61 protein-coding genes, 1 tRNA gene, 1 pseudogene and 1 other annotated feature are annotated in these 57671 nt (G+C 59.0%); of the genes and pseudogenes, 6 read left to right on the top strand and 57 right to left on the bottom strand.

The window, feature by feature from the left end:
- Positions 1-13 precede the first annotated feature (13 nt).
- From G463_RS0101870 to aroQ, 3 genes are all read right to left on the bottom strand, one after another.
- On the bottom strand, positions 14-286 hold the full coding sequence (locus tag G463_RS0101870) for a YqhV family protein (protein WP_026973840.1): 273 nt from the start codon (positions 284-286) through the stop codon (positions 14-16).
- 161 nt (positions 287-447) lie between these two features.
- Complete coding sequence (gene efp / locus G463_RS0101865) at positions 448-1005, bottom strand: elongation factor P (RefSeq protein WP_026973839.1); 558 nt, start codon at positions 1003-1005, stop codon at positions 448-450.
- 161 nt (positions 1006-1166) lie between these two features.
- A complete protein-coding gene (gene aroQ, locus G463_RS0101860) occupies positions 1167-1658 on the bottom strand; it encodes a type II 3-dehydroquinate dehydratase (RefSeq protein ID WP_051321801.1) in 492 nt (163 codons plus the stop codon).
- An 86-nt stretch (positions 1659-1744) separates the two neighbouring features.
- On the opposite strand from aroQ, the gene G463_RS18170 reads away from it, so the two are divergent.
- Entirely contained in the window at positions 1745-2365 is a 621-nt protein-coding gene (locus G463_RS18170; RefSeq protein WP_051321800.1) for a histidine phosphatase family protein, read from the top strand.
- A 7-nt stretch (positions 2366-2372) separates the two neighbouring features.
- Here G463_RS18170 and gcvPB read toward each other — a convergent pair whose 3' ends face one another.
- The 3 genes from gcvPB to gcvT are packed head-to-tail and all read right to left on the bottom strand — an operon-like array spanning position 2373 to position 6349.
- Positions 2373-3854, bottom strand: coding sequence for an aminomethyl-transferring glycine dehydrogenase subunit GcvPB (gene gcvPB, locus G463_RS0101850; protein WP_026973837.1), 1482 nt, complete (start codon positions 3852-3854; stop codon positions 2373-2375).
- Positions 3851-5197 carry an aminomethyl-transferring glycine dehydrogenase subunit GcvPA gene (gcvPA, locus tag G463_RS0101845; protein ID WP_026973836.1) on the bottom strand — a complete coding sequence of 449 codons (1347 nt, stop codon included), beginning with the start codon at positions 5195-5197 and terminating at the stop codon, positions 3851-3853. Before gcvPA ends, gcvPB begins: the two co-directional genes overlap by 4 nt.
- Before the next feature lie 27 nt (positions 5198-5224).
- Positions 5225-6349, bottom strand: a complete 1125-nt coding sequence (gene gcvT, locus G463_RS0101840) for a glycine cleavage system aminomethyltransferase GcvT (RefSeq protein ID WP_026973835.1) — start codon at positions 6347-6349, stop codon at positions 5225-5227.
- Between the two features lie 152 nt (positions 6350-6501).
- Between gcvT and G463_RS18165 the strand changes: the two genes are divergently transcribed.
- Complete coding sequence (locus G463_RS18165) at positions 6502-8181, top strand: DEAD/DEAH box helicase (protein WP_084171133.1); 1680 nt, start codon at positions 6502-6504, stop codon at positions 8179-8181.
- Positions 8178-9143, top strand: coding sequence for a YqhG family protein (locus tag G463_RS0101830; RefSeq protein ID WP_026973834.1), 966 nt, complete (start codon positions 8178-8180; stop codon positions 9141-9143). Before G463_RS18165 ends, G463_RS0101830 begins: the two co-directional genes overlap by 4 nt.
- Here the strand turns inward: G463_RS0101830 and zapE are convergent.
- From zapE to G463_RS0101695, 27 genes are all read right to left on the bottom strand, one after another.
- Positions 9110-10042: an AFG1/ZapE family ATPase gene (zapE, locus tag G463_RS0101825; RefSeq protein ID WP_245575652.1), complete on the bottom strand. Its 933-nt coding sequence runs from the start codon at positions 10040-10042 to the stop codon at positions 9110-9112. The genes G463_RS0101830 and zapE overlap by 34 nt on opposite strands.
- Positions 10043-10078: 36 nt before the next feature.
- Positions 10079-10612 carry a shikimate kinase gene (locus tag G463_RS18160; protein ID WP_156900047.1) on the bottom strand — a complete coding sequence of 178 codons (534 nt, stop codon included), beginning with the start codon at positions 10610-10612 and terminating at the stop codon, positions 10079-10081.
- A gap of 34 nt (positions 10613-10646) precedes the next feature.
- Complete coding sequence (comGG, locus tag G463_RS0101815) at positions 10647-11063, bottom strand: competence type IV pilus minor pilin ComGG (RefSeq protein WP_026973832.1); 417 nt, start codon at positions 11061-11063, stop codon at positions 10647-10649.
- A complete protein-coding gene (locus G463_RS0101810) occupies positions 11053-11574 on the bottom strand; it encodes a type II secretion system protein (protein ID WP_156900046.1) in 522 nt (173 codons plus the stop codon). The genes comGG and G463_RS0101810 overlap by 11 nt, the downstream gene beginning before the upstream one ends.
- Positions 11504-11809, bottom strand: coding sequence for a hypothetical protein (locus G463_RS0101805; protein ID WP_026973830.1), 306 nt, complete (start codon positions 11807-11809; stop codon positions 11504-11506). The genes G463_RS0101810 and G463_RS0101805 overlap by 71 nt, the downstream gene beginning before the upstream one ends.
- On the bottom strand, positions 11806-12279 hold the full coding sequence (locus tag G463_RS0101800) for a hypothetical protein (RefSeq protein ID WP_026973829.1): 474 nt from the start codon (positions 12277-12279) through the stop codon (positions 11806-11808). Before G463_RS0101800 ends, G463_RS0101805 begins: the two co-directional genes overlap by 4 nt.
- Positions 12251-12619: a competence type IV pilus major pilin ComGC gene (locus tag G463_RS18155; protein WP_051321798.1), complete on the bottom strand. Its 369-nt coding sequence runs from the start codon at positions 12617-12619 to the stop codon at positions 12251-12253. Before G463_RS18155 ends, G463_RS0101800 begins: the two co-directional genes overlap by 29 nt.
- A gap of 2 nt (positions 12620-12621) precedes the next feature.
- Positions 12622-13692 (bottom strand): type II secretion system F family protein, encoded by a 1071-nt coding sequence (locus G463_RS0101790; RefSeq protein WP_169725402.1) that lies wholly within the window; start codon positions 13690-13692, stop codon positions 12622-12624.
- Positions 13598-14674, bottom strand: a complete 1077-nt coding sequence (locus G463_RS18150) for a GspE/PulE family protein (RefSeq protein ID WP_051321797.1) — start codon at positions 14672-14674, stop codon at positions 13598-13600. The genes G463_RS0101790 and G463_RS18150 overlap by 95 nt, the downstream gene beginning before the upstream one ends.
- Before the next feature lie 100 nt (positions 14675-14774).
- The gene (locus tag G463_RS0101780; protein WP_035485103.1) at positions 14775-15164 is read right to left on the bottom strand and encodes a M67 family metallopeptidase; all 390 of its coding nucleotides are present in this window, start codon (positions 15162-15164) and stop codon (positions 14775-14777) included.
- A complete protein-coding gene (gene obgE, locus G463_RS0101775) occupies positions 15154-16446 on the bottom strand; it encodes a GTPase ObgE (RefSeq protein WP_026973826.1) in 1293 nt (430 codons plus the stop codon). The genes G463_RS0101780 and obgE overlap by 11 nt, the downstream gene beginning before the upstream one ends.
- Positions 16447-16460: 14 nt before the next feature.
- The gene (locus G463_RS21490; protein WP_051321796.1) at positions 16461-16952 is read right to left on the bottom strand and encodes a Spo0B domain-containing protein; all 492 of its coding nucleotides are present in this window, start codon (positions 16950-16952) and stop codon (positions 16461-16463) included.
- A gap of 89 nt (positions 16953-17041) precedes the next feature.
- A complete protein-coding gene (rpmA, locus tag G463_RS0101765) occupies positions 17042-17344 on the bottom strand; it encodes a 50S ribosomal protein L27 (protein WP_026973825.1) in 303 nt (100 codons plus the stop codon).
- 6 nt (positions 17345-17350) lie between these two features.
- The gene (locus tag G463_RS0101760; protein ID WP_035485101.1) at positions 17351-17686 is read right to left on the bottom strand and encodes a ribosomal-processing cysteine protease Prp; all 336 of its coding nucleotides are present in this window, start codon (positions 17684-17686) and stop codon (positions 17351-17353) included.
- A gap of 11 nt (positions 17687-17697) precedes the next feature.
- Entirely contained in the window at positions 17698-18009 is a 312-nt protein-coding gene (rplU, locus tag G463_RS0101755) for a 50S ribosomal protein L21 (protein ID WP_026973823.1), read from the bottom strand.
- A gap of 162 nt (positions 18010-18171) precedes the next feature.
- Positions 18172-19080 (bottom strand): M50 family metallopeptidase, encoded by a 909-nt coding sequence (locus tag G463_RS18140; RefSeq protein ID WP_051321795.1) that lies wholly within the window; start codon positions 19078-19080, stop codon positions 18172-18174.
- Entirely contained in the window at positions 19077-20060 is a 984-nt protein-coding gene (locus G463_RS21485; protein WP_051321794.1) for a M23 family metallopeptidase, read from the bottom strand. The genes G463_RS18140 and G463_RS21485 overlap by 4 nt, the downstream gene beginning before the upstream one ends.
- Before the next feature lie 112 nt (positions 20061-20172).
- Positions 20173-20970, bottom strand: coding sequence for a septum site-determining protein MinD (gene minD, locus G463_RS0101740; protein ID WP_026973822.1), 798 nt, complete (start codon positions 20968-20970; stop codon positions 20173-20175).
- Between the two features lie 30 nt (positions 20971-21000).
- Positions 21001-21702 carry a septum site-determining protein MinC gene (gene minC, locus G463_RS0101735; RefSeq protein WP_156900045.1) on the bottom strand — a complete coding sequence of 234 codons (702 nt, stop codon included), beginning with the start codon at positions 21700-21702 and terminating at the stop codon, positions 21001-21003.
- Between the two features lie 132 nt (positions 21703-21834).
- Complete coding sequence (mreD, locus tag G463_RS0101730; protein ID WP_026973820.1) at positions 21835-22353, bottom strand: rod shape-determining protein MreD; 519 nt, start codon at positions 22351-22353, stop codon at positions 21835-21837.
- Positions 22350-23207, bottom strand: coding sequence for a rod shape-determining protein MreC (gene mreC, locus G463_RS0101725; RefSeq protein WP_026973819.1), 858 nt, complete (start codon positions 23205-23207; stop codon positions 22350-22352). The genes mreD and mreC overlap by 4 nt, the downstream gene beginning before the upstream one ends.
- Before the next feature lie 100 nt (positions 23208-23307).
- On the bottom strand, positions 23308-24342 hold the full coding sequence (locus tag G463_RS0101720; RefSeq protein ID WP_026973818.1) for a rod shape-determining protein: 1035 nt from the start codon (positions 24340-24342) through the stop codon (positions 23308-23310).
- Positions 24343-24393: 51 nt separating this feature from the next.
- Positions 24394-25077, bottom strand: coding sequence for a RadC family protein (gene radC, locus G463_RS0101715; protein WP_026973817.1), 684 nt, complete (start codon positions 25075-25077; stop codon positions 24394-24396).
- A gap of 172 nt (positions 25078-25249) precedes the next feature.
- Positions 25250-25489: a hypothetical protein gene (locus G463_RS0101710; RefSeq protein WP_026973816.1), complete on the bottom strand. Its 240-nt coding sequence runs from the start codon at positions 25487-25489 to the stop codon at positions 25250-25252.
- A gap of 158 nt (positions 25490-25647) precedes the next feature.
- Positions 25648-26733, bottom strand: coding sequence for a hypothetical protein (locus G463_RS0101705; protein ID WP_026973815.1), 1086 nt, complete (start codon positions 26731-26733; stop codon positions 25648-25650).
- A gap of 191 nt (positions 26734-26924) precedes the next feature.
- Complete coding sequence (locus G463_RS0101700) at positions 26925-27896, bottom strand: resuscitation-promoting factor (protein WP_026973814.1); 972 nt, start codon at positions 27894-27896, stop codon at positions 26925-26927.
- A gap of 272 nt (positions 27897-28168) precedes the next feature.
- Positions 28169-28963: a prepilin peptidase gene (locus G463_RS0101695; protein WP_051321792.1), complete on the bottom strand. Its 795-nt coding sequence runs from the start codon at positions 28961-28963 to the stop codon at positions 28169-28171.
- Between the two features lie 172 nt (positions 28964-29135).
- Between G463_RS0101695 and G463_RS0101690 the strand changes: the two genes are divergently transcribed.
- Positions 29136-29315: a hypothetical protein gene (locus G463_RS0101690; protein ID WP_156900044.1), complete on the top strand. Its 180-nt coding sequence runs from the start codon at positions 29136-29138 to the stop codon at positions 29313-29315.
- A 234-nt stretch (positions 29316-29549) separates the two neighbouring features.
- Here the strand turns inward: G463_RS0101690 and murC are convergent, their stop codons facing one another.
- From murC to G463_RS0101670, 4 genes are all read right to left on the bottom strand, one after another.
- Complete coding sequence (gene murC / locus G463_RS0101685; protein ID WP_026973811.1) at positions 29550-30941, bottom strand: UDP-N-acetylmuramate--L-alanine ligase; 1392 nt, start codon at positions 30939-30941, stop codon at positions 29550-29552.
- 14 nt (positions 30942-30955) lie between these two features.
- A complete protein-coding gene (locus tag G463_RS0101680; protein ID WP_026973810.1) occupies positions 30956-32278 on the bottom strand; it encodes a bifunctional folylpolyglutamate synthase/dihydrofolate synthase in 1323 nt (440 codons plus the stop codon).
- A gap of 105 nt (positions 32279-32383) precedes the next feature.
- On the bottom strand, positions 32384-35044 hold the full coding sequence (locus G463_RS0101675; protein ID WP_035485187.1) for a valine--tRNA ligase: 2661 nt from the start codon (positions 35042-35044) through the stop codon (positions 32384-32386).
- Between the two features lie 52 nt (positions 35045-35096).
- Positions 35097-35310 (bottom strand) — a binding site (T-box leader).
- A gap of 82 nt (positions 35311-35392) precedes the next feature.
- The gene (locus G463_RS0101670) at positions 35393-36010 is read right to left on the bottom strand and encodes a hypothetical protein (protein ID WP_026973808.1); all 618 of its coding nucleotides are present in this window, start codon (positions 36008-36010) and stop codon (positions 35393-35395) included.
- Positions 36011-36045: 35 nt separating this feature from the next.
- On the opposite strand from G463_RS0101670, the gene G463_RS23095 reads away from it, so the two are divergent.
- Entirely contained in the window at positions 36046-36207 is a 162-nt protein-coding gene (locus G463_RS23095; protein WP_169725401.1) for a hypothetical protein, read from the top strand.
- Positions 36208-36303: 96 nt separating this feature from the next.
- On the opposite strand, the gene G463_RS0101660 is transcribed toward G463_RS23095, so the two are convergent.
- From G463_RS0101660 to hemA, 7 genes are all read right to left on the bottom strand, one after another.
- Positions 36304-37683 carry a LysM peptidoglycan-binding domain-containing protein gene (locus G463_RS0101660; protein WP_026973807.1) on the bottom strand — a complete coding sequence of 460 codons (1380 nt, stop codon included), beginning with the start codon at positions 37681-37683 and terminating at the stop codon, positions 36304-36306.
- Between the two features lie 238 nt (positions 37684-37921).
- Positions 37922-39217, bottom strand: a complete 1296-nt coding sequence (gene hemL / locus G463_RS0101655) for a glutamate-1-semialdehyde 2,1-aminomutase (RefSeq protein ID WP_026973806.1) — start codon at positions 39215-39217, stop codon at positions 37922-37924.
- A 43-nt stretch (positions 39218-39260) separates the two neighbouring features.
- Positions 39261-40238 carry a porphobilinogen synthase gene (hemB, locus tag G463_RS0101650; protein WP_026973805.1) on the bottom strand — a complete coding sequence of 326 codons (978 nt, stop codon included), beginning with the start codon at positions 40236-40238 and terminating at the stop codon, positions 39261-39263.
- The gene (locus G463_RS21480) at positions 40235-41038 is read right to left on the bottom strand and encodes a uroporphyrinogen-III synthase (RefSeq protein ID WP_026973804.1); all 804 of its coding nucleotides are present in this window, start codon (positions 41036-41038) and stop codon (positions 40235-40237) included. The genes hemB and G463_RS21480 overlap by 4 nt, the downstream gene beginning before the upstream one ends.
- An 11-nt stretch (positions 41039-41049) precedes the next feature.
- Positions 41050-41982, bottom strand: a complete 933-nt coding sequence (hemC, locus tag G463_RS0101640) for a hydroxymethylbilane synthase (RefSeq protein ID WP_026973803.1) — start codon at positions 41980-41982, stop codon at positions 41050-41052.
- A 31-nt stretch (positions 41983-42013) separates the two neighbouring features.
- Entirely contained in the window at positions 42014-42823 is an 810-nt protein-coding gene (locus G463_RS0101635; protein WP_169725400.1) for a cytochrome C assembly family protein, read from the bottom strand.
- A 17-nt stretch (positions 42824-42840) separates the two neighbouring features.
- The gene (gene hemA, locus G463_RS18125; RefSeq protein WP_051321791.1) at positions 42841-44262 is read right to left on the bottom strand and encodes a glutamyl-tRNA reductase; all 1422 of its coding nucleotides are present in this window, start codon (positions 44260-44262) and stop codon (positions 42841-42843) included.
- Between the two features lie 149 nt (positions 44263-44411).
- On the opposite strand from hemA, the pseudogene G463_RS18120 reads away from it, so the two are divergent.
- Positions 44412-45221, top strand: a pseudogene (locus G463_RS18120) (DMT family transporter); the annotation flags it as partial.
- Between the two features lie 6 nt (positions 45222-45227).
- Here the strand turns inward: G463_RS18120 and yihA are convergent.
- The 13 genes from yihA to G463_RS0101560 form a co-directional block, all read right to left on the bottom strand.
- Positions 45228-45902, bottom strand: coding sequence for a ribosome biogenesis GTP-binding protein YihA/YsxC (yihA, locus tag G463_RS23400; RefSeq protein WP_026973801.1), 675 nt, complete (start codon positions 45900-45902; stop codon positions 45228-45230).
- Positions 45899-48322: an endopeptidase La gene (gene lon / locus G463_RS0101615; protein ID WP_281171047.1), complete on the bottom strand. Its 2424-nt coding sequence runs from the start codon at positions 48320-48322 to the stop codon at positions 45899-45901. The genes yihA and lon overlap by 4 nt, the downstream gene beginning before the upstream one ends.
- Before the next feature lie 141 nt (positions 48323-48463).
- Positions 48464-50149: an ATP-dependent protease LonB gene (gene lonB / locus G463_RS18115; protein ID WP_035485098.1), complete on the bottom strand. Its 1686-nt coding sequence runs from the start codon at positions 50147-50149 to the stop codon at positions 48464-48466.
- A 209-nt stretch (positions 50150-50358) separates the two neighbouring features.
- Positions 50359-51636, bottom strand: a complete 1278-nt coding sequence (gene clpX / locus G463_RS0101605; RefSeq protein ID WP_026973799.1) for an ATP-dependent protease ATP-binding subunit ClpX — start codon at positions 51634-51636, stop codon at positions 50359-50361.
- A gap of 81 nt (positions 51637-51717) precedes the next feature.
- Positions 51718-52305 carry an ATP-dependent Clp endopeptidase proteolytic subunit ClpP gene (gene clpP, locus G463_RS0101600; protein ID WP_026973798.1) on the bottom strand — a complete coding sequence of 196 codons (588 nt, stop codon included), beginning with the start codon at positions 52303-52305 and terminating at the stop codon, positions 51718-51720.
- A 117-nt stretch (positions 52306-52422) separates the two neighbouring features.
- Positions 52423-53715 carry a trigger factor gene (gene tig / locus G463_RS0101595; protein WP_026973797.1) on the bottom strand — a complete coding sequence of 431 codons (1293 nt, stop codon included), beginning with the start codon at positions 53713-53715 and terminating at the stop codon, positions 52423-52425.
- A gap of 138 nt (positions 53716-53853) precedes the next feature.
- A tRNA-Arg gene (locus tag G463_RS0101590) sits at positions 53854-53930 on the bottom strand.
- A 58-nt stretch (positions 53931-53988) separates the two neighbouring features.
- Entirely contained in the window at positions 53989-54549 is a 561-nt protein-coding gene (locus G463_RS18110) for a metallophosphoesterase family protein (protein WP_051321789.1), read from the bottom strand.
- Positions 54521-55138 carry an RdgB/HAM1 family non-canonical purine NTP pyrophosphatase gene (gene rdgB / locus G463_RS0101580; protein WP_035485094.1) on the bottom strand — a complete coding sequence of 206 codons (618 nt, stop codon included), beginning with the start codon at positions 55136-55138 and terminating at the stop codon, positions 54521-54523. The genes G463_RS18110 and rdgB overlap by 29 nt, the downstream gene beginning before the upstream one ends.
- A 48-nt stretch (positions 55139-55186) precedes the next feature.
- Entirely contained in the window at positions 55187-56011 is an 825-nt protein-coding gene (gene murI / locus G463_RS0101575; RefSeq protein WP_026973795.1) for a glutamate racemase, read from the bottom strand.
- 119 nt (positions 56012-56130) lie between these two features.
- On the bottom strand, positions 56131-56565 hold the full coding sequence (locus G463_RS0101570) for a MarR family winged helix-turn-helix transcriptional regulator (RefSeq protein ID WP_026973794.1): 435 nt from the start codon (positions 56563-56565) through the stop codon (positions 56131-56133).
- Between the two features lie 106 nt (positions 56566-56671).
- Positions 56672-56899: a helix-turn-helix domain-containing protein gene (locus G463_RS0101565; protein ID WP_026973793.1), complete on the bottom strand. Its 228-nt coding sequence runs from the start codon at positions 56897-56899 to the stop codon at positions 56672-56674.
- 106 nt (positions 56900-57005) lie between these two features.
- Positions 57006-57617 carry a hypothetical protein gene (locus tag G463_RS0101560; RefSeq protein WP_026973792.1) on the bottom strand — a complete coding sequence of 204 codons (612 nt, stop codon included), beginning with the start codon at positions 57615-57617 and terminating at the stop codon, positions 57006-57008.
- Positions 57618-57671 lie beyond the last annotated feature (54 nt).

Raw genomic sequence — 57671 nt, 5'->3', positions numbered from 1 at the left:
GCGCCGCTGCCTATCATCCCTTTGCACCGAATAGGATGCAGCCGACGCCAATAACAATCCACACAATGCGCCCCCAACTGATTTGATCCGCCATGCCAAGCACACCGAGCATCGTCACGGTGACAAGCACCAATGGTCCCACCATCGCCAGCGCCGCATTCACCTGCAACGCGCGGGCGGCGGTTCCGAAATACAGCATCATCAGTGCTCCCGACATCTCCAGGAGGCTGGACACCATGCGCAGTCCGGCCATCCCGTACACCACTCTTTCCACGCCATGCAGCATGGGCATCCTCTCCCCTCGCTTGTCCTATATGCGCGTATGGACAAAAGCAGACCCATCGACACATCCGGCGAGCAGATCGCCGTTACATGCAAAAAGACCCTTGGCAAATTGCCAAGGGTCTTCACTGAGGCGCCCACAGCCGCGCCGATGGCAGGGCCGGATCAAGCCCGGGAGACGTAGTTTCCGGTGCGGGTGTCAATCACCAGCACGTCGCCTTCATTCACAAAGAAGGGGACCTGCAAGGTGTACCCCGTTTCCACGGTGGCCGGCTTGCTTCCGCCCGTCGCGGTATCGCCCCGGATGCCGGGCTCCGTCTGAATGACCTTCAGTTCAACGGTGTTCGGCAGGTCAATGCCGATGGACTGCCCCTCGTGCATGACAATATAGCAGTTCATGTTTTCTTTCAGGAAATTCAATTCGTACTCCAACTGCGACTTGTTAATGCTGATTTGTTCGTACGTCTCCGTGTCCATAAATGTATAGTTTTCCCCGTCGTTGTACAGGTACTGCATTTCGCGCGTCTCGATGCGTGCGCGGGGAACCTTTTCACCAGCGCGGAACGTCTGTTCTTTCACGGCACCGGTCTTGACATTTTTCAACTTTGTGCGAACAAAGGCAGCGCCTTTACCAGGTTTCACATGCATAAATTCGATGACGCGGTAAATGCCGCCATCGACTTCAATGGTAGTACCAGTGCGGAAATCGTTGCTTGAGATCACGACATACCCTCCTGTATCATTCGTACCACTTCCTGTCCCACCGCCAACATCGACGCAGAGACAAAAGCATCCGTCACTTATTCCAAGTGCCCATCATAATAAAAGCATGCCCAACTGGGAAACGCAAGGGTTGCTTCCAGGCTCCGCGCGGAAACGCACAGTCATTCACCCGGCTTGCGAAGCAACGCCTCGGCGGCCAATGCATAACCGAGTGTACCCAGGCCCACAATTTGACCGGTCACCACAGGCGCCAGTACCAATTGGTGCCGAAATGCTTCCCGCCGATGAACATTGGAGATATGTACTTCGATGGTCGGACGATTCACGTCTGCGAGGCAATCCCGCAGGCTGTAACCGTAGTGCGCCAACGCCCCTGGATTGATGATGATGCCAAGCGCGCCGGGGCCGTCCGCCTGCAGCCGATCAATCAACGCGCCTTCCGAATTCGACTGAAACGCGCGCACACCGACACCATGTCTGGTCGCGACCGCTTCCACCCGGCGGACCACATCATCGAGCGTTTCCGTCCCGTAAATCTCGGGTTCGCGCAATCCCAATCGGTTCAGGTTCGGTCCATTCAACAACAGCAGGTATTGCGAAAAGGTCACGTCGAGCCCCCCCGTCCCCTTGCGTCTGGGTAAAATCGGTGACATTGTAACACAGACACTGATATACTGAAACCACCCACAGCCCTGGCTGCCAAAGCACTTGCCATCTGGGCACGAGGAGGGATTCGCCCTTGGAACTGTGGTTGGTTCGGCACGGCCAGACCGATTGGAACCTGGAGCGCCGGATTCAGGGCTGGCGCAACGTGCCACTGAACGAGGCCGGTGCTGAACAGGCAAGGGCCCTTGCAGAGCGCTTGGTGGACACTCATTTCGACGGGCTGTACAGCAGTGATCTGGACCGCGCGAGGCAAACCGCTGAGATTCTGCACACCGTGATGGACTGCCCGCTTCACATTGAACCGCTGTTGAGGGAACGTCGATTCGGTCCACGAGAAACCACACTGCGAGCGGACGCCGACGCCTGCACGCCGCACCGACCCGCTCACGATTATCCCCCCATCGACACCACACAGATGGATGAAGAGGAGCCTGACGTTTTCGCCGCCCGCGTACAGCGGTTTCTCACCAAGATGACACAGTTGCACCAGACCGGACGGATACTTGCCGTCACGCACGGAGGCTTCATTCGCGCGGCCATCTCAGTCACCGGTCTTCCGACCTCCGCAGCGATCCACAATCTGGGTACGACCAAACTTCGCTGGCACGCCAACGCCTGGATCCTGCTCGAGATGGACGAATTTTGGGCCGGAGAAACGCGGACGGAAGCCCTGGAGAGCGATCCGCCCACGTGACAAAGCCTTATCCCACCTGGTTGGTGTCCGCCGGCCGATACCGGAGAATCGGCGACCGAGCGGCTTTGGTCTCATCCAATCGACCGACCACGGTCCGATGTGGCGCAGTCTGGACATACTCCGGCGTGGACTCGGCCTCGCGGGCAATCTGCAGCAGGATGTCCGCAAACTCGTCCAACGTCTCCAGACTCTCGCACTCCGTGGGTTCAATCATCAGACATTCCTCCACAATCAACGGAAAGTAAATGGTCGGAGGATGAACACCGAAGTCCAACAAGCGCTTCGCGATGTCGAGTGTCTTGACGCCGAGCTTTTTCTGCCTCCTGCCCGACAGTACGAACTCGTGCTTGCAAATCCGGTCGAACGGGAGATCGAACGCTTCCTGCAAACGCCGCATGAGATAGTTGGCGGATAAGACGGCGTGCTCCGACACGCGTTTCAAGCCATCGGGTCCCATCGTGCGGATGTAGGCGTATGCGCGGACCAAAATGCCGAAATTCCCGTAGAACCCCTTCACTTTCCCGATGGACAACGGACGATCCCAGTTCCAGTCCAGCACCCCGTCCTCTCCCCGCACCAAGACGGGCTTCGGCAGGAACGGCTCGAGGAATTGCTTGACCCCCACCGGGCCTGCACCTGGCCCACCGCCGCCATGCGGAGTGGAGAATGTTTTGTGCAGATTGAGGTGTACCACGTCAAAGCCCATGTCTCCCGGTCGAGCATAGCCGAGAATCGCATTCATATTGGCGCCGTCGTAATACAGAAGTCCCCCCGCCTGGTGCACAATGTCGGCAATCTCGACAATCTGGGTCTCGAACAGCCCGAGCGTGCTCGGGTTGGTCAGCATCAGCGCCGCGGTATCGGGCCCCACCACGCTTCGCAGGGCCTCTAGGTCGACACTGCCATCTTCGTTGGACGGGATGGTGACCGCCTTCAGACCGGCCATCGTCACCGATGCAGGATTGGTTCCGTGCGCACTGTCGGGAACAATCACCTTATCCCGGTGCTCGCCTCTCTGCCGATGATACGCAGAAATCATCATCAATCCAGTCCATTCCCCCTGCGCCCCGGCGGCAGGCTGCAAACTGACCGCGTCCATGCCGGTGATCTCCGCGAGATCCTGCTGCAGTTGATACATCAACTCGAGCGCGCCCTGCGTGGTCGACGAAGGTTGAAGGGGGTGCAGTTGCGAAAATCCTTCCAAAGATGCCGCCCGTTCGTTCCGTTTCGGATTGTACTTCATCGTACAGGAACCCAGCGGATAGAAGCCGGAATCCACGCCGTGATTACGCGTGGACAAGGCGGTGAAATGACGCACCACGTCGACTTCGCTCAACTCTGGAAGCAGGGGATCTTGGGTTCTGACCCATTCAGCCACCTCGTCGAGGGACGTTTCCGGGACATCCAAGTCCGGCAGCGTGTAGGCACGGCGGCCGGGCGCACCCAATTCAAAAATCAGCGGTTGATCTCCTTCTCGTTGCAGGCTCATAGCAGTCCCTCCAATTCCGCTGCGGCTTCATCCAACTCTTCTTTGGTCCGCACTTCCGTGACCGTCAACAGAACGCAGTCCTTCAACTCCGGATAGTAGGTCTCCAGATTCAGACCAAAGAAATAGCCGCGGTTCAGCATCTCCTCTTGAATCCGTTCGAGGTGGGGGACCCGGACGACGAACTCATTGAAGAACGGCTGCGCAAACGGCGCCTCCACCCCTGGCAGGGCGGTCAGTTTCGATTGGAAATAATGTGCTTTGTGATAATTTTGCAAAGCCAGTTCCCGCATTCCCTTCGGTCCGAGATAGGACAGGAACACGGTGGCCGCCAGGGCATTCAATGCCTGATTGCTGCAGATGTTGGACGAGGCCTTCTCACGCCGAATATGCTGTTCTCGGGCCTGCAGCGTCAGAACAAACCCACGGCGTCCCTTCGCGTCAGTGGTCTGACCGACAATCCGTCCCGGCAGCTTACGCATCAAATCTTGACGCGCTGCCATCATGCCCAGATACGGTCCGCCATACGACAGGCTGTTGCCGAGGGACTGACCTTCCGCCACCACGATGTCAGCACCGAGCACCCCGGGAGACTCCAGCAATCCGAGGGCAATCGGATATGCACTGACCACAAACAGAGCGCCCGCAGCGTGGGCCAGGTCCGCCATGCTACGCAAATCCTCCATGTTGCCAAAGAAGTTTGGATATTGAACCAGTACGCCCGCAGTGGTCGAATCCAAAATCTGCGCCAAACCGTCCACCGTCACCACACCGCGGTCAAACGGAACCTCGACCACCTCCAGCGACTGACCTTTGGCGTACGTCTCAATCACCGCCCGATACTCGGGGTGAACGGTGGACAGCACGACCAATTTGTTGCGGCGCGTGTGCGCACAGCACACCAATCCGGCTTCGGCAAGCGCCGTGGGCCCATCGTACATGGATGCGTTGGCCAAATCCATACCCGTCAGTTCCGACACCATGGTCTGGTATTCGAAGATGGCTTGCAGCATACCCTGGCTGATCTCGGGTTGATAGGGCGTGTAAGACGTGTAGAATTCGGATCGTCCGACGATGGCGTCAATCACACTCGGACGATAATGCTGATAGCTGCCGGCGCCTAGAAAATTGACCACCTGCCCGGCGTGCATGTTGCGCCCGGCCAGGCGAAGCATGTGCCGCTCCAGAGTCAGCTCTGCCATCGCAGGCGGAAGCTGCAATGGCCGATTCATCCGAACGGCATCCGGAATGTCGGAAAACAATTCGTCTGTATCCGAGATGTGCAGAAACTCCAACATCTTGCGCCGGTCTTCCGACGTGTGTGGAATGTAGCTGAATGTACTCACCGCGTGCTGCCCCCTCGTCTCAGTTCTTTATGATTGCGGTGATGCGGGGTTTTCCCCGGCGGATCGTTTGTAGAACGGCGTTTTGACGACCTTCGCAGCCACTTGTTTCCCGCGAATGTCGACCGCCAGCTCCGTGCCCACGGAACCAAGATCAGCCTCCACCAGAACCAGGCCGATGGGCATCTTCAGCGTGGGTGACATCGTACCCGAGGTGACCTGTCCGACGGTGCGGCCCTGGTGCAGCACCGAATACCCTTGGCGCGGAATTCCCCGCCCGTCGAGCACAATGCCCGCGACCCTGCGACGAAGCCCGTGCAACTTCTGTGATTGCAGGGCCGACTTGCCGACGAAATCCCCCTTGTCCAATTTCACGAATGCACCGAGTCCCGCTTCCAGCGGAGAAATGTCCTCCGTCAACTCGTGCCCGTACAGCGGCAGACGCGCCTCCAAGCGAAGCGTATCACGCGCCCCGAGACCGCACGGAACCAGACCATCCGGCTCGCCCAGCGACAACAGTTCCGCCCACACGTCCGCGGCGTCCTCTGGACGCAGGTACAGTTCGAATCCATCCTCCCCCGTGTAACCCGTGCGAGAGACCAGCGCTGATGCATTGCACACGCGGCTCTGCACAAAACGATAGTACTTCAATGCGGACAGATCTGCAGGTGTTACTTTTTGCAAAATTCGTTCCGACAGGGGACCCTGCAGCGCCAGCAGCGCTGTGGCATCCGAGCGATTGTCCAGGGACACGGAGAATCCGTCCGCGTGGTGCTGCAGCCACGTCCAGTCTTTTTCGATGTTTCCGGCGTTGACGACCACCATGTACGAATCCGACGTCAGGCAGTACACCAGAACGTCGTCGACGCAGCCGCCCCTCTCATTGGCCAGCGGCGAATACATCGCCATCCCGGACTCGAGACGAGACAGATCATTGGTCAGCATGTACTGCAGGAACGCACGGGCATCCCGGCCCGTCACCAAAAATTCTCCCATGTGCGACACATCGAACAGTCCGGCCCTCTGCCGCACGCTGTCGTGCTCAAATAAAATACTCGAGAACTGGACAGGCATGTCCCAGCCCCCGAATTCCACCGTTTTGGCCCCATACTGCTTGTACAGCGGATACAGTGGTGTCTTTCTCAGTTCGGCCATCCGCACAGTCCCCTTCCCGCCTGCGCCAACTCATTCCCATGTAAGATTTATCGGATTTTGTCCATACTACGGACGCATCGCGAAAATCCGAGAACTCGTTGGAGGTATGCGCAGTGAATCTGTCCCTCTCCAAATCCACAGCCCCCGCTGCCATGCCGCCCGTGGTGTGGCACGGCCAAGAGGTGCAAGCTGCGTTTACAGCATACCTAGAAAAAGCGGACGTTGGCAACCAGGCGGCATGGACGCTGTTCGGCTTAAACGTCACGGCCACAAAGGCGCGACTGGCGCGCGACTTTGACGAACTGCTGGTGCTGGAGCATATTCGCGGGTTCACGCCACTGCCTCACCAGGTGGAAACCGCTCGCCGGGTGATGCAGGAACTCCACGGACGCGCCATCCTGGCGGACGAGGTGGGTCTCGGCAAAACCATTGAAGCCGGCCTCATCATGAAGGAATATTTGCTCCGTGGACTCGCGAGAAAAATTCTCGTCCTCGTCCCTGCGTCTTTGGTTCTTCAATGGACGCGTGAGCTGAATGACAAGTTCCGGATTCCCGCGTATGCCCAGCGCAATGAATGGAACTGGACACAGGCGGATGTCGTGGTGGGCTCGCTGGACACCGCCAAGCGTGAGCCGCATCGATCCGCCGTCCTTGAGGTGGAGTGGGATCTCGTGGTGGTTGACGAAGCCCACAAGTTGAAAAACAACCGCACAAAGAACTGGCAGATGGTGAACCAAATCCCGAACAAGTACATGCTTCTGTTGACAGCCACTCCGATGCAGAATGACCTGAAGGAACTGCACACTCTCATCACTCTGCTCAGACCCGGACACCTCGGCAGCCGCCAGGAGTTTGCATCGCAGCACATGGCCAACGCCCGCCAGCCACGTGATGCAAAGGAACTGAAATCGCAGCTCGGCCACGTGATGATACGCAATCGGCGGAGGGACGGGGCAACCAATTTACCGAAGCGGCACGTGACAGCCGTTCCCCTCGAACTCAGTCCCGCGGAGCGCAAACTGTACGACGCGGTTCAGCAGTTTTTGAAACAGGAATACGACGAACGCACCGCTCTGCGGCGGTCGGTCCTGCCGCTCATCACGCTTCAACGGGAGATTTGTTCCTCCCCGTATGCGGCGATGCACACGTTGGAGAGAATGGGAAAGCGCGCGACCTCCGAGTCGCTGCGTCAACGCATCGCAGAACTCATGACCTTGGCCCAGCAGGTCACAACGTATACGAAGGTGGACAAAGTCCTCGAGATGATTGCGTCGCTGGACGACAAGTGTATTGTGTTCACAGAGTATCGCGCGACGCAGGAGCTCCTGCTCTACATGCTCCGCAAACGCGGCGTGTCCGCTGTGCCGTTTCGCGGTGGATTCAAACGCGGGAAGAAAGACTGGATGAAGGACCTGTTCGCGTCCAAAATGAAGGTTCTCGTCGCCACCGAATCCGGCGGAGAAGGTATTAATTTGCAGTTTTGTCACCACATGATTAACTTTGATCTCCCCTGGAATCCCATGCGCCTTGAACAGAGAATTGGACGAATCCACCGATTGGGGCAGGAGCGGGAGGTCCACATTTACAACCTAGCCACCAGAGATACCATTGAAGCTCACATTGTACATCTGCTTCAGGAAAAGATTCGCATGTTTGAAATGGTGATTGGCGAACTGGATTACATTGTTGACGATCCCAAGCTATCCAGCAAATTGGAGGAAAAAATTCTCGAATGGTCGATGACGAGTGAATCCAATGGAGAATTGGTTGCAAAATTGGAACAGTACGGTGATGAATGGCTGCAGCAAGTGAAGGAGTCGACGACACGATGAACCCTGTGCCCCTTCGAACCAAGGACGAACGCCTCAGGTTTTGCGACGCCTATTTCAAGGCTGTCGGTGCGCCGGTGGTCCGAGCGCTGGGCAATGATTATCGCGAGTATCAGCTGCCGCGGGAGGTGGACAAAGAACTGACGGATAGACCGTACTACTGGATGTGGGTCGAAAAAACCAACCAGGATGTCCCGCTGACCGTTCTGCGCTGTGCGTTCAGCGACGAAGCGCTCGAGCAAGCGAATCGCCGGCTGCGGGAGGCCGCTCTGGACGAAGCCGAGCAGCGCGGCATGACGGAGCTCGAACGCAGATTCTTTCGCCCACCTACGGCGGAACTGATCACATTCGGCTGCTTCCGACTCGACAAAATCTACACCTCTCTGGAGAAGCGTGGACGCTTTGCGTGTGTTGCGCCGGAGAGTTGGAACGGAGCGCAGCCGCTGATCCCGTGGTTTCTGATGAATGCGATCGTCTCATTTCGTTGCGACCGGGTGGAACAGCGCTTTTGGTCCATCGCTGTCTGTCTTCACAACGGACAGGTGGTGTTCGGATTTTACGACATGATACAAAACATCCGGATGCAGCCAGTGGCTCCGTCGGCCCTGCTGTCCCATTCGAGCGCCGCACTGGGAATCGAACAGGCGTGTGCGACGGCGTGCTCCGCCATCCTTACCGCACTGGAGCGTCAATCGCACGAATGGGCCGACACCGCGCGCCGACGACTCGACGAAGAGATTTCCCAAATTGAACTGTACTACCGAAGTATCTTACCGGACGCTCCGGACGACGAAAAACCGGTGATAGAAGCAGAGCGACACCGAAAAATTCGCGAACGCACCGAGCAGATTGGTCCGCGCATAGAAATCGACATCCGACAAATGGCCCTTGTCGGCCTCACAGAGCGTCGATCTTCTCCTCCATCCGAAGGTCACGACAGGGATTCCAGATTCCGCAACCGGTAATCCTCTCCGTCCATTTTCACGTGCTTTGCCATTTCCATGATTCGGCTCCGCAGCGGCCCAACGGAATCCAACAAATCGGCGCCGTTGCGACGATAGATTTCCGGCACCGCGTAGTTGCTCGTGAACCACGTGGGAAGCTTGCTGTGGAACCGGTGATTGATGATTCGAAACAGCTTCTCCAACGTGAACTCATTCGCGCGCTCCTGTGCGAATTCATCGATGGCAAGCACGGGGGCCGTGGCGTACGCTTCGAGCAGCGGATCGAGATCTCCACTGTCGGCAATAATGCTGCGCATCTTGTCGAAGATGGAGTCAGAGCGAACAAACAGACACGGGATGCCGCGTTCATGCAATCGATTGACAACCGCCAGCATAAGGTGCGTCTTGCCCACACCCGGCGGGCCAAACAGGTACACGCCTTTGACCGCTTGTCCAACTTCAAACCGATTGGCGAAGTCCTCCGCATACTTCATCAACGCGGGGTACTTTCTCCGCTGTTCCACGGGAAAGTTGGAGAATCGAAACGCCTTATCGTGCGGCAGCGCGCCCGATATCTTTAACCACCGCTCGAGGCGGCGGCGCGATAAATCGTTGAGATACGGCTGACAGCGGCGGACTCCCACACTCAGACGTCCGCCGTAGGACTCGAGCGCCTGTTCGAATCCCTGCATGTCGCCCTCTTTGCCGCACGTTGCGAAACCGGTGCAGCGGGCGCAGATGCGCGCTTGGCGCAAATATTCCATCAGCATGAGGCGATTTTGTTCAATCACCTCATCGCGAATTTGCCATTCGTCCAATTCGGGAATCCGCTCGCGGAAATACGCAGCGTCAGGCACAGGAGTCTGTTCAGGCAGGCGACGAGCCAGCCCGCCCTGCAGCAAATTCTTGATGTGTTGCACAATATCCCCCCTGAGCGCCTGTTTGACCGGTTCTGGTCACGCGTTTTGCAAACGTGTAACCCATTCAACCACAGCAGCCGCCGTTTCATCAATGGACTGATCATCCACCACGATGCGCAGTCGACTACACGCCTCATACCAGGGTCGGCGCACATCACCCAACTTGGTTAACGTCCCCAGTGGATCAGCATTCTCCAGCAAGGGTCGACGCGGGCCGTCTCGCTGCACACGACGGAGCAACGTCGCGGGGCTGGCATCCAGCCATACGGTCAACCACCTCGATTGAAGCAAAGCCCGGTTGCCGGGATTTCCAACGACCCCCCCACCGGTCGAGAGAACATATCTCTGGTCGCTGGCTTCCTCGGTCAACTGCCGAAGCCCCTTCGCTTCCCACTGTCGAAACGCGGCTTCCCCGTCATCTTTAAATAACTTCCAAATCGGCTTCCCCGAATGGGCTTCGACCCATTCGTCCAGGTCGACATACTGCGCCTGCATGGCGACAGCCACAGCGCGGCCGACCGTACTTTTGCCAACACCCATCATGCCCACCAGGGCAATGCTTTGCCGCACTTCGGTCACACTCCCGTTCCTTCATCCTACCACATTATCCGGCGTCGTTGTCGACAGGCGTCGGCAGGTTCTCCTGCCACTGGGTAACGCGTTTCTGCTGGCTGTCGAATCGAAACGTTACGACCTCGGTGGCATCCGACGAGCGCGCCTGCACTGTCACTGTCCACACCGATCCCGTTTTCACAGCGCTCGTCGTCACCACGCCCTGGTAGAAAGACAACGTGGCGGGCCCCACGCTGTTCTGACCCGCTTCCAACTGTGCCAATACCGCCCGGGCGTGTCCGAACGCCAACCAATAGACCGTTTGATGAGCCTGCGCCATTTGAGCGATCCGTTCGCGATAGGAGACGACGGTAAACCATCCGGCTGTGAACAGGGCGACCAACAGCAGCGCGGACAGTGTCACCAAGAGCGCTTGTCCCGCGTCCCGCGCTCTGTCGTCAGTTCTCATCATTGCCCCCCTCACCCAGAGACATGTCGACCTCCGTCGTCGACCCGTCTGTGAACTCCACCGTGGCTATGAGCAGCCTTGGCTGACGGTCCAGGTTCCAGCGGGCCACATTGGTCGCCACGACCCACGTGCCAGCCCCATTCACCCCGGTCCGCACCAGTTCGTGCAGCGCATTCACGGCGTATCGGTAGGACGCCCCGTCCGCCCGCACGATAGTCAACGTGGTCCCCGCGACAGTCACCGCCATCGCAGCGTGACCGTCAGTCACCAGCATGCGTTCCATGCTGCGGTGCATGGCGTACACCTCACCCTCCGTACGGGCGGACGCGAGCCCCATCCAAACCGACAGCAGCCACGGCATCACCACGGCAACGAGCACACCGCAAGCGCACAGACTGACGATGGTCTCCAGCAGCGTAAATCCCGGATCTCCCTTCCCATCACGGAGATACCCCAGGAATGAAGAGCGTCTGCTCCGTGTCGTCCACCGCCACCAGAATCCAGGTTCCATCGGGACTTTGCGACACCTCCACTTGGCAAGCCGTTGCATCTGGACAACGGACGGGCTGCCCATCTTCGCCCGCCACCACCCGTTCCGCAGTGTTCTCCGCAACCACCGATGCACGCTCGACGGCTTGGACGACCGTTATCGCCTTCGCCATCATACAGATGAGCTCCGCTTCGGTCCCGCAACCGATAGCGAGGATCCACAGGGCCGCGACCACTTCCAGGAGATTCACGGTCACTCCGCCCCTTCCTGCAGGCCGGAGCCCTGATACAAGTGAATGACCGCCTGGTCCCACGCGGACTCCAGTTGCACCACGCCTCCGACCTCACAGGAGCCATCCGGTGCATATCGCACATTGCCTGTATTCAACTGCAAATACCCGTCATGATACTGGATGCCTTCAGGAAATTGGAATCTTTGCATCAGCGTGGGACCCAGGTACATCGAAGCCATGGGCGTGTATACAGAAAAGCGAAAATTGGCGTCCTTGGCCTTCGTGACGGCCAACTGTTGGCACCAGCGCATCCCCCAGACCACGTTGTCCCGCGTGTACTGCAGTGCCGCCGCGCCGAACGCCCGTTCACTCAGCCCAATGGTCCCCACCAACAGCAACCCGGCGAGGGCGACGTTTATACACACCTCGAGGAGTGTGAACCCACAATCTGTCCCGCTCCGCGCTTCACTGGGCCCCCAGCTCGCCGTGCACATCACAGCTGACCTCCACATCATCCCCATTTTCAGTAATGACGTAATGGCCGCCTGACGGTTCTTGCGGTACGGATTGCAAAAGCTTGTCCTGCACGAGCTCGGACAACTGCTCCTCCGCCGTACCGGACGGATACGCGTGATGGAGCAGGTAATATTCAGAAAGCGCGGCGCGAATCATCCGTTGGTTCTGTTCGCACGCTTTGCTCTCCGCCTGCTGGCCGATGCCAAGGAGGTGCGGAGTGACAATGGCCGCCATCACCGCCACGATGAACACCGCCACCACCAGTTCCACCAACGTAAACCCACCATCTTTGCCCAACCATCGACGCGTCTTCCGCATGACTACACACTCCCTTTGGATAGAGTTGTTAGCGCATCGTACATCGGGAGAAACAACATCGCCATGGCCCCCGCCACCAATCCTCCGACCAACAGCAGCAATACGGGCTCCGCAACCCGGACCATCCGTTGTACGCGCTGCAGCCAGTGCGTCTCGTACACACGGCTCGCCCGCAGCAATCCATCCGCCAATTCTCCGGTTTGTTCGGCGGTTGCCAGCACCGTGGTGAACAGGCCATCGGACAGACTGGGAATCGCCTCGCTCAAGCGCCGCCCTTCCAAAATGGCGTCGTGTCCATCCCGGCACATGCGCTGCGCCCAACGAGGAAACGGAGGCTGTCCCAGCACCGCCAGTGCATCCACAATTGGAATGCCTCCTGCCGTCAGACTGCCGAGCCAAACACTGACCAAACCCAGTCGGTACATGCGAACCGAGTGCAGATGTGACAGCCAATGCTCCACGCGCGCACTGCAGCGGGTCAGGAGCCCCGCTGTGCAACCCACTACGCCGCCGCCAAAAATCAATGCCCACACGCCAATCACCAAGCAATGTCCCGCCGTGAACCACCATTCGCCGGACAATCCGGGCCGAATGCCGAGTTGGGTATAGAGTTGGCGGAACGTTGGCATCACCGTTCCAACGAGAAACGTGAGCAGTCCCGCCGCAACCAGCACCAACAGCGTCGGATACGCGCAGACCTTCACGGTCGCCCGCAGCCAGGATTGCCGTTGTTGCCGCAGCCGCTGCCATGTGCGGAGGGCGTCGGTGACGGAACCGGTGAACCGCCCCTGCGTGAGGAATACCCGGTACAGCGTCGGCAATCGGTGCGGCCAGACTTCCGACATCCATCTCCCTTGTTCCAAAGCGGTTCGGGCATCCCGGAGGTACCGTTTGCATTCCTTGGACAGCGGCATGTCCGAGGCATACAGCAGTGCGTCGCCAAGGGGCAGGCCAGCGTCCAGCAGCGGAATCAGCACGTCACACACGTTGGACAGCACAGCCTCCATACGCGCCTGGCCAATCCATCGTCGAAGGCGATGCGTCCCCGTGGCCCCAATCCTCCTTGTCAGCACCTGCATCCGCCCCCTCTCCGGCTGTAACGTTTTCCAAGTGCTCTCGCACCTCCCACCACGACGCCTCCGATCCGAGCCATTTCGCGATCTGTCCCTCTATGCGTAATGTGTGGAAGACTGGACTCCGTCTCTGGGTTTGGCGTTCACCGGAAGAATGGGGGAACGCCTGGTGAACCACACCCACGGTCACCTCCGCCAACGCACTTCGCGACACTCCGAGATCCGCCAACCGGGCGAAGGCCCCCACAGGATCTTTCGCATGCGTGGTGGACAGCACCAGGTGTCCGGTGAGCGCGGCACGGACAGCGGCCGACGCGGTGGCTCCGTCGCGAATCTCGCCAATCATGAGCACGTCCGGATCGTGCCGGAGAACCGCGCGGACACCCACGTCAAAAGTAATGCCCACGCTTTCTCGCACCTGCACCTGCTGGCAGTCCTCCAGCGAACGCTCGACCGGATCCTCAATGCACACGACCTTCCGGCCACAGCGAGCGATATCGGTGACCATCGCGTACAGTGTGGTGGTCTTGCCGGAGTTGGTCGGTCCCACGACCAAAATGAGGCCGGATGGCTGCGTCAGCATCTGCCGCACCATGCGCGCCTGTGGAGCGGTCATCCCGAGCGCCGAAAAATCGAGCGGTGCCTTGTACTGGGTGAACAGCCGCATCACCGCAGCTTCCCCGTGAATGGTGGGCAGCGTGGACACGCGCACGTCGCACTCGGCCGTATCCGACTCCCAATGAAACGCCCCATCCTGAGGAACGCGCGAGTCCGCAATGTCCATCCGTGCCAGCGCCTTGATTCGACGAACCACGTCCGCCCCAAATTGTTCCGTGCGCGTATACGTTGTCAATTCGCCCTGTCTCCGAAACTTGACAACGAGCTGAGTTCCCGCTGTGTACAGGTGGATGTCGGAACAATCCCGGATCAACGCGTCATCCAGCATCTTCTGCAAAAAAAGGACCACCGAAAGTTCCTCCACTGGCCATCCCTCCATGGGAAGGGAAATTCGTGAGAAACGTTCGGCGGCCTGTTTGCTGAACCACCAATTTGCCATCATTTTGTATGGGTTTTGCAAAATTTCATGAAGTTTTCTCTGGGGTCGCACCACTCCGCCGGCCGAACGTGAAGGACCACGACGATCCGATGCGATATGCGACCACGTGCCATTCTCCCCAAGCGAGCAGGCCTTCATCGCGCTTGGAAAAGCGGGCGCTTCCATCCGGATGGCTGTGAAATGTCCCCAGCGATCTCCCCCCGGCATCCACCAGTTCGTAGGACGCCCGTACCAGAGCTTCTGGAAGGGCTTCCACGCGTGTGGCCGTCGCCGTGGCGGACAAGGGCCACAACTGGACATCCTGCTTCTCGCGAACCAAGAGTCCACATGCCTCGTTGGGCAGGGATCGCTGCGCGACGTCGCGGCAGGCCTCTGCCAACGACGCCGTCCACCACGGTGGAGCCTCACTCGACAAAATCAAACTCCATATCGCCAATGCGTATGGTGTCCCCCTCTTTCGCGCCGCGCTGACGCAGCGCGTCGTCGACGCCTTTGTGCTTCAGGATGCGCTGGAACCTCACCACCGCGTCGTACTGAGCGAAATTCGTCATCGCCACCAGCTTCTCCAGTTCCGCGCTGGCCACAACAAACCGGTTGCCTTCGCGCAGAATTCGAAATGGCTCTTCCCGTTCAAATCGGTACACTTTCTTCTCAGGGGCCGCTTCGGTTTGGCTGGACAACTCGTGTTCGACTGAATGGACATCCGCCACTTGGTCCAGGGTCTCTGCAATCGCGTACAGAAGCGCCTGTACTCCTTCGCCTGTCACTCCGGAAATGGGATACACCGGCAAATCGGGATACGCCGCCCGAAACGCGGCCAGGTGCTCTTCCGCGCCAGGCACGTCCATCTTGTTTGCCGCAATCAGTTCGGGACGTGCGGACAGCCGCGGATCGTATGCTTCCAATTCGGCCCGGATCACCCGATAGTCCTCCACCGGATTGCGTCCCTCCGTCGCGGCGATATCCAGCACGTGCACAATCACCCGTGTGCGTTCCACATGGCGTAAAAATTCATGCCCCAGTCCGTGGCCCGCGTGCGCGCCTTCAATCAATCCAGGCAGGTCGGCGAGGACAAAGCTTCGCTCCTCGTCCACGCGAACAACGCCCAGTTCCGGCGTCAATGTGGTGAAATGGTACGCACCCACCTTGGGCCGCGCGGCAGACACCGCGGAGAGCAGCGTCGACTTGCCGACACTCGGGAACCCCACGAGTCCGACGTCGGCCAGCACCTTCAGTTCGAGCAACAGATTTCGCTCTTCGCCCGGCTCCCCTTTCTCCGCCATATCCGGAGCCTTGTTGGCCTCGGTCGCGAAACGTGTGTTGCCGCGCCCGCCGCGCCCGCCATGTGCCACAATCAAGCGCTGTCCTTCCCGGGTCAAGTCTCCGAGAAACTCGCCTGTATCCGCGTCGCGAACGACCGTTCCAGGAGGAACCTTCACCACCAGATCCGGTGCGCTTTTTCCGTGTTGATTTTTGGTCTTGCCATGCTCACCCCGCTCGGCCTTGAAGTGACGTTGATAGCGAAAGTCAATCAGCGTTCGCAGTCCACCATCCACCACGAACACGACATCGCCACCGCGGCCGCCGTCACCGCCTGCGGGACCGCCCAGGGGTACGAATTTTTCCCGACGATAGGAGACAATCCCGTTGCCCCCGTCGCCGCCTTTCACGTAAATCTTCGCCTGATCGACAAACACGCCGTTCGACTCCTTCAGAATTCCCTCGCCGCGTCCTTCAGCCACACGGCGGACAATTGGATTGACGTTCTCTGCACCGTACTTACATTGTCCCACAGATTCCGCAATTCTTCTCCCATATGCAGCTCAATCTGCAGCTTCCGGTCGTCCTGACGGCCCGTACAAACCACGCGGATGACACCGAGTCCCGCATCTTGCGCCGCTTCGTTCACTGTACGTGCGAGATCGCACAATTCGCCCACTTCCTCGGTGGACCAGTCGGATATCGGTGTATCGAACCGCCATCGCACCGCGGGACATTGCACCAATGTCCACAACAGCGGCGACGGAGTAATTGCGTGGATGCTGGACAGGCTCTGCAGCCAGTTCACCAGTTTGTCCACCGCCCCGAGCGCCCGATCTGGTTTTCCCAATTGTATGTAGGCCTTCACCAGCTGCAGGTCGTTCAGAATATCGTGTCGATGCCGACGCAGCGCATCCTCCGGCCGCACGGAAACCGGGTCCATGTTCGCCCTCCTAAAGAAAAAGCCCGGCGTCACCGCCAGGCCTCATGCTTGTCACTGCGGACGGCATCTCGCCACCCGCGCATCGCTGCTCACGCTTCGACGGGCGCCGCCGTTTCCACCGCGTACACGCTCACGCGTTTGCGATTCCGACCGTACCTTTCAAACTTCACCCGGCCGTCAATCAACGCGTACAGAGTGTCATCCTTGCCAATCCCGACGTTGTTACCCGGGTGGATTTTCGTGCCGCGTTGGCGCACAATGATGGACCCGCAGTTGACGTGCTGTCCGTCGGAACGCTTCACACCAAGGCGCTTCGACTCACTGTCGCGGCCGTTCCGGGTGCTGGACACACCCTTCTTATGCGCAAACCGTTGCAGGTTCAGCTTCAACATGTTCGTTCACTCCTTCAATCTGTAGGACTGCGTCTTCACAACCACGTACTCCGGGTATTGCTCCGCAACTTGCCGGAGTCCAAATTCCATGCTGCGCAGCAGCAACTGGACGCCGTCGTTCGCCAATTGTGGCTGGGGCACCTCGATGACAAACGGATCATCCGCGTCGGATGCTTCCAACGCCACGCCCAACAGCGCTTCGCAGCTGTTCACCGCATTGTAGAGCAGGATGCTCACCGCCGAACACACAATATCTGCCCCCGGCTCCGCGTACTCCGCGTGGCCGGTCGCATGCACTCGGCGAATGACATCGCCGTCCACGAATACTTCAACCAAAATCACCGCGGCAACCCTTACGCTTCGATGGATTCAATCTTCAGCTTGGTGTACGGTTGACGGTGACCCTGCTTTTTGTGATAATTCTTCTTCGCCTTGTACTTGAACACAACAATCTTTTTAGCTTTGCCGTGTTCCACGACGGTCGCGGTGACCTTGGCGCCGGCAATCGTCGGCGTTCCCACGTTCACGCCATTGTCCCCACTGACCAAGAACACCTTGTCCAGAGTGACCGCCGCACCGACTTCTGCGTTCAACTTCTCCACGGTAATGACGTCGCCCTGGGCAACTTTGTACTGCTTGCCGCCCGTTTCAACAATTGCGTACATGTTCGTCTCGCTCCCTGACCTAGACTCGCTGTTCAAGGCACTCGAATTTCCGAGATTTCGAGCCTCAAACCAAGCGGTTGAAGTGCATCACAAAGACAGTTGCCCATCCTTGAGACATACAACCTGTATGCTACCACGATGGCGGAAAAAACTCAATACCGGTCAACGCTCGCGGTGCAGCCACGCCTCCATTTTGACCAGGTATTCGCCTGCAAACACCGCGTCAATCAGTTCGTCTTCTTCCACCACCGCCCGGACGACGCCCTCTTCGTCGCGGATGTACACCATATGGTAGCGATCCGGCGCAAACTGCCGAACCACGTCACGGACGGTCGCGGTCGCCGGAACGGCCAACGCGCGCACCGGCTCTGGGCTCGGTCCCGCTTTCCGCTTCGCGTCCAAAAAGCGAATGGTGTCCATACCGGTATCTCTCCGTCCGACGAAGGCGGACGTCAACAGAAACAAGCCCAGAATCACCATGCCGAGGTGAGGATAGCCCACCCACAAGGACAGTGCACCCGCACACAGCAATACCACCGCAATCCAGATGGCCACTTGGTACGCCTCCCGCGTCGCCTGCTCGTAGCCAATCGTCCGACTTCTGGCAGCCCGCAGCACGCGTCCGCCGTCCAGGGGCAAGCCAGGCAACAGGTTGAAAACGACAATCCACAGATTCAATTCCACCACCTGAATGTAGAACGCGTGCGTCCACCATCCCAATGCGTGCATTCCAAACGCCAGCGCACTGAGCGCCACATTGACCAACGGGCCGGCCACGGCAATCAGCGCCTCGTGCCGCGGTCGAAAGCCCAGCGAACCGTACCCCAGCTTGGCCACGCCGCCGAAGGGCAGCAACGACACTTCCTCCACCACATATCCCAGGTGATCCGCCATCGCCGCGTGCCCGAGTTCATGCAGCATCACCAACAAAAACAGCAACATAACTTCCCGCCACATTCCGAATGCGGCCGCCGCTGCGAACAGCAGCAAAAAAAACGGGTGGATCCGAATCCGCCCCGTTGCCAGCCCGCGCGCACGGCCCAGGGCGAGCCAGTGCAGCCGTTGTCTCATGCGTTCTCGCCGGAGAACACAATGACGTCGTGTGGATTTTCGTAGTGACCGTCGCGCTGCAGGGCGAAGCGCAGCTGCGGATGCGCGGTATTGGACAAACGCCCGATGGCCTCACCCACACTCACCGCCTGGCCCGAACTGACGGACACCGTTCCCAGACCGCCGTATGTGGTGATCCCAATGCCACCATGATCAATGACCACCGTATAGTTTCCTTTGCCCCCGGACACCGACGTGACCGTGCCTGCCCCGGCGGCGAGCACCGGTTCATTGGCCGTTCCTGTGATGATCATCTCTGGATGCGAAGCGCTGTAGTCCGTGGCAATTTGCCCGACCAACGGCACATGCAGTTGAATGGCGCCCGCGCGACTCAGGATGGGCACGGACACATGCACGCGTGCTAGGACGGACTCCAACAGTGGAAGCGCCCGTCCAGAGTAGTCCGTGGCGAAGGCGAATCGATACGCGCTCTGCAACGTCTGCGACAGCGGTGTATCCGGAACCCGATTCGCATAGACGCCCGCCGCCACCAACACGGCGGCCGCCACCGCCTGCAGCAGCCAGGTGCCGCCGCCAACGGACGATGTTCCGCTCGAACTTCCGCCGGAGCCAGACTGCCAACGTCCGTTCTGCTGAGCCACGAACCGCTTCCGTTGGCCTCCGCCAAATGCCCGCTGCCATGCGTGCCGATCTATCTGTTTCAGGGTTCCATCATCGTCGGAAAATCCATAGGGAGAAACGGACTCGCTCAACCACCGCGCCGATGAGGTATTTCTGTCCGGCGACTTCGAGATGGCCTGTGCGGACGCCTCAGCGCTCGCGGCCTGAACGCCTTCTGAAAGGTGCAAAAGTCCCGGATTGGCACCGGACGCATTGTCCTCCTTCGGCGCATCGTCCCATTCATAGTTCGACGGAGGCGTCCTCCGCAGGCTCCCCTGCATCGCCTTGAAAACTCGCTTGCTGCGTCCAAACCGAGCCATCTCCATCCCCCTTTGCAGTGACCATGTCACTACAAGGTATGCGCGGTGGGGACAAGTATGACGAACGCCGGACAAACTGAACCTCGTCAGATTGCCCGGCGCCTACGGAGACTTATCGCTTGCCGCCCATCAACCGCCTCACCCGGGACCAAAACCCGGGCTGGTCATCCAATGGCATCAGCGGAACCGAGTCACCCAGGATTCTCCGGGCGATGTTTCGATACGCCATCGCCGCCTTGGTGTCCGGCCGCATCACGGTGGGCTCGCCTTTGATATTGTTCTTGATCACCACTTCGTCGTCCGGTACCACGCCGAGGAGATCAATCGCCAGAACCTGCACGATTTCGTCGACGTCCAACATGTCTCCTTCTTTGACCATTCGGGGCCGAATCCGGTTGATGACCAACTTGGGGGACTGCAGATCTTCCTGTTCCAGCAAACCAATGACGCGATCCGCATCGCGCACGGAGGCCGTTTCCGGCGTGGTCACCACAATCGCCTGATCCGCCCCCGCCACGGCCACCCGAAACCCGTGCTCAATGCCCGCCGGACAGTCGATGAATACGAAGTCGAACTGCGCTTTCAAATTCTGTACAATCTTCCGCACAGCGCCTGGCTGCAACGCGGTTTTATCTTTCGTCTGAGATGCCGGCAACACCATGAGCCGTTCGAATCGTTTGTCTTTGATGAGCGCTTGCTCCAGTCGGCACTCGCCGTTCGCGACATCCACAATATCGTAGATGATTCGGTTCTCAAGACCCATGACCACATCGAGGTTTCTCAACCCGATGTCCGCGTCAATAAGACATACGCTTTTCCCCAACAACGCCAACGCCGTACCGATATTCGCGGTCGACGTGGTCTTTCCTACACCGCCTTTACCCGATGTAACCACGATGGCGGTCCCCATGGCGCTCCCCCCAAATGCCTTGCTCAGCTGTCAATGACCGACCTTCTTCGGCCGGATGGCAAACAGGTACTGCAACTTGTCCACGGCCATGCCCTCTTCGCACAGGTAGGCGAACTCCATAAACGCGCTCTGCGCTTGACCCCTGGCCTCCGGAACGCGCGTCAGCGTTCCGGCAATCCGCAATTGCATCGGCGAAAACTCCGCCGCCGCGATGATGGATTGGGTGTTGCCGCGAACCCCGGCGTGCGCAATCCCCCGCAGTCGTCCGAACACAAAAATATCCCCTGTCGCGGCAATTTCGCCGCCAGGATTCACGTCACCGACCACCACCACGTCTCCATCGTAATACACCTGTTGGCCCGCTCGCACCGTACCGCGATGGATGTACTGCGGCCGCGCGTTCCGCTGCGGCTTGGCAAACAACGCCTGCCTCGCCATGGTACGAGAACTCCATTCTCTTATTGTGAAATTTTCCTTCTGTAAGAATAACCGCATGAGTTCAATGTTTTGCTCCGGTGTCATTTCTCGCTGGCCGTAGTCCACGGACACGTTGATCTGTGGCCCGGACAATAACGGTGACGGGTTGTCAAACAACAATTCCTGCAGAAATGCCCGCAGCACTTCATGTGCGCACTGTTCGTCGAGAAGAAACAGCAGCCCGTCATTGACGCCTTTCACCGACACCGGTGGCCTGACTTCCGGTCTCTGAGTTGCATTGTCTAAGACGGCCAATCCGGCTCCCTCCAGCAACACGTACGTCCGTGTCTCAGTTCGCGTCAAATCAACGCCCGGCAAACAATATTCGCTGCATCGGCGCCCATTTCCTGCACCAATGATGAAAAATTCCCCAGTCTGGGGGATGTCTCAGATCATGTCCGAGTCCGACTCTCGATACCGTTTCTGACCTCTGTCCACGAGCGTCCGCATCGCCAGCGGATAGAGAAACAGCAGCAGCACGCCGTTTATTACCATCTGTTCCAGGGCGAAGGAGAGGACCGCATGCGCCGAATACGCTGTGATATCAAACAATCGGGTCAGTCCGTAGGACAGCCAGTTCTGCACGAAGGTGCAGACCACCGTCACCAACATCGTCAGAGGCACATTTCTCTGCATGAACTGGGCGACCACAGCGGCTGCGAAATAGCCAATCAAGCCGTAGACAAACGCGTTCAATCCAAGAAAGGACCCGTAATCCACGTCTTGAATAAACCCAACAACGACACCGAGCACCAGGGCGACCCGCGCTCCGCGAGTGACCGCTGTCAGGACGAGCAGGACCAGTACAAAATTCGGTTGGATCAGGCGAATCGGCGGTACCTGAAACAACGTGGACTGAATAATTAAACCCAGCCACAGGAACAGAAACGCGATCACATTCTTCATGGCGTGGATCCCGACTGCTGCCGTATCACGAAGACCTCCTGCAGATAATCCAGGTCGGCTGCCGGCGTCACGATGGCCGATTGCGTCAGCCCCTGCAAACCCGGGATGACCTTCGTGACCGTCCCCACCACCAGGTCAGGCGGAAAAATGGTGCTCAGCCCGGATGTCACCACGGTTTGCCCCGGCTTCACCTGTTCCACGGGAGACAGGAAGGACAGCTCCAATTTTCCGCTGACCGTGCTCGATCCCGTGATCATGCCGAACGGCGGTGTACTCGATCCGTTCAGCACCTTGGCCGATACGCCATCCCCGGCGCGGGTGTCGGTCACCAACATCACCTTCGAGCTCAAGGTCGCGGCGGCAGTCACCCGCCCGACCAAGCTGCCGTCCGCAGCAATGACAGCCATGTCCTCTTTCACCCCATCGCGCGTTCCCGCATCAATCACCAGTTCGTTGCTCCAGGTGGAAGGATTGCGGGCAATCACATGGGCCGGTACGAGATTCATGCTGACGTGCTGCTGTTTGAATCCGAGCATCTGGCTGTACCGCTGATTCTGTTGTTCCACCTCCTGGAGCTTCGCGTTCAGGGCGCTGTAATCTTTCATTTCCGCCTTCAGTTGAGCATTCTCAACATACATTTCGTGCAAACTGTGAATGCCCCCGATGAACGCAGTGAGCTGACTGACCGGCCGGTAAATCCAACTGCCAACCGTGTTCTCCACGTCCATTACCACTTTTTCCGGCCAGCTGACATGCTGATCCCGCCCTCGAATGGTCAGCCCAGCAATGACAATCAGCAAGATAAAACTCGCCAGCACTATGAACAAGCGTCGATTCGTGATCAGTCGGGACACCCGCATCCCACTTCCCTTTCCGGCTACATTGCCAAATCAGCCAAGCATCACCAATCCGCTTCACAACTCGAGCGGGACGCCCCGCTCGACCACCGCTGTTTCACGCCCGACTCTGCGTTTTGCGCGCCGCGGCGTGCCGCCGACGGTAGACGTCGTAATTGTCGAGCGCTTTGCCGGTGCCAATCGCCACGCAATCCAGCGGGTTCTCCGCCACAATCACCGGCATGCCCGTCTCGTTGCTCAGCAGTTGATCCAGATTTCGCAGCAGCGCGCCGCCGCCGGTGAGCACAATCCCGCGGTCCATAATGTCCGCCGCCAATTCCGGCGGAGACTTCTCCAACGTTACCTTGACGGCATCGACGATGGCACCAACCGTGTCCGTGAGCGCTTCGCTGATTTCTCCCGAACTGATGGAAAACGTCTTGGGCAGGCCCGTGACGAGGTCCCGTCCGCGAATGTCCATCGTTTCGTTCTCCGCAGACTTCATGGCGCTGCCAATGGTCGTCTTGATTTCCTCGGCTGTGCGTTCCCCAATCATCAGGTTGTACTGCTTCTTTATGTACTGAATGATGGCCTCGTCAATCTCGTCGCCCGCGACGCGAATCGACCGGCTGGTCACAATGCCGCCGAGGGAAATGATAGCCACTTCCGTCGTCCCGCCGCCGATGTCCACCACCATGCTGCCAGTGGGTTCTCCCACGGGCAGGCCGGCGCCAATCGCAGCCGCCATGGGTTCCTCAATGGTCTGAGCGTGCTTCGCGCCCGCCTCGACCGCCGCATCCTCGACAGCCCGCTTCTCCACGGCCGTGATGCCGGAGGGCACGCTGATCATCACGCGCGGTTTGCCGGACCACGCCGACTTGGTCTTCATCGCTTGGCGGATAAAGTACCGAAGCATGGTGGCCGTGGTTTGAAAATCCGCAATCACGCCATCCTTCATCGGCCGAACCGCAACAATGTTGCCCGGCGTACGGCCAATCATCTGTTTGGCCTGTTCTCCGACGGCTTCAATGGCCCCCGTATCGGTACGGATCGCGACCACCGAAGGTTCACGCACCACAATGCCCTTGCCTTTCACGTAAACCAAGGTATTCGCGGTCCCCAGATCAACACCCATGTCTCTCGCCGAAAACATATTGCCTTCTCCTCTCTGATTCTAGTCCAGCGGAACTGCCCCCCGCAAACATTAACAGAGCCCCCGTGCCTTGAGGCTCACGTATTGTCCATCGCCGACCACAATATGGTCGAGCACATCAATTCCAAGCAGCTTTCCGGCTTCTGAAAGCCTTCGCGTCACTGCTATATCCTCCGAACTCGGCGTGGGATCCCCACTCGGATGGTTGTGCACACAAAGAATGGCGGACGCACTCTTCTTGATGGCTGACTTGAAGATTTCTCGGGGATGGACGATGGAAGCGTCGAGGCTCCCAATCGATACAGTTTCCTCACCGAGTATACAATGCTTGGTGTCCAAATGGAGAATAACAAAATGTTCCTTTTTCAAATACCTCAATCGATCCATCACCCAGTCCGCCGCGTCATCCGCGCAGCGGATCTGCGTCCGCTTGCCTGCGGGTCTGCGAACAATCCGCCGACCCATTTCGATGGCGGCTGCAATTTGCAACGCCTTCGCCAAACCAATTCCAGGAATGTCCACCAACTCTTCGATGGTCGTATCCATCAGGCCAATCAATCCATTGGTTCGGGTCAACACCCTGCCCGCCAGTTCCAATACCGACGTGTGCCGGGTACCGGCCTGCAGGATGACAGCCAGCAATTCATCGTCGCGGAGAGCGCCAGGCCCATGGGCCAGCAATCTTTCCCGAGGCGCCTGCTGCGCCTTAATCAGCGCGGACGTCCGTGGATGCATAGGGGTCCCCTCCTCACGTGTGACCCCGGCCATGAACCGGTGTCTTCTTACAAGGTAGATGGGAACCGAATCCGCGACAACTTCCATGGACATAAAACGCATCGCACACAAAACCCATCGAACGCAAAACCCTTCGCATCCGCACCCCGGCCCCGGACCCGCCCCCAACCGGTTACTTCCATTTGCGTTGCACAAAATATCCCGCAACAGCCCCGGCCAGTGTCAACCAGTTGACGCGAAGGAACAGGTCGAGGGAGAACTTCACCACACCGAGGTCCGCGCTGGGATTCCACCGAACCGATGTCTCCCGCCCGAAGACGGGAAACTGGTGCGCCAACAACTGTCCAGCCAATGTACCGATGACGGCACCCACGAACAGAAACCCGATGGTGCGCCATACCCTACCGCGCATTCAGGATACTCCTTTTCAAGAATACAAGTATCTCTGAGGCATTCGACACATCTCGGTCCAGTCCTGCCGCAAGTTGTCGACAAACGGTGAACAAACTGGAATCATATCTAGCTTACCCAAGTCGACTGCCACAATATGTGAAGGTTGGCAACCGTGATTTACGCCGTTCCGTGCAGGGAGGCCAACTGTTCGTAAGCCATCAACAAGTGTTGCTCCAACGACGCACTATCGTGCTTTTGGTACGCGGTCACAGCCTGACTCACGTGGTTGGCCAAGCTGGTCAATTGGGCACCATTCCCTGTGACCTCAAGTACATCCGGACTGGGCCGAAGCGCCTCTGCGGCGTGGTAGGCCGCCATGGCGTCCTGACTCGCACCCCCGTCCGCCGCGACTGCGGTCAGTGCGGTCAGCGCACTGACTTCCGCGGAAAGCCAGTGTGAGATCTGATTCAAGGAGCCAACGTGAGCTCCTGCCAGCGCGGGCCGGTCCCTCACGGCGAGGTTCATCGCCACCGGGCTGGCCGACACCCCGAGCGACTTTGCCTGCGCTGCCGTTCGCGCCATGTGGTCGGACCTGAGTGCAGCATCGAGCCATAGCACGTAGCGTCCGTGGACTTGCGCCACCACAGCTGGCACCCCATGCTGCTTCAAACTCTCCGATGCTTTCTCCACCTCCGCCTGAGACGCGAACGCATTGGATTGCAACAACTGCACCCGGACGGCCGGAACCACGAACGAGGGAGTGTTTGAGCTCGCGATGACGGTTGGCTGCGCCGTTCCCGACGGCTGCGTTGTCGAAGCATTGGAAACGGGACCCATTTGGTGGAAGAGGATCATGCAAAGACATCCCAAAAAGAGTCCAACCAAACAGCCGAACTGAAACGTGTCCCGCCATCGCCGTTTGCGCCGGACCACAAACCCCTTGACAGGGGTTTTGCGTCGACCGTTCGTCCGAACACCGCGAAGGTTCGCTTCCGCTCTGCCCGCAGGCTCCAGCAAGTCTTCTATGGAATGCGTGATGGCTGCCCCCAACCGTTCCAACACATCGTTTCGTTGAGGTTGCTCTGCAGCGGTGGACGATGCATCGGCTTCCCTCTCCAAATGCGGGTTCGCCGTTCGCTCCGAGCTGGTCACGGCCTTGGAAGCATCGCCCACAGTCCATTGCTTGTCCCCCACCCGTACGGTAAGTACGGGGGATTCCGCAGAGACTTGACGTGCGGCATTTTCTGCGTTCAGTCGGTTCATCAACCCGTCTCCTTCCGTACGGTGTGCATCACTCCTGGTACCTTCAATCTATGAGTTTGTGGCCAAAACTATGATGAGCCTGAGAGGGATCATCAAAGGGAAGGGCCGCACCTTCACCGGTGCGGCCCTTCCCGCTTTCTGGCATGTCACTTCATTTGGTAATGACAACCCTTGAACCGTCCGTCACTTTCTCACTGCACTACATACACAGTAATGGTCCGCACACCCCATGCGGATGCCTGCGCTTCGCTGCTCACGCAGATATCGATACGGTTCCCGACAATTGCAGAGCCAGTGTCGGCCGCCCGCACCATCCCGATACCGGGGATGTACAACCGGGTGCCGAGCGGTATCACGCGCGGATCTACTGCAACCACTCCGGGCTGTGCCGCAGCTCCGCTGGCCGTACGCCCTCCTGCGGCATAGGCTGTGGCGACCACCGTGATGTCCCTCGTCGAAATCAGGCCTTCCGCACCGCGCGCCGAGAGTCGCGATGGGTGCGGCCGTGTGCCAACTTCGACCACCTCGTTCACAGCGGGTCGCACGACGGACTTGCGAACAACTTGGCTGACTTTGTGACCATTGACGTAGACGCTTGTTGTCTGAATCTGCATGGACCCTTTCACACCATGCGTCAGCACGCGCTGTTCACCTTGATACAACTGATCAGTACGCTGGCGTATGGTCTGAAACGGTATGTCTTGCGTCTTGACGGATACCTGTTTGTCAGTTCGGGTCACACGAACCGTCATTCCGTCGGTCAGTGCAGCAGTTGCAGGCACGTTCAACCGGTCTTGGCCGCGAACCGTGACGCCCTGTTCGCGCAGCAAATCCGCCACCGTTTTTGCAAACGTGTCCACTTGCGCTGAATGCTCACCATCCACCAGCGTCACGGTAACCGGATGCGTGATGACAACCGTCATCCCGTCTTTCACCGGCACCGTCAAACTTGGGGACACCCGGTCTGCTGTGGCTACAGTAATGTGATGTCCCGCCAAAAATGCACCCAGGTTCCCTGTTGTGAACCCGCGAATCACCTTGCGCTGTCCATTGTCTTGTACTGTGACGGTCTTGTATGCAGTGGACGCTGTGGCGGCTGTCCCTCCGAACACCGCCGCCGCTGCAGCTGACACGTACAGTACTTTCGACTTAGGAATACGCACTCCATCACCTCTCTTCAAAAATCGGAGAGAAACAGGAGCGTTTCAAGGGTCGTTGTTCAAAGGACAGTATATCGATTCGTAACGCGGGATGCAATCGCGAACGACATCGACGTTTGTCAGGGTGTGTCGTGTGTGTTCAAGATTCGATGCAGCGCGCCCCTCCGTTGATGTCTTTGACCCAAAGTATATGATGGCTCACCTCATCACATGCCGAAACATCCCGCCACCTGCCGCGGCAGGATTCGCCTGCACAAGCACACGGGTTGCTCGGCTCACCCGAAGGGCGTGACGAGGCCCACATACCATCGCGTGATCTCGGAGCCGTACACGGCCACCGTGATGGCGCCCATCGCAATAAACGGGCCGAACGGAATCGGTTCGCGTTTGGAAACACGCCGAAGCACTCTCAGAAATACGCCGATGCACGTGCCGTACAGCGCAGCCAGTACCAGTGATTCAAGGCCGCCGACCGCCCCGAGCATCGCGCCGATGGACAGGAACAACTTGACATCGCCAAGCCCCATTTGCCCTCGCGCAAATAGGTGTATCAAAAACATGCCCCCGCCGCAGACAAGCGCGCCGACGAACGCCCACCACCAGCCCTGTATCCGCAGTGCCCCTGAAGCAATCAGCATCAGAACGGCGCCAGGGAGCGTCAGCACGTCGGGAATGCGCATGGACGACGCATCGGTCGCCACCGATGCCATCAGCAGTAACCAAAACGCCCCCCAAGCCAGCATCTGCGGCCAATCACCGAGCGGCAGTCGCAAATACGTGGCGGCAAACAAACACCCCGTGGTCAGTTCTATCAAGGGATACCACAGCGAGATCGGTGCGCTGCACGTGCGGCACCGTCCCCGCAGCATCAACCATGAAAACACCGGAACCAACTCAAACCACCGAAGCCGGCGTTGGCACACCGGGCAATGCGATCCCGGCCGGACGAGCGACTCCCCGCGCGGCAGCCGATAACCCACCACATTCAAGAACGATCCGAACACCAAACCATACACAAACACAAAGCAGAGCACCAGTCCATCCACCACCGACGGAAGCTGTGTGTGCATACCTTCCCCCCTGTCACTCCATGCTCATTCGGCGCACGCGCGACAGATCCTCTCGCCTTCCGACAAAACAATGCAGGATTTGACAAAATACATTGTGCCTGTGCAGGAATTTATGCTATGTTGGACATGCAGGTGACCCACTGCAATGGCGGATGACAAGGGAGGAAGCACCATGCAATCTCTGTTTCGCACGGTTGTGATTGCGGGACTGTGCGTTGTCCTGTTCATCGTCGCAATGGTGTTCCTTACGTTTCTTTTGAAACTGGCGGCCGTCGTCGCCCTGCTGGCGTTTGCGTACTATTGGATTCACCGAGCGATTTCGGAACGGTCCTCGCGGGGGCGCTGGAGATAAATCCATTGCGGCCCCTGTTTTGCTTTCGTCTCGCATGTCCAGCAAGAATCGTCCCCTTTGCACAGAGTTGAATTGAGTCTCCACCCCGTGTGAAGAACGCTGTAGAAAGTCCACGCCAGTACCGAAGATTCACCGATGAGTGCAAAATGAACGGGCTGTCCCTCTGTGAACCCACAGTGGGACAGCCCTTTTGGATTCTGCGAACCGCAGACATGGGCCGATATTCGCAATGACTCACACGTACGCTTTCTCAGTCCGCCCCTGCAGCGCGTCCCCTAATCGATACGCGACTTGCCAGATATCTCCTGCCCCCATGGTCAGTACCAAATCACCGCTGCGCACGTGGTCCAACAGATACTCGAATACCTCGTCCTTGGTGCGCAGGAAACGGGCATGCGGGTTGCTGTGCACCCGAATCTGCTCCACCAGACGCTCCGCCGAAACCCCTTCAATTTGCTGTTCTCCGGCCGGGGAATAGATGTCCGCGATGATGACCTCATCCGCTCCCGAAAACGCTCGGGCAAACGCGTCGAACAAAAAGTATGTGCGCGTGTAGCGCTGTGGTTGAAACACCGCCAGAATTCGCCGTCCCGTCGACTTTGCCGCCTCAATCGTCGCGCTGATCTCCGTCGGATGATGCGCATAATCATCAATGACCAGGACACCGTTCGCCTCCGCAATCACCTGAAAGCGCCGTTTGGCACCGTGGAACTCCGCAAGCGCCAGCGCAATCTGCGGGAACGTCGCCCCGGCTTCCCGCAGCACCGCAATGGCGGCGAGTGCGTTCAACACGTTGTGCACGCCCGGCAGAGACAGCCGCAATTCACCGAGACGCTCGCCGCGGTAGTAGACCTCGGCACGGCTGCCGCGGTCCACCAACGTTACATTTTTCGCCACGTAGTCCGCGTCCGTCTCCACCGCATACGTTGCAATGCGGCATACCGCATGCTTTCGAATCTCGCGCAAATGCTCATCGTGCGCGCAGATCACGCACAGCCCATCCGCGGGAATCTGTCCAATAAACTGTGCGTACGCCCGTTTCAGATTCTCGAAGTCGCCGCCGTAATGCTCCAAATGATCCGCTTCAATATTTGTGATCACCGCGATTTGCGGTCGATAGTGCAAAAACGATCCGTCACTCTCATCTGCTTCCGCAACCACATAGCGCCCGCCGCCCGCTTTGGCGTTGTCCCCGATGTTGCTGACCACGCCACCGATGACAAACGTCGGGTCGAGGCCGCAGCGCTCCATCGCGTAGGCAATCATGGAGGTTGTGGTGGTTTTCCCGTGCGCCCCCGTCACCGCCACACCGACGCGTTCAGCCATCAGCCGTGCCAACATCTCCGAACGGTGGATGACGGGAATATTTCGTGCCCTCGCCTCCTGCAGTTCGACGTTATCAGAGCTGAGCGCCGTGCTGTAGACCACCAGGTCCGCACCCTCCACCTGTTCTGGAGCGTGCCCGTGATAGACTTTCGCGCCGCGTTCCGTCAAACGCTGAGTCAAGTCCTGAGACGAGACATCCGAGCCCGAAACCTGATAGCCCATATCGAGCATCACTCGGGCAATGGCACTCATGCCGTATCCACCAATCCCCACGAAATGCACGTGCTGGGAGCGATTCACGCGCCTCACCGTCCTCACATCATAAATTCTTCCGATTGATGAATAGCCTTCCTCGCTTCGTACACGGTATACAGCGATCCGAAACAGCTCACCGGGCCCCCCGCCGCCACCGCCGCCTGTATGGCCTCGGCGACGGTCGGTATGACCTGCACCGCTACGTCCTTCCGCACCTCCGTGACAGCAGTGGCCAGCTGCCAAGGGGATGAAGCTCGTGGCGAAGCGGGGGCCGTGACAATTACCCGCGCGGCCAACGGCAGCGCTTGCTGCAGCATGGACCGCGCATCCTTGTCGTTCAGCACCCCAATGACCATGGTCCAGGCATCGCGAGGAATGCCATGGACTGTCGAAAACTGCTGCAACGATTGTACCATGCGAACAACGCCTGCGGCATTGTGTGCGCCATCCAAAATCACGTCCACACCATTTTCACGGAACCATTCCAAGCGTCCGGGCCAGCGTGTTTGCGCCATGGCGCGCCGCAGTTCAGAGATTGCCGCGGGCCTCCAACCGAGTTCGCCACAGGCCAATTCATACATCGCCAGCGCGACGGCGGCGTTCTCCACCTGATGCAGGCCATGGAGCCCGAGGGAGATCTCGTGCCAATCGTGCATCAGACCTCGATAATGCAGTTTCGGCGGCCAGCCCGAAGGCCCAGTGGAGATACCCGCATACTGTTGGCCATGCACGAACAAGGGAGAACCGGTGTCGGCGGCCACACGCTGGATGACATCCAGCGCCTGTCCTGACGCCGCGGTCACCATCGGAACTCCGGGCTTGCAGATGCCCGCTTTCTCCCAGGCAATCTTGCGAACCGTGTCGCCGAGAATTTCCATATGATCCAGGCTGACGTTCGTAATCCCCGTGACCACCGGCGTCACCACGTTGGTGGAATCGTACCGACCGCCCATGCCCGTCTCCCAGACAACCACATCCACCTGGCGCAACGAGAAATACAGAATCGCCATGACCGTCAGGACTTCGAATTCCGTCAGCGGTTCCGCACCGTTGACCGCTTCGTCCGCCGCCTTCACGCGGGCGGCGAGCTCCGCAAACGTACTGTCGTCCATCGCCTCCCCGTTCACCACGAAGCGCCCGCGATAACCATCGAACGAGGGCGAGGTGAATGTGCCCACGCTGTGGTCTATCGAGAATAAGGACGTGAGAAACGCACAGACCGACCCCTTGCCGTTCGTGCCGGCGACGTGCACAAATCTCAGATTGTGTTCCGGGCATCCGAGCGCGCCCAGCACCGCGCGGGTGCGCTCCAACCCCGGATGAATCCCGAACCGTTTCCGCGATTGAAGCCATTCCAATATGTTCACTGTCTCTACCGTCATAATGTATTCTCCCCACCGTGCTGCGGTCACTCACCGCCGAAACCGCCGGCCGCCGGACGCTACGTACGCGCGCGCCCAGCCGGCCCGATAGCTACGCGACGATGCTCATTCCCCTAGCGAGGCCAGTCGTTCTTGCACCGCTGCCAGTTTCGAACGATAATCGGCCGCTTTCTCGCGTTCCGCGACCACCACGTCCGCCGGCGCCTTGGCTACAAATTGAGCATTCCCCAATTTTTTCTCCACTCTGTCCACTTCGGCCTGCAGGCGTGCCACCTCTTTGCGCAGCCGCTCACGCTCCACGGCAAGGTCCACCAGGTCGGCCAACGGCAAGAACAACTCCGCCTGGCTCACCACCGCAGACATGGCCGGGTCCGGAACGTCAATCGTCTCTCGGCCAATGACCAGCGACTGCAAGTGGCAGAACCGCATCAGATAATGTCGGGTTTGCTCGAACAATTGAACGGTATCGTCATCCGCAGCTCGCACGACCATCGCAATCGGTTTGCTCGGCGCCACATTCAGTTCGGATCGAATATTGCGGACGGCGCGAATGCTTTCCATCACCACCCCGATTTGCCGGACCGCCTCCGGACGGTGCCATCCCGGATTCGCCTGCGGCCATTCCGCGACAATGAGCGCGTCGCCGGAAACCGGCAGCGACTGCCAAATTTCCTCCGTGACAAACGGGATGAACGGATGCAACATGCGGAGCAGTGCATCGAGCACGTGAACCAACACCGCGCGCGTCTGAGCTTTGCGGGATTCATCCTCGCCGTACAGACTGAGTTTCGAAAACTCAATGTACCAATCGCAGAAGTCATCCCACGCGAAATCGTACAGGACGCGTCCCGCTTCGCCGAAGTCATACCGTTCCAGATGCTCGGTGGCCGCGGTGATGGTCTCGTTCAACCGGTGCAGAATCCACAGGTCCGCGATGTCCATCGCTTCCATTTGAAGCGGCGGAAGTTTCGTGCCGTCCGGCAGGTTCATCAGCACAAACCGGGCTGCGTTCCACACCTTGTTGATGAAGTTCCGCGAAGACTCCACCTTTTCCCAGTAGAACCGTTGATCATTACCCGGCGAGGTGCCCGTGGCCAAGGTGAAGCGCAGCGCGTCCGCGCCATACTTCTCAATCACCTCGCGCGGATCCACCCCGTTGCCGAGGCTCTTGGACATTTTGCGACCGTCCGACGCGCGAATCAGGCCGTGGACCACCACTTCCCGGAACGGCATCTGCCCGGTGAACTCGAGCCCCGTGAACACCATGCGCGCCACCCAGAAGAAAAGGATGTCGTAACCGGTCACGAGCGCGTTTGTGGGATAGTACCGGGCCATGTCTTCCGTCGCTTCCGGCCAGCCCATCGTGGAGAACGGCCACAACCCGGACGAAAACCAGGTGTCCAGGACATCTTCGTCCTGGGTGAGGGTGGTCGATCCGCACTTCGAACAGGCGTCCGGCGTATCCATAGCCACCGTGATGGCGCCGCAATCCGCACAGTACCACGCGGGGATGCGATGTCCCCACCAGAGCTGGCGGGAGATGCACCAATCTCGGACATTTTCCAGCCAGTGCAGGAACACCTTCTCAAAGCGGTCGGGCACGAAACGCAGTTCCTTGCGCAGCACGGCCTCTCGCGCCGGCTTCGCCAACGGTTCCATGCGCACGAACCACTGGTCGGACAGATACGGTTCCACCACCGTGTCGCAACGACTGCAGTGGCCCACCGCGTGCGTCAACGTCTCTTCGGAGACCAGCGCCCCCTCCGCCGCCAATGCGTCGACCACCGCCCGCCGCGCCTCTTCCCGGGTCATCCCCTGGAATCGCCCAGCCAGTTCGTTCAACAGACCATCGGCGTTGATGCACTGCGGCATCGGCAGATTGTGGCGCAATCCCACTTCGAAATCGTTCGGATCGTGCGCAGGAGTGATTTTCACACAACCGGTTCCGAATTCCGGTTCCACATACGTATCCGCAATCACCGGAATGGTTTTATCCGTCAGAGGCAGTTTCAAGGCCTTTCCAACCGCGGCGCGATACCGTTCATCGTCCGGATGGACCGCGACCGCCACGTCCGCGAACATGGTTTCCGGGCGCGTGGTCGCCACCGTGATGGCGCCGCTGCCGTCGGCGAACGGATATCGGACATGGTACAGCTTAGCCTCCACATCCACGTGTTCCACTTCGATATCGGACAACGCCGTGGCGCAGCGAGGGCACCAGTTGATGATGCGGTTGCCGCGGTAAATCAGCCCTTTGTTGTAGAGGTCCACAAACACCTTGCGCACGGCGCGCGACAGCCCTTCGTCCAGCGTGAACCGTTCACGCGACCAATCGCAGGAGGAACCGAGCGCGCGAATCTGCTTGGTGATCTCCTTTTGGTACTTTTGCTTCCATTCCCACACTTTCTCCAGGAACGGTTCACGGCCGAGTTGGTGGCGCGTGACCCCCTGCTCCTCCTGCAAGTGCTTCTCCACGCGGGCCTGTGTCGCAATCCCTGCGTGGTCGGTGCCCGGCAGAAACAGCGTGTCATATCCCGACAGTCGCTTGTAACGAATGATGGCGTCCTGCAATGTGTTGTCCCAGGCGTGGCCCAGGTGCAGCATGCCCGTGACATTCGGCGGCGGCATCACAATCGAAAATGCCGGCTTGCCCGGCCGATGACCCGCCTCGAAGTATCCGGACTGCTCCCAGAACGCGTAAATCCGCTGCTCCACAGCCGCGGGATCGTACACAGTCGGTAAATGCTTTGGCTCCGTGATTGCCATGATCCATACCTCCCAAATGTTCACAGCCTGAAAATTGAAAAGCCTCTCCGTCCCTCAGGACGGAAAGGCTCATTTCCGCGGTACCACCTGAATTTTGCGCCGCACATCGTTCGACGCAACGCTCTCGCCATTGATAACGGAATGACCCGGTCTTTCGACAGCTCCAAGACGACGTTCAGGCGATTCGCTGAGACGGCTTCCAGCCGATGGCCATCCTCTCTGGTCAGCAAAATCCTCGCCCTACTCCTTCTTTTCCTCGCGCTATCCGATGTTTCTTCGATGCTGGATCAACTGTAGTACCATGATACAAAAGAATTTCACGCTGTCAAGTGTGGCCGGCGCCCGCCGTCACCGTTTTTTCTTCCGCCGCTTCTTGCTGTGCACCCGCTTTCTCGGCGGCGCGTCCGCCGCCTGTTCCTGACGTCGCTTGGCTTCAATCTCCGCCCGTTTACGGTCTGACCAGCGCGACAGGCGCAGATACACGTACGCGAGGACAACCCCCAACAGCAGCGGTATAACAAGCTCCTGCAAAATAAAGAGCGGCAACAAGTGGTGCGCAGCGTACAAGGCCACCGTGTTCCATTCGAATCCGAACGCCAGTGCGGCGCTGACCACATACATGACGACCACCGCCACAATGGCGTTGGCCAACGTGCGCTCTTTGGCGCGGGGAACGATGATGTACACGATGATCATCACAGCCAACGGCAATCCGCTGAATAAAGGATAATGAATGATGCCCTTCAACAGCAGCTGCAGAGCGGCGATGGCCAGGGTGGCCCCGCCAATCAGTCGCCAATACCAGCCATTCCAAACGCCTTTGCTCGTGGTGTACTCGGTCATGACAGCCTCCATGCTCCAAATCGTCACGTTCCATCTTAACAGACCGCGCACGGGTTTGTCATGGCCCGTCCCCACTTCGACCGACGAATGCAGTTGAACCAGTCCGCGCTCGCGCATATACATACCGTAGCCGCGCTCCACAAAGGAGGCAGAGAGCTGTGGGATTCTTCTACGCACTCGCCCGATTCGTCAAAGTGATGCTCGCTTTGGCCATCTTTTTGCTTTTTCTCCGAGCGATTCTGTGGCCGAGCGCACTGGATTTGTTCGTGTTGCTGCTGCTGTTCATCGTGTTCGTTGCCATGTTCCTCGGCGCCCCATGAGACGCGGTCCGCCGTTCACACCGCCGTCCTCTGGTGAACGACGCCAAAATGACGAAGGACACTGCGTTTCGCAGTGTCCTCTTGAGGTTAGCCCGTTCAACGGTTGAAGACCGCTGTGGTATTGGGAATACGCAGCGGCTGGCCGGGATAGACGCGATCATCCGTGAGGCGATTCACACGCTGCAGGTCGGATTTGGAGCAGCCCAGGCGTTCGACGACCGACTCCAGCGTTTCTTCCTCCATAACAATCGCGAACCGCAGTGTGTAGAAAGCCTCTGGGCCGTTGAAGTCTACGAACGACCAGAGATCTTTGTCCACGGTGCTCGCGTCTTGCTCCGTCACGTGCTCCTCAAGCGCTTTTGCCTGCTCGGAACGGACGCTCGACGTCTCCTCGTCCCACGCGGTCGCGGGCCCCAGATCACTGCCGACCCGGACCGTCGGCGCCTCATCCAGCGACAGCTCCGCTTCATCCGCCCGGAACTGTCCCGCGACCGACCACGGCGATGGATGGACCGGTTGCGCACTCGGTTCGACGGCCAGTTCTTCCGCGTTCAGCTGGTGTTCGAATTCGTACTCGACCGTGGGCGAAACCGGTGACGATGACGGTTTTCGAGTTTCGCCGTCGCCCTCGTCCGGACCATCGATGGCTTGATCCAGCGCGCGCAGCTCCTCGCGAGCGACCTCGGCCGCCTCCTCACCGGTCGGCGCCGGAGGCTCGGACGGTTGGTCTGCATCCGCTTCCGGGAGACCATGGCCCCCTCGCGCCAAGCTGAGTTCGTCCGCCTTGGCCCGGACCTCGGCGTCCAGCGGTTCCTGCCGCGGACGGCTTTCCTCGTCGTCCGCCTTCTCGTCCGCGGTGGGACCGCGCGTCCACGCGAACTCGGCAGCTTCCGAATGCGGATGCGGATCGGACGTACTTTGCTCCACATCCGACGCGGCTGCGGTAACCACTTCATCCGGTGCCCGGTCCACCGCGTCGTAGGAGTGATTCCAGTCTGGACTGAAGAAAAGATTCCCGTTTTCCTGCGCACCGCACTGGAAGTGATAGCCCTGACTGCCGTTCAACCCGGACACAGTCAGTTCCGCGGCCAGTCGAATCCAGCCTGAGCCGACCACGTCCACCTGCCATTCCGCAATCCGGCTGGTGACGTTGACAATTCCCCGCGCTTGCGCCTTCACCGGTACGCGCAGCGTGAACGGCATTCGATGATGAATGTGCTTCGCATACTGGTCTCCGCTCGCGTTGACCGACAGCGTATCCTCTCCGGGCGAGGATGCTCCTTTCGCGGGACGCGTCAGGTAACCTGCGAAGACAATGGCGCCTTCGAGAACATAGGCGTCCCCGACGCGGTCGAATGACGTGACCTCGGTGGCGACGGTCGCGTCTTCCAGGGTGTCTCCTTCCCATACGGTGTCCATGAAAATCTCCTGATCCACAGATAACTGGATCAATGGAGCTTTCTCCGATTGGGTCATGCGTTCCCTCCTCCTCACGCCGTGATGCGCTGGCGCGAACATGAGGCCGCCAGCGCCGCCAACTCTGCTCGACGTCTCACTGTATGACTGTATGCCCGGGCAAATTCCAATATGTCCGGCTGCCAGGCGGCGCAAAAGCACGACGCGTGACGAGGTCACGAGGACCGTCCATCCATGAAAAAAGGCACCGCTCGCGCGGTACCCCTTTTCTCCATCCAACGCCATTTGAATGCTCCGCTCAACGCGTCATTGCCCGAAATACGTCCTGTATGGCGCTCACGGTTTGGTCCAACTCCACCTGTCCATGGACGGCCGAGAGAAATCCAGATTCCAATTGAGACGGCGCAAACGCCACGCCGCGCTCCAACATCAGGTGGAAGAATTGCGCATAACGGGCGCTGTCGCACTGGCTGGCTACACGATAGTTGACGATGGGCCCTTCGTGGAAAAACAATCCGAACATCCCGCCGATGGCCACACCGGACACTGGAATCCCGGCGCGCTTCCCCTCTGCGACGAACGCGTCGACCAACCGCTCTCCGTACGCCTGCAGCCCATCGTAGAGTCCTGCGGCGGACCGCTCGCGAAGCATTTCCAGCGATGCAATCCCCGCCGCCATCGCCAATGGATTGCCGGACAGCGTACCCGCTTGGTACACCGGTCCATCCGGTGCAACCAAAGCCATGATATCCCGCCGGCCGCCGTACGCGCCCACGGGCATACCGGCGCCAATCACTTTGCCCATGGTCGTCAGATCCGGAGTGATGCCGAACCGTTCCTGGGCGCCCCCCAACGCCACGCGGAACCCGGTCATCACCTCATCGAAGATGAGGAGTGCACCTTGCTGTTGAGTCAACCGCCGCAGTGCCTCGAGAAAGCCCGGCTGAGGTGGCACGCACCCCATGTTTCCAGCAACGGGCTCCACAATGACCGCGGCAATCTCCGCCCCCCTGTCCTGGAACAGTTGTTCCGCCGCCTCGATGTCGTTGTACGGCAGCGTCAACGTGGCCGCGGCCGTCTGGGCGGTCACGCCGGGGCTGTCGGGCAACCCAAACGTCGCCACGCCGGAACCAGCCTTGACGAGGAGGCTGTCCGAATGGCCGTGATAGCAGCCTTCAAACTTCACGATGCACGGACGCTGGGTGTACGCCCGAGCCAAGCGCAGCGCGCTCATGGTGGCCTCGGTGCCGCTGTTCACCATCCGCACGACTTCCACCGACGGAACCAGCTCCACCACCAGTTCCGCCATCCGCGTCTCCAATTCGGTGGGCACGCCGAAACTCGTACCTTTCTGAGCTGCGGCAACAACTGCATCCACAATCTTCGGATGCGCGTGTCCCCACATCAACGGCCCCCAAGATAACAGATAATCAATATAGCGATTCCCATCGATGTCGTACAGGTACGGCCCCTCTCCGCGATCTGCGAAAAACGGCGTGCCCCCCACCGCCCGGAAGGCTCGCACAGGGCTGTTGACTCCACCTGGCATGACCCGACGGGCCGCTGCGAATGCCGCCTCCGACCGCTCGTTCATGAGATCACCTCTCTGTGGCTTGTCCACTGGGTATGCTCCTCGTTCAATGGCGCTCCGCGTACCAGCGCGCCGCATCCTTGGCATGGTACGTGATGACGATATCCGCACCGGCCCGTTTGAACGAAGTCAGCATCTCTGTCACAATCGCCCGCTCGTCAATCCAGCCGTTGGCGGCAGCGGCTTTGACCATGCTGTATTCCGCGCTGACGTTGTAAGTGACCACCGGCAGCGAGAACGCCGAACGCAGCGTCTTGGTCACATCCAGGTACGACAGCGCCGGCTTCACCATCAGCATGTCCGCGCCTTCCGCGATGTCCGCAGCCGCTTCCCGCACCGCTTCCCGCACGTTGGCCGGATCCATCTGATACGTCCTGCGGTCACCGAACGCCGGTGCCGAATGGGCGGCTTCTCGAAACGGACCGTAGAACGCTGAGGCGTATTTCACGGCATAGGAAAGAATGACCACATCATGCAAGCCATGTTCTTCCAGCGCGTCGTGAATCGCCTGAATGCGGCCGTCCATCATGTCGGACGGAGCCACCGCGTCCGCGCCGGCCAGTGCGTGGGACAAGGCTGTCTTCGCAATCAGGGCGCGGCTTTCATCATTGACAATCCGACCGTCACGAACAACTCCGCAATGCCCGTACGGATTGTACTGGCACAGGCAGACGTCTGTCATCACCACCAAGTCGGGATTCTCTGCCTTGGCGGCACGAATCGCCTGTTGGACAATCCCGTCGTCGGCGTACGCGCTGGTGCTCAATTCATCCTTCTCCGCCGGCAAACCGAACAGGATGATGCCGGGAATGCCGAGTTCCGAAATTTCCACAACCTCGCGGCGGAACTCGTCCAGCCCGTAATGGAAAACCCCCGGCATGGCCGAGATTTCCTCTTTTCCTTGCAGTCCCTCCTGCACGAACACGGGTAATACCAAATCGTCGATGCTCCACGCGTGTTCGCGCACGAGCGCGCGCATGCCGCTGGATTGACGAAGCTTGCGGTGTCTTGCAAAGTTACTCACGATGACTCCCCCTCTGTTTCCTTACACGTGAATGAACGTTGCCAGCAATCTGCGATGGTCTCGACGAACGCCTCGTCATCCGGTTGAGTGGATACACACCAGACGGGCAGACCGCCGGCCGCCAGAGCGGCCGCAGTGGTCTTGCCCACTGCGGCCAGGCGGACCTGTGCGCTCACCGCCTCCACCATCGGCTGACGCCGCCAACTGGCCACCGCGGAAGGACTGTAAAACATCAGGACATGAATCCGATCGACCGCCTCCATCCAACGCTTCCACGCCGCTCGGTCGACCGCCCGCTCCACCGTGTTGTAGCAGACGAGCGGATGCACCGAATGCCCCCGTGCGGACAGTTCCTCCGCGAATTCGGAGCGGGCTCTCTGTCCGCACGGCCACAGCAGACGCGAGGGCACCGTCAACTTGTCTCCCAGCCACGCCCCGAATGCTTCCGCCGAGGCGTCGGGGGCCACCTCCACCGCGTTCATGCCTATCTCTGCTGCGGCGCGCGCCGTGGCGCGGCCCACGGCAAAACACCTCAGGGAGGTCGGCACCGACCGCCCCGCCGCCCGGCAGTTCTGTTCAAATCCGCGGACCCCGTTGGCCGATGTGAAAGTCACCGCATCGTACTGGTCCACGCTGGCCAATCGCGCGTGCGCATCCGGTAAAACCACGGTTTGAATCTCCGTCAGCGGCATCCAGTCCACAGTAAACCCGAAATTGGCGGCCGCGCTCAGCAGGGGCCGAGAGGGCGCACGCGGTCGGGTGACCAGCAGATGGAGGGAACGCTCGCCGCCCGAAGTCATCCCATCGCCCCCTATCTGGCCGGCTTGTCCGCCGCCGTACTCTCCAGCAACGCACCGGCCCCTTGTGACAGCAGCGCTTCCGCCGTCAGTTCCCCGGCGCTCTGCGGATCCAGATGGCGCGACTCTGCCCGCAGGACCGTTCTCCCGTCGGTGCTGGCCACCATCCCTCGCAACCAAATCCGCCCATCCGGATGCCGCTCCGCATATCCGGCCATCGGCACCTGGCATCCGCCGTTCAGTTTCGCGAGCAGCGTCCGCTCCGCCATCGCCTGATCCGCTGTGGGCGGATGGTGAATGTCCCTCAGCAAACGATTGAGTTGTTCGTCGTCCGCCCTGCTCTCAATGCCGAGAATGCCCTGGCCCACAGCCGGCAGACAGACGTCCATGGACAGATACTCCGTGATGGCGTCCTGCCACCCCAGTCGATGCAGACCGGCCGCCGCCAGGACGATGGCGTCGAATCCTTCCGAACGCAGTTTCTCCAGGCGTGTGTCGATGTTTCCACGAATGGGCACAAACCGCAGGTCCGGACGATGCGCGGCCAGTTGAGCCACGCGGCGCAAGCTCGAGGTCCCAATCACCGCGCCTTTCGGCAGCGCGCGAAGGCTGGTCGCCGAGCGGCAAATCAGCGCATCTCGTGGATCTTCTCGCTTTGGTATGGCGGACAACTGGAGTCCGGGTGCGAGCGTTGCGGGTACGTCTTTGAGGCTGTGCACGGCGAAATCGGCTTCGCCGGACAGCAGACACGCCTCAATCTCGGAGACGAACAGGCCTTTTCCACCTACTTTGGACAAACTGATGTCGAGAATTCGGTCGCCTTTCGTCACCACCGGGACAATCTCCACCTCGAGATTGGGATGGCGGGCCTGCAGCGTCCGTAGCACCCACTGCGTCTGCGTCATCGCCAACTCGCTGCGCCGCGAGGCAACCCGCAGCTTGCGCATATCGACTCCTCCTTCAGCTTCCGGGGTGCCATCAAAACTTGGGATGCACCACGGAGAAATTGCCAACCACCACAAAGTTCACGACCAACAGGGCGAAACAGACGACGTTCCACCATATCAGTCGCTGCGCTCCAAATCCGTGCCGCATTCGAAGCACCAGGTATATGCCATACATCACCCACAGTCCGCAGGTGACAATGGGCTTCGGATCGAACAGCAAAAAACGGTGAAGCGTCAACTGACCCCAGATCACGCCGAGCATGATGGAGATCAGGAGCGAAGGGAATCCAACCACAATGGAACGAAATCCGTACGTGTCCAGCCGTTCCAGCGACGGCAGTCGGATGTACCAGCGATTCCATTGTTTCTCGCGAAGAAATCTCTCCTGGACAAGGTACATGACCGCGAATACAAACGCAAACGCGAAGGCGGTGTAACTGATCACGGCCGAGGCGATGTGCATGGCCAGAATATCGCCTTCCCGCGCCTGATACATCGAGGCGTTGGGCGCCGCAAACGCATCGAATACGACAATCGCAAATCCGACCGTGTTGGCGAAAAACAGCACCAAATCGATTCGAAAGAACGCGTTGACCACCAGCGCAACCAGGAGAATCAGCCACGACACCAACATCATGACGTCAAACGGCGTATACACCGGAACCGATCCCGAAATGCGCAGGCGAACCAACAACACCGCCGTTTCCGCCACAAACACGAGGAACAACAAAACGAGCGCCGTCCGGTTGACCGTACGGCGCGGTTGAACCACATCGATAAACAACAACACCAGGCTCAGCGCGTACACAACGACCAATCCGTCCAGAATGACGCGGCTCACCCACATGGCTCCCGCCCCTAACGAAGCACAGGATGCAGCGGCGCCGAGCCCACGTCTCCGCTGCGGGGCAACAGGCCCAGCGACTTCGCTATTTCGACGAGACCGCCGGAAACATGCTCCTCGCCATGTCCGCCCGCAGTCTGCCAGCTCTCCTTGCTGTACCGTTTCAGATCCTCACGCGTGAGGCCGAACAGCTCGGCAAACAACGGGACGTACTTGGCGCCGCCCGCCTCGGTGGCCAATTCCTTCATGGCCAACACCGGATCTCTCAACAACTGGTTCACAATGCTCATGGTGTGCTTGTGCAACAACTCCACTTCCCGCTCCGAGAGATTCGGCAGTTTGCGCTTCAGGCTCTCCATCACGGACGTCTGAATCGCCTCGCCCTTCGCCCGAACGGCACTGATCAACGGAACCACTTCCTGCTCGCACAGCCACTGGGAATATTCCCGCAGCGACGCCGCAATCAGCTTCTCCACAATCGCCGCTTGCCGCTCCCGCTCCGCCAGATTAGCGGCCACAACGCCTTCCAGATCATCAATGTCATACACGTACGCATTGCGGAGATGGCCCGCGTCGGGATGAATGTCCCTCGGAACGGCCAGATCGATATACATGGTCGGTCTGTGATTTCGCGCCAACATCGCTTGCTCCGCCAAGGTCGACGGGATCACATATCCCGGATGCCGCGTCGCGGACACCACAATGTCCGCAGCGGACAGGACGTCCACCATGCGGTCCCACTCGACGGCGGTTCCCCCAAATTCGTCGGCCAACTGTTGTGCGCGCTCAAAGGTGCGATTCACCACCAGCAACCGCTCAATGCCAGCCGCCTTCAGGTGCTGCGCGGTCAACCGGCTGATGCTGCCAGCGCCAATCAGCAGCGCGGTGCGGCCTCCAAGCTCACCAAACACTTTCTTCGCCAACTGTACGGCCGCGTAACTGACAGACACTGGATGTTGGCCAATGGACGTCTCCGACTGCGCGCGTTTCCCGACGTGCACCGCCAGGCGAAACAGTTGGTTCAACAACGCGCCCGTCGCTCCGGCATCCGCCGCCGCGAGAAACGCACTGCGAACCTGCCCGAGAATTTGCGTCTCACCCACCACCATCGAATCCAAACCAGATGCCACCCGCATCAGGTGTGTCACGGCAGATTGGCCCGTTTTCACATACAGCTGCCGCTTCAACGTATCCATGTCCAAACCTGCTCTATCGACCAAAAAGCGCACCAGAAAATCTTCTCCGGCACGCTCGGAATTCACAACCGCATACAGTTCGGTTCGATTACAGGTGGACAGCACGACACATTCCAGCACCGTGCGCGTGTGGCGAAACTGGGCCAAAACATCATCCAACTCGACGTCGGAAATGGCAACCCGTTCGCGCACCTCCACCGGTGCGGTGGTATGATTCAACCCCACCACCATGATGTGCATGTGTCTGCCTCCTTCCCGCACCCCAATTCGTCCGAATGCCTCATCTTATTATAGCACCACGGTTGTGACAGTGAATTGACAATTGACGACTTGTTGGCAAGGAGCCTCTCGCGTTGACGGCAACTGGAAAAGTGCGTACACTGGGTTGCATGAATACGCATCCATCCCGTCGCCGCCTGCTGGCCAACGGCAGTCTGCTCGGCGTCACCGCCGTATGGGGCGCCACGTTCACATTGACCAAAAATGCCATTGCAGACATCCCTGTCTTTCCATACCTCGCGGTGCGGTTTGCCATCGCCGCCCTCGTCCTGGCGGCCGGTGTGCTGCTTTCGCCACAGCGCCGCCGGAAGATTCGCGCCAAGACGTGGCTGCACGGCGGTGTCCTTGGCTTGCTCCTGTACGGAGCGTACGCGCTCCAGACGCTCGGCTTAGACCAAACCAGCCCCTCGATGGCTGGCTTCTTGACAGGGCTCAGCGTCATTTTGGTCCCCCTGTTGTCGGTACCCTTGCTCCGTCAAAAGCAACCTGTCCGCACATGGGTGGGAGCGTTGGCGGCCCTCATTGGCTTGGCGTTTCTCTGCGGCATTCGGCCGGAGCAACTGACGGCAGGGCAACTGGAAGTCCTCGGCTGCGCCGTATTCGTCGCGCTGCAGGTCCTTTACACCGATGGGTTCGGCGCTGGCGAAGAAGCGCTGGTATTGGCGGCTGTTGAAATCCTGGTTCTGGCATTGCTGTGCGCTGTCACCGTGCCGTGGACGCATTCGTCGGGCGCCTGGCACTGGCAGGCTTGGGCGCATCCTGCCGTCGTGGAAGCCGTGCTCATTTGCGCCATTCCGGGAACCGCCATCGCTTACTGGGCGCAGAACCGATTTCAGCAGGACACCTCAGCCAGTGAGGTGGCCATCATCTTCACCATGGAGCCTGTGTTCGCAGCCGTCATCTCCTGGCTGGTCAACCAGGAACGGCTATCGTTGCCTCAATGTGTTGGTGCTGTGTTCATCGTCGGCAGTATGCTGATTGCCGATCCGAACGTCCGCCTCCCCTTGTGTCTCCACCCCGGCCGCGACGAGGTCAGCCGAGAGTATCTCCCATAACTTGTCCAATCCGACATTCTTCTCGGATGAAACGCTGATGACCGGATATGGAGTGTCCAGCCCCTTGCGAATTCGGGCCACCGACTGAATGGCGGCCGACTTCGAAACCTTGTCCTGTTTGGTGGCGACCACGCAAAGCGGCACACCGAGCTCGAGAAACCATCGGTGTGCCTCCACGTCCGTGCGCGTGGGTTCGTGTCGGATATCGATGAGATGAATGATTCTGGCCAGACAGTCGCGCTTCCTCAGATACGATTCCATCATCTTTACGAACAGTGCGCGCTCCCGCTTGCTGACCTGGGCGTATCCATACCCCGGCAGATCCACGAAGCGAAACAGGTCGTTGATGCGATAAAAGTTAATCTGCTGCGTCTTTCCGGGTTTCGCAGAAACGCGGGCCAGAGATTTTCGGCCGAGCAGGCGGTTCAACAGCGACGATTTCCCCACATTGCTGCGTCCGACAAATGCAAATTCGGGAAGACCGCCTGTCGGCCATTGCTCCGGTTTCACCGCGCTGATTTCAAACACGGCGCTGCGCAACTTCACTGGTGCGCCCCCTCTTCCCCAAACGTCGAGTCCGATACGTCAGCCAATCCGTGGAACAACGCCCCAAACGTGTCGTCGGCATCGTCGGATTTCGGCAACAGCGCAACGGACAGCACCTCATCCATATGTTTCACCGGTTGGAACTTGACCGCGGACTTCACCGATTCCGGGATGTCTCTCAGGTCTTTCTGATTGCCCTCCGGAAACAGGATGGTCTGTATCCCGGCTCGATGCGCCGCCAACGATTTTTCCTTCAGTCCACCGATGGGAAGCACACGCCCGCGCAACGTGATCTCACCGGTCATGGCCACACGCCGATTGACCGGACGCCGACTCAACGCGGAAGCGATGGCCGTCGCCATGGTGATGCCCGCAGATGGACCGTCCTTTGGGATGGCCCCTTCCGGCACGTGAACGTGGATGTCCACCTTCTCCGCAAAATCCACCGGAATACCCAGCGATTGCGCGCGAGACCGGACATACGACAGCGCAGTTTGGGCGCTTTCCCGCATGACATCGCCCAATTGGCCGGTGATGACCACCTTCCCTTTACCGGGGACAACGGACACTTCAATCGTTAACGTATCGCCTCCCACGGGCGTCCAAGCGAGCCCGGTCACCACTCCGACCTGATCCGATTCCTCCATCTCTCCGTGCCGATACGGTGCGGGGCCGAGAAATTCACTCAACAGCGCGGAGGTCACCGTCACTCGGCGTTTGTCTCCATCCGCGACAACCCGGGCCGCTTTTCTGCACACCGCTGCAATGAGTCGATCCAGCTGCCGCACGCCAGCTTCCCGGGTGTACCCCCGTATCAATTCCAACAATACATCATCGGCAACGCGGAGTTTATCCCCGCTTAATCCATGGCGTTCTCTCTGCTTGGCCAGCAGATGACGCCTGGCAATCTCCAATTTCTCGAGTTCCGTGTACCCGGAGAGTTCAATCACTTCCATCCGATCGCGCAGCGGCCCCGGAATTTGATAAAGATTGTTTGCCGTCGTGATGAACAGAACGTCCGACAGGTCAAACGGAATCTCGATATAGTGATCCGAGAACGCATGGTTCTGCTCCGGATCCAATACTTCCAACATGGCCGAGGCCGGATCTCCGCGAAAATCACTGGCCATCTTATCTATCTCATCCAGCAGAAACACGGGATTCCGCTTTCCCGCCTGCTTGATGCCCTGAATGATGCGCCCAGGCAGCGCACCGATGTATGTACGACGGTGGCCGCGAATCTCCGCTTCATCGCGAACCCCCCCTAAGGCCACTCGAACGAATGGCCGATTGAGAGACCTGGCAATGGAGCGCGCCAACGACGTCTTGCCAACGCCCGGAGGGCCGGCGAGACAGATGATGGGACCCGTTTGGCGTTCCACCAGCTTCTGAACGGCCAAGAACTCGAGAATGCGCTCCTTCACCTTGGTCAATCCATAGTGTTCTCGTTCAAGAATCCGCTCCGCCTTCTTGAGGTCCACCTTGGATGATGCAGATTCCAGCCAGGGCAGTGCCAACAACCAGTCGATATACGTTCGCGCGACAGTGCCTTCCGCAGAGGATGCCGGAATCCGCTCCAACCGGTCCAGTTCTTTTTCCAGACGCTCGACCACCGGTTCCGGCAGCGCCTTTTTGCGCATCGTGGCCCGAAGTTCCTCGACTTCCCCGGTGCGTCCCTCGCGCTCACCCAGTTCCTTCTGAATGGCCTTCATCTGCTCCCGGAGATAGTATTCCTTTTGGGTTCGCTCCATTTGCTTGCGTACCCGTTGATGTATCTTTTTCTCCAGTTCCAGTACTTCTCGTTCGTCGGACAGCACCTGCAACACTTTTTCCAAGCGCGCAACCACGTCCATCGCCTCGAGAATGTCCTGCTTATCCTTAATCTTCAGCGGCAGATGCGCGGCAATGGCGTCGGCCAGCCGACCTGGCTGTTCAATGTCAATGACAGCGGCATACGTCTCTTGATCCACTTTTTTGGACAGTTTCACGTACTGTTCGAATTGTTGCAACAGCGAACGCATCATCGCCTGCAGTTCAGGCGTCTTCTTCACTTCCTGGTCGGGGTAACGCGTGACGCGCGCCTCGAACCATTCGTCGGTGCGAACGTACTCCTCAATCCGGGCACGTTCCAAGCCCTCGACCAACACGCGAATGGTCCCGTTCGGCAATTTCATCATCTGCTTGACTCGTGCGATGGTCCCGACGCGGTACAGATCATCCGGCACCGGATCATCTATCTGCCCGTCCTCCTGCGATGTCAAGAGAATCAGATGTTCTCCCACCATCGCCTTCTCCAGCGCCTTAATGGATTTCTCCCGCCCCACGTCAAAGTGAAGCACCATCGCCGGATACACGAGCAATCCGCGAAGCGGCAACAGCGGAAACACGTCCCGCACGGTGTCAGCAACCAAGTTTCCCACCCCCGAGTCTTCCCTTGGCGGACTGACGCCAAGCGCCCGTCCGTCGACCATGCCGCCCCCAGACAAGCGCGAACATGGCGGAATTGGCCTATATTGTACAAAACTGCGGCGGCAAAGTCTAATTCCATGGGCCGTGCCGCTCTACTGGGCGGAAGGCATTGCGGAGTTGCCCGTGGCGTGCGGAAGGGTCGGATGAAAGCCCGGTTCCTCCGCCAAACCACCCACGATGGCCATTTTCAGTACGTCCTCCATCCGCTCCACGGGAACGATTTTCAGTCCCTCGTACTGCAGGAACGTCTCCTGCCAATTTTCCTTTGGAATCATCACGACCGTCGCGCCGGCCAACCTCGCCGCATCAATCTTGGCCGCCACCCCGCCGACCGGCCGCACCTGACCGTGGATGGAGAGCTCCCCGGTCATCGCCACGGTATTCAGCACCGGCCGTCCGGTGACCGCCGAATACACGGCGACGGCCATCGCAATCCCCGCGCTCGGCCCGTCCACCGGCGTGCCGCCCGGAAAATTGATGTGCAAGTCGTAATTCTTCGCGTCAATCCCGGTGAACCGCTGCAGTGCCGTCAACACGTTGTCCAACGAGCTGGCGGCCATGGACCGCCTGCGGATGCTGCGCGCCCCCGAACTCAGGGTTTCTTCCTCCACAAGCCCACTCATACGGACGCTGCCTCGCCCTTTGCGCACCTCTGTCGCGGTGACCTCAATCTCCAACAGCATCCCAAGGCTCGGCCCATAAACGGCAAGTCCGTTCACCACGCCAATCTGAGGGGTTGGGTGAATTTTGCGATCCGGTCGGGGGTTCAATTGACTGAACTGAATCACCCACTGGATGTCCACCAACCGAATCTCGTTGCGCTGTTCGGTCATCGCGAGTCCCCCGGCAATCTGCACAATGTTCACGGCCTCGCGGCCATTGGTCGCATATCTCGCCACCTCGGCAATGGCCGCTTCCGGGATGCTCATCCCGACTTTTTTTGCCGCCTTCCGGACCACCTCAGCAATTTCGTCCTTACCGAGCGGACGGAAGAACACCTCCAAGCAACGAGAGCGGATGGCTGGCGGAATGTCCTCCGGAGAGCGGGTGGTTGCACCGACCAACCGAAAGTCGGCGGGCAGCCCGTTCTGGAAAATATCGTGGATGTGCGGCGGAATGGAACTGTCCTCACTGCTGTAGTACGCGCTTTCCAGAAAGACCTTTCGGTCCTCAAGCACCTTCAGAAGTTTGTTCATTTGTATTGGATGCAACTCACCAATCTCGTCAATGAACAGCATGCCGCCGTGGGCCTTGGTCACCGCGCCGGCCTTGGGCTGCGGAATGCCCGCCATCCCCATGGCACCGGCGCCTTGATAGATGGGGTCGTGAACGGAGCCAATCAGTGGATCCGCGATGCCCCGCTCGTCGAACCTGGCTGTGGTGGCATCGAGTTCGACGAATTTGGCCTCAGGGCCGAACGGAGAACCCGGCGATTTTTTTGCCTCCTCCAACACCACGCGCGCGGCGGCGGTCTTGCCCACCCCTGGCGGTCCATAGATGATCACGTGCTGCGGATTGGGACCGCAAAGGGCCGCGCGGAGCGCTTTCAGCCCATCCCTTTGTCCGACGATGTCGTCCATGCTCGCCGGCCGTGTCCGCTCCGACAGCGGCTCACTCAGGGAAACCGCCCGCATTTTTCGCAATTTCTCCAGTTCCTTCCGAGACTCTCTCTCAATCGCGTGACGATTGGTGTTCTGGGTCTTCAACAGATTCCAGAAATACAATCCAATCACAATCGCAAAAAACACCTGTATCACAGCCAGAATGGTGGCACTCACTGCGGACCCCTCCCTGCGAAATTGCGGCCTGCGTACAGTTCTAGCGAACCTTTCGCCTCAACCGTTCCTGTTGGTTTCATTTCGCAGTATGCCCGCGGCAACACGTCCATAAACCACAAAAACACCTGCCTGGACGTTTCCAGACAGGTGTTCCTGTTTCACTCGCCCCGATGGATGACGAGTTATCATCCGTCAAATGAGCGCGGCGCTCAAGCCGTCTCCTCGGATTTGATCACAATTTGCGTCATCTTTCCATCATTCCCGACCAATACCGGCCCCTGTTCGCGCGCCGCCGATTCTTTCGTAATAATGCACTTCTGCACATCGTCGCGCGACGGGAGTTCGTACATCACGTCGAGCATGATGGCCTCGATGATGGCACGCAAGCCACGAGCGCCCGTGCCACGCTTGATCGCCTCCTTGGCGATGTACGTTAACGCATCATCGTGGAATTCCAGTGCCACATCGTCCATTTCCAACAACTTCTGGAACTGCTTCACCAATGCGTTTTTCGGCTCGGTCAAGATGCGCTTCAACGCGGCTTCATCCAGCATTTCCAGCGTGGTGATCACCGGCAGGCGACCGATAAATTCCGGAATCAACCCAAACTTCAGGAGGTCTTCCGGCAAAACGTGCTGCAACACGTTGGACGAAGCCGTGTCGGTCGAACTCTGGCTTGTAGCACCGAACCCAATCACCTTGCGGCCGAGGCGCCGCTTGATAATCGGTTCGATGCCGTCAAACGCGCCACCGCAGATGAACAGAATATTGGTGGTGTCAATCTGAATGAACTCCTGGTGCGGATGTTTCCGTCCACCCTGCGGAGGCACGCTGGCGACGGTTCCTTCCAAAATCTTCAGCAACGCCTGCTGCACGCCTTCACCGGAGACATCGCGCGTGATGGATGGGTTCTCCGACTTACGAGCAATTTTGTCAATCTCGTCGATGTAAATGATTCCGCGCTCCGCTTTTTCGACGTCATAGTCGGCCGCTTGAATCAGTTTCAGCAGGATATTTTCCACATCCTCACCCACGTAGCCCGCTTCGGTCAGGGACGTGGCGTCGGCAATCGCGAATGGCACATTGAGAATGCGCGCCAGGGTCTGCGCCAACAAGGTTTTCCCGCTGCCGGTCGGGCCAATCAGCAGGATGTTGCTCTTCGACAACTCGACATCATCATTCTTGGTGCCCCGCGAGTTAATCCGTTTGTAGTGGTTGTACACGGCCACGGACAACGACTTCTTCGCGGCATCCTGACCAATGACGTACTGGTCGAGAATTGACTTGATCTCGGTCGGTTTCGGGACCTCCTTGAGATCCAGTTCCTCCTCTTCGCCGAGTTGTTCCTCCACAATTTCATTGCACAACTCGATGCATTCGTCACAAATGTATACGCCTGGACCGGCCACCAATTTGCGCACCTGTTCCTGCGTCTTCCCGCAGAAGGAACACTTCAACTGACCTTTCTCGTCATTGAACTTAAACATGGCGTTCCCTCCCTCTATCACACGCGCCGCCGGAGAGACAGGCTATCCGGCATACGCCGCCACAGCACTTGGGACACGGCATCACGCACCGGTACCGACGATGACATCGTCAATCAGACCGTACGCTTTCGCTTCGTCCGCAGACAGGAAGTTGTCTCTGTCCGTATCCCGTTCAATTTTTTCCAATGGTTGTCCGGTCCGCTCCGCCAGGATTCGATTCAGTTTGTCCTTCGTCTTCAAAATCCAGTCGGCGTGGATCTTGATGTCGGACGCCTGGCCCTGAACGCCGCCCAGCGGTTGGTGAATCATGATCTCGCTGTTGGGCAGCGCGTAGCGTTTCCCTTTCGCGCCTGCTGCCAACAGGAAAGCGCCCATGCTCGCCGCCATGCCGATGCACATGGTGGACACATCCGGCTTGATGTGTTGCATGGTATCATAGATGGCCAATCCCGCGGTCACGGAACCGCCTGGGCTGTTGATGTATAGTTGAATGTCCCGCTCCGGATCATCCGCCGCCAAGAACAGCAGCTGCGCCACCACCGAGTTGGCCACGTAGTCGTCAATCGGGGTGCCGAGGATGATAATGCGATCCTTGAGCAGACGAGAGTAAATGTCGTATGACCGCTCACCACGGCTGGTTTGTTCGATGACGATTGGCGTCAAGCTCACGACGTTCCCTCCCTCTCGCGGCTTGCGGCCGCAGAGCATTGTTCGTTTGAGAAAACAAGGCACGGGTACGCGTGCCTTGTCTGTGAAACGCAGGATATAACATCATTGTACACGAATTCAAACCACTTTGCTATGTTCCACCAGGAAAGCAACCGTCTTCTGACGCTTCAGGTCACTGCGGAAAGACATCAAACCGGGATCGCGCAGGCTCAAGAACTGGCGCACCTGGGCCACGTCCAACTTGGACGACTCGGCAATCTTCTGCAATTCTGCCGTAACGTCGTCTTCGGTCGGCTCCAGGTTTTCAGCCTTCGCGATAGCGTCCAGCACGAGCGATGTCCGGACGCTCTTCTCTGCGGACTCCAAGAATTGAGCGCGCAGTTCCTCCCGCGTCTGTCCGGTGAACTCGATGTAGGCGTCAAACGGAATGCCCTGCATCTGCAGCTGCTGCGCAAAGTTTTCGACCATGTGATCCGCCTCGTGCTCAATCATCACGTTCGGAATCTCCACCGTCGCGCCCGCCACGGCTGCCTGAACCGCCTCGTCCTCCAGATAACGCTGGTGTTCCTGCTCCTTGCGGGCCTCCAACTGCTTCTTCAGGTCCGCCACGAATTCGTCCACTGTCTGGAACTCGCTGATCTCCTGAACGAATTCGTCGTTCAGTTCGCGCAGGTTCTTGCGCTTAATATCATGCAACACTACGTGGAACTTGGCCGCTTGTCCAGCCAGTGACTTCACATGGTAGTCTTCCGGGAACGTGACATCAATATCCCGTTCTTCGCCAGGCTTCATGCCGACCAGCTGTTCTTCAAAGCCAGCGATGAACATCCCGGAGCCAATCTCCAGCTCGTAGTTCTCAGCTTCACCGCCTTCAAACGGTTCGCCATTCACTGTGCCGGAAAAATCGATGCTCACGATGTCGCCGGTTTGAACTTCGCCATCCTCCACCACGTCGATCTGCGCGTGTTGCTTGCGGATGGATTCGAGTTCTTCCTCCACCGCCTTGTCGTCGACCGTGAATTGCTTATCCTGAATCTCCAGCCCCTTGTAGGTGCCGAGCGTGACTTCCGGCTTCACCGTGACGGTGGCCTTGAAAATAAACGGCTTGCCCGCCTCCAACTGAACGACATCCACATCTGGCGCTGCAACCGGTTCAATCCCCGATTCTTGAACCGCTTCACTGTACGCAATCGGAAGCAGGTAATCCACCGCGTCTTGATACAATGCTTCTACGCCGAACTTGGCTTCGAACAGTTTGCGCGGCACCTTTCCCTTGCGGAATCCAGGCACGTTCACACGCTTGACAACTTTCTTGAACGCGTAGTCCAGCGCGTTGGCAAATCTATCTTGAGCCACCTCGACTTCGAGGACGCCCACATTGGTCTCTGTCTTTTCCCATTTCACCGTCATTCGTCAAATCCTCCCCAAAACACGGCCAAGTTGCCCTGAAAATCTTGTGCAGCGGACGAACTTGTCCGTACACAAAACACGCCCATTATTCACCGCGCGGACCATCTCCGCGGCGCCGCGCGGTGCCCAATAATGGTATGGCGTCTCAGGAGGGATTCGAACCCCCGACCCACAGCTTAGAAGGCTGTTGCTCTATCCAGCTGAGCTACTGAGACATGATGATACACTCAAACAGTGTAGACGAAAGCGGGCTGTCAGATCAAGTGGATCCGGTCAACGAATTGTGCGGAATGGCCGGATGGACGTGCGCAATTGCCCGTCCGCCAGTTCGCCGTGGCGGGTGTAAAACGCCACTTTGACCGTATAGGCCTCTTTATCGCCGTTCCCGCGCTCAATGTCGAGGACGGCGAACGTCCGCTCCCGACGACCTCTCGGTGCCGCAAGACTGCCCGGATTGACGATGAGCAATCCATCCATCAACACGGAGACCGCCGTGTGCGTGTGTCCGAAGACCACAATGTCCGCCTGGCATTCGTTGGCGCGATGCGCAATGTGCTGGATGCCCTCTTTCACCTTCCAGCGGTGTCCATGCGTCAGAAAAATGCGCGGTCCAAACCCATCAATGATCCGTTCCTGCGGAAATTCCTCCGTCGCCACATCCCAATTGCCCGCGACTGCGTAAATCGGCCAATCCACGCGCTGGGCGAGCCAGCGCGCATCCTCCACCTCGTCCCCGGCGTGCAAAATGGCCGTCAGCCGGGGGACGCTTTTGACCGCGGACAGCAGTTCGTGCCGCTGACGATGACTATCGCTCACGATGCACAGCCGTGTCATCCGCTCCCCTCCAAACTTCAATCAACTTGTCCACCGCGCGGCCCCGATGAGAGACGCGAAGCTTTTCTTCGGCAGACAACTCGGCGAACGTCCGCCCCATTTCCGGAACGTAGAACAGCGGGTCATAACCAAATCCACCGACACCCGCCGACTTGTCCAAAATGCGGCCCACCGCTTCGCCGCGCACCAACCACCCGATTTGGCGACGCCAGTGGTAGAGCGCAAGGACACAGACAAATCGCGCGGTTCGGTCCGGATCGGGAATTCCCGCCATTTCAGCGAGCAATTTTGCATTGTTGGCTGCGTCGTCGCCGTGCACGCCCGCGTACCGAGCCGAGCGCACACCAGGTGCACCGTCCAGCGCATCCACGCACAAACCGGAATCGTCGGCCAAGACCCAGCCGTCGCAAAACGGGGCGTAGAACGACGCCTTCTCCGCTGCATTTGCCTCAAACGTGCTACCGCCTTCCGGACTGTCCGGCAAATGATGCGGCAGCGGCAGCACGCGGACCGGCAGCGGACGGAGCAGTTTGGCAAACTCCTCGACCTTATGTAAATTCTTCGAAGCGATATACAGTGTCTCCAGCATAACCCCTCCTCGGCGCCGGTCTCGGTTTGCGTGTTTTCGCAGCCAGCTCTACCGCACCGTCACCTGGTTCAGATCAATCCGCGCTGCGCTGCCCACCGCAGTGTCATCCATGAGCCACCTGCGCAGCGCCCGCTCCATCCAGAGCGGATCGCCACTGGTGAAGTACCGGTCCGGCACAGCGGTGCGGACGCCCGCCGACTGCCCGGTCGCCTCCAAAGCCGACTTTACCTCTCTGGCGGTTTCGTCCGCGGAGGAGATCAGGCGCACACCGTCTCCCATCACGTGTTGAATCACACCCTGCAAATGCGGGTAGTGCGTGCATCCGAGGACCAGGGTATCAATCTCCAACGACTTCAGCGGCTGCAAACGATTGCGCACAATCTCCTCCACCGCGGCTCCCGATGTTTCACCTCGTTCCACCAACGGAACGAATTCCGGACACGCCAGACTGTACACCTGAGCAGCGGGAATCAACGCGTGAACCGCATGTTCGTAAACGCCGCTGGCAATGGTCACCTGTGTGCCGATGACGCCAATCCGAGACGATTGCGTCGCCATAGCTGCGGCCCGCGCGCCGGGACCAACCACTCCAACTACCGGCACCGAATACCTCGCCTGCAGCGCCGGCAATGCGGCCGCCGTCGCCGTATTGCACGCGACAACGAGCATTTTGACCCCTTGACTGACCAAAAAATCGCATACTTCCAAGGAATATTCAAGCACCTGTTGCGGTGTTTTATCGCCGTAGGGGCACCGCGCCGTATCCCCGAAATACAAGATCGCTTCCGCCGGCAGCACGCGTTTCATCGCCGCTGCGACCGTTAGTCCACCGACTCCCGAATCAAATACACCGATGGGTAATTCATTCGTCACTTTGTCTACAACTCCCCAGACGCCGGTGAGATATCTTTCGCGCTAACGCCATCCTATGCCACAGGCATCGACTGCGCGAAAATGGAAATGCTGTGCGTTCGCCGCACAGCCGCTCATCGTCAATCCATCTTTTCGTTTAAAAGTTCCAATATCCGCAGGATGACATCCTGTTCTTCCGGACTTACGGAAGAAAGCACTCCGGCCAAGTAGGCACGGCGGGCATCCAGAACTTTCTCAATCAAATCGCGGCCCTTGTCCAACAGGCGAACCCGCACCACACGCCGATCCTGAACATCTCGCTCACGCACCACGAAACACGCGCGCTCCAGCCTGTCCACGAGGTCTGTTGTGGTACTGTACGCCAAAAACAAGCGATTGCTGAGATCACCGATGGTGAGCACTCCGTCGCGGTCCAGGATGACCAGTGCGTCAAACTGAGGTGGTGTGATGCTATACTGTTCCAGCAACATGCGCCCTTTCCGACGAACTGTCGCGGAGATTCGGCGCAAGTGGTGCTCAATGTCCACCACACGTTGGGGGAATGTGTCCTTCACAGATACACCTCATCAAGTCCTTTGTGTTACACGACATTTTAGCATCGGCACCTGCGAGCGTCAATGAAAGAGAACCCCTACACCCGTGGCTGTAGGGGTCATCTCGTCAGATGTTCAATTCGCCAAGCCGCACCAGCTCCACGACCGCCTGCGAACGGCCCTTCACGTTCAGCTTCTTCATCACGTTAGAAATATGGTTGCGAACCGTCTTTTCACTGACGAACAACTGGGCCGCGATTTCTTTTGTCGTCTTGTCCTGCACGAGCAACTCGAAGACCTCGCGCTCACGGTTTGTGAGCAGTGACTTCATGCGCATGTCATTGCCGGCAGACATTTCCTTATCCCTCCTTGTCGGTGGTCTACAAGAATGGGATACAGTCAGGGTATAGTATGTCACCTCGTGAAACCGTGTGCGGAAAACAAGAAACATGGGCGGACGGTCAGTGTTGCACACTCAACCATTGCTCGTACAGGGCCTGTATCCGCGATTGTTCCTCAGGCGTGAGCAGGGCGTAGCCGTCGGCTGCCAGCTGTCTCAGACCGGCAATGTCGGTCGCGTTCACCGACTGTCCAGGCAGCCACTGCGCCAACCACGTCGCATCAGCAGACGACAGGTGTGCATGGAGAAACCCATTCAGCACTTGGGCCGCCTGTGTCGGTGTGTCCTCCATCATCGATTGCGTCAACTGCGTCCACTGCGCAGGCGTCACCGTCGACTGCAACCGGGAGACCACCTCTCCCAGGCGTTCGGTGTCGGCAGCAGACCACGCAGACCACAGAGGGCCCGTACTCGCGTCCCCGCGTTGTGCCGTTGCGCTGGACTTGGTTTCCGGCGCTGGCCCGGTGGATGCCTGCCCGGCGTCCACGCTCGTTTTCTGTGCGCTACTCTGGGTCCCTTTCGCCCACGCTGCCACCGCCCGGATGCCTCGCCACATGGCGCGGTCCACCGCCGACTCAGGACCCGCTGCAGCGTCCCGCAAGACCGTTCCCGCGGCCAGCACAGCCAATGCGGACATCGCGACGAGCAGTCCGAACTCCATGGATTTTTTCACGTCGCATCGCTCCTTCGGTCATAACCAGTATCGACCGGCGACGCTGTGGATAAA

It is taken from the genome of Alicyclobacillus contaminans DSM 17975, assembly GCF_000429525.1.
GTDB lineage: Bacteria > Bacillota > Bacilli > Alicyclobacillales > Alicyclobacillaceae > Alicyclobacillus_A > Alicyclobacillus_A contaminans.
Note: the sequence above shows the minus strand (reverse complement) of the source record. Positions and strands in the feature narration are given on the sequence as shown.

Coding starts and splice junctions, on each gene's coding strand:
- G463_RS0101870 (WP_026973840.1), bottom strand. CDS start 286: ATGCTGCATGGCGTGGAAAGAGTGGTGTACGGGATGGCCGGACTGCGC.
- aroQ (WP_051321801.1), bottom strand. CDS start 1,658: ATGTCACCGATTTTACCCAGACGCAAGGGGACGGGGGGGCTCGACGTG.
- gcvPB (WP_026973837.1), bottom strand. CDS start 3,854: ATGAGCCTGCAACGAGAAGGAGATCAACCGCTGATTTTTGAATTGGGT.
- gcvT (WP_026973835.1), bottom strand. CDS start 6,349: ATGGCCGAACTGAGAAAGACACCACTGTATCCGCTGTACAAGCAGTAT.
- G463_RS18165 (WP_084171133.1), top strand. CDS start 6,502: ATGCCGCCCGTGGTGTGGCACGGCCAAGAGGTGCAAGCTGCGTTTACA.
- G463_RS0101830 (WP_026973834.1), top strand. CDS start 8,178: ATGAACCCTGTGCCCCTTCGAACCAAGGACGAACGCCTCAGGTTTTGC.
- comGG (WP_026973832.1), bottom strand. CDS start 11,063: ATGAGAACTGACGACAGAGCGCGGGACGCGGGACAAGCGCTCTTGGTG.
- G463_RS0101810 (WP_156900046.1), bottom strand. CDS start 11,574: ATGGAACCTGGATTCTGGTGGCGGTGGACGACACGGAGCAGACGCTCT.
- G463_RS0101800 (WP_026973829.1), bottom strand. CDS start 12,279: ATGTGCACGGCGAGCTGGGGGCCCAGTGAAGCGCGGAGCGGGACAGAT.
- G463_RS18155 (WP_051321798.1), bottom strand. CDS start 12,619: ATGCGGAAGACGCGTCGATGGTTGGGCAAAGATGGTGGGTTTACGTTG.
- G463_RS21490 (WP_051321796.1), bottom strand. CDS start 16,952: ATGGACCCGGTTTCCGTGCGGCCGGAGGATGCGCTGCGTCGGCATCGA.
- rpmA (WP_026973825.1), bottom strand. CDS start 17,344: ATGTTGAAGCTGAACCTGCAACGGTTTGCGCATAAGAAGGGTGTGTCC.
- rplU (WP_026973823.1), bottom strand. CDS start 18,009: ATGTACGCAATTGTTGAAACGGGCGGCAAGCAGTACAAAGTTGCCCAG.
- G463_RS18140 (WP_051321795.1), bottom strand. CDS start 19,080: ATGAGACAACGGCTGCACTGGCTCGCCCTGGGCCGTGCGCGCGGGCTG.
- G463_RS21485 (WP_051321794.1), bottom strand. CDS start 20,060: ATGGCTCGGTTTGGACGCAGCAAGCGAGTTTTCAAGGCGATGCAGGGG.
- minD (WP_026973822.1), bottom strand. CDS start 20,970: ATGGGGACCGCCATCGTGGTTACATCGGGTAAAGGCGGTGTAGGAAAG.
- mreD (WP_026973820.1), bottom strand. CDS start 22,353: ATGAAGAATGTGATCGCGTTTCTGTTCCTGTGGCTGGGTTTAATTATT.
- G463_RS0101720 (WP_026973818.1), bottom strand. CDS start 24,342: ATGTTTTCGGCGAGAGACATGGGTGTTGATCTGGGGACCGCGAATACC.
- radC (WP_026973817.1), bottom strand. CDS start 25,077: ATGCATCCACGGACGTCCGCGCTGATTAAGGCGCAGCAGGCGCCTCGG.
- G463_RS0101710 (WP_026973816.1), bottom strand. CDS start 25,489: ATGCGCGGTAGGGTATGGCGCACCATCGGGTTTCTGTTCGTGGGTGCC.
- G463_RS0101705 (WP_026973815.1), bottom strand. CDS start 26,733: ATGAACCGACTGAACGCAGAAAATGCCGCACGTCAAGTCTCTGCGGAA.
- G463_RS0101695 (WP_051321792.1), bottom strand. CDS start 28,963: ATGCACACACAGCTTCCGTCGGTGGTGGATGGACTGGTGCTCTGCTTT.
- G463_RS0101690 (WP_156900044.1), top strand. CDS start 29,136: ATGCAATCTCTGTTTCGCACGGTTGTGATTGCGGGACTGTGCGTTGTC.
- G463_RS0101680 (WP_026973810.1), bottom strand. CDS start 32,278: ATGACGGTAGAGACAGTGAACATATTGGAATGGCTTCAATCGCGGAAA.
- G463_RS0101675 (WP_035485187.1), bottom strand. CDS start 35,044: ATGGCAATCACGGAGCCAAAGCATTTACCGACTGTGTACGATCCCGCG.
- G463_RS0101670 (WP_026973808.1), bottom strand. CDS start 36,010: ATGTATATGCGCGAGCGCGGACTGGTTCAACTGCATTCGTCGGTCGAA.
- G463_RS0101660 (WP_026973807.1), bottom strand. CDS start 37,683: ATGACCCAATCGGAGAAAGCTCCATTGATCCAGTTATCTGTGGATCAG.
- hemL (WP_026973806.1), bottom strand. CDS start 39,217: ATGAACGAGCGGTCGGAGGCGGCATTCGCAGCGGCCCGTCGGGTCATG.
- G463_RS21480 (WP_026973804.1), bottom strand. CDS start 41,038: ATGACTTCGGGCGGCGAGCGTTCCCTCCATCTGCTGGTCACCCGACCG.
- hemC (WP_026973803.1), bottom strand. CDS start 41,982: ATGCGCAAGCTGCGGGTTGCCTCGCGGCGCAGCGAGTTGGCGATGACG.
- hemA (WP_051321791.1), bottom strand. CDS start 44,262: ATGCACATCATGGTGGTGGGGTTGAATCATACCACCGCACCGGTGGAG.
- clpX (WP_026973799.1), bottom strand. CDS start 51,636: ATGTTTAAGTTCAATGACGAGAAAGGTCAGTTGAAGTGTTCCTTCTGC.
- tig (WP_026973797.1), bottom strand. CDS start 53,715: ATGACGGTGAAATGGGAAAAGACAGAGACCAATGTGGGCGTCCTCGAA.
- G463_RS18110 (WP_051321789.1), bottom strand. CDS start 54,549: ATGACACGGCTGTGCATCGTGAGCGATAGTCATCGTCAGCGGCACGAA.
- rdgB (WP_035485094.1), bottom strand. CDS start 55,138: ATGCTGGAGACACTGTATATCGCTTCGAAGAATTTACATAAGGTCGAG.
- G463_RS0101565 (WP_026973793.1), bottom strand. CDS start 56,899: ATGTCTGCCGGCAATGACATGCGCATGAAGTCACTGCTCACAAACCGT.